We start from the raw sequence: 51,842 nt of genomic DNA, 5'->3' as shown, positions 1-51,842 counted from the left end.
GCCGCAATCAGAGAACCGGCCCGTGGCGTCATGGAAGGCCACGATCAGAGGCCTGACACACGTCCGATCGAAGACCCCGCCGAAAAATCGCAGATAACGCTTGCCAAACAGGGGGCATCCACACACGATCAGCTAAACGCAGTTGCTAGGGTACGTTGTCACCTCACCGCGCGAACTTCTTGTGCTTGATCCGCTTGGGCTCCAGCGCATCCGGCCCCAGACGCCGCTTCTTGTCTTCCTCGTAATCCTCGAAATTGCCCTCGAACCATTCCACGTGCGCTTCGCCCTCGAAGGCGAGGATGTGGGTGCAGATGCGGTCGAGGAAGAACCGGTCGTGGCTGATCACCACCGCGCAGCCGGCGAAATCAACCAGCGCGTCTTCCAGCGCGCGCAGCGTCTCGACGTCAAGGTCATTGGTGGGCTCGTCGAGCAGCAGCACGTTGCCGCCCGAGCGCAGCAGCCGTGCCATGTGGACGCGGTTGCGTTCCCCGCCCGAGAGCAGCGAGACCTTCTTCTGCTGGTCGCCGCCCTTGAAGTTGAAGGCCGAGCAATAGGCCCGCGCGTTCACCTCGGCGTCGCCGAGGCGGATGATGTCCTGCCCGTCGGCGATCGCCTCCCAGACATTGGCGTTCGGATCGAGATCGTCGCGCGACTGATCGACATAGGACAGCTGAACCGTGTCGCCCATCTCGATCGTGCCGGCATCGGGCGTCTCCTGACCTGTCAGCATCCTGAAGAGGGTGGACTTGCCCGCCCCGTTGGGACCGATCACGCCGACGATGCCGCCCGGCGGCAGCGAGAAACCCAGATCCTCGATCAGGAGCTTTTCGCCCATGGCCTTCTTCAGCCCGTCGACCTCGATCACCCTGGATCCCAGGCGCGGGCCGTTGGGTATGATGATCTGCGCGCGCGCCAGCTTCTCACGCTCGGATTGATTGGCGAGTTCGTTATAGGCGTTGATCCGCGCCTTCTGCTTTGCCTGGCGGGCCTTCTGGCCCTGGCGCATCCATTCCAGTTCCCGCTCCAGCGTCTTCTGACGTGACTTGTCCTCGCGCGCCTCCTGCTCCAGCCGCCTGGCCTTCTGTTCCAGCCAGCTGGAATAGTTGCCCTCGTAGGGAATGCCGCGTCCGCGGTCGAGTTCGAGGATCCATCCGGTGATGTCGTCGAGGAAATAGCGATCGTGGGTGACGATCAGGATGGTGCCCTTGTAGTCGATCAGGTGCTGTTGCAGCCACGCGATGGTTTCGGCGTCGAGGTGGTTGGTGGGTTCGTCCAGAAGCAGCATGTCGGGTGCCTCCAGCAGCAGTTTGCACAGGGCGACACGGCGCTTTTCCCCGCCCGAGAGCGTGGCCACGTCGGCTTCGTCGGGCGGACAGCGCAGCGCCTCCATGGACACGTCGATCTGGGCGTCGAGATCCCACAGGTTGGCGCTGTCGATCTCGTCCTGCAGCGCGGTCATCTCCTCCATGAGCTCGTCCGAGTAATCCTCGGCGATCTGCATCGCGATCTCGTTGAAACGGGTGACCTTGGCCTGTTTCCCGGCCACGCCCTGCATCACGTTCTCGCGCACCGTGAGGTTCGGATCGAGTTGCGGTTCCTGCGGGAGGTAACCGACGCGCGCGCCCGTGGCCGCCCAGGCCTCGCCGGTGAATTCGGTGTCGATCCCGGCCATGATCTTCATCAGGGTGGACTTGCCGGCGCCGTTGGGTCCGACAACACCGATCTTGACCCCGGGCAGGAAGTTGAGATGGATGTTCTCGAAGCATTTCTTGCCGCCGGGGTAGGTCTTGGAGACGCCCTGCATGTGATAGACGTACTGATAGCTGGCCATGTCGGGCTCCGATAATTTCGGGAAGTGATGTGACCTGGCGGTTCTATGACCTTTGCGGCGGCGGAACAAGGGGAGGCATCGCGCCTTGCGGTTCACGCAGTGCGAAGCGATAATGGGCTGCCGGACTGCGAGGGGAGCCATGCAAAAATCGGACATGCGCGACGGCCGCAGCCACCGCCCGGAACATCGGCCGTGCCGGACCGGGCCAATGGTGATCATGATGGTGGCGCTGGCGGGATGTTCCCTGCCCTTCGCAGGGCGGCATCAGGACGTGGACGTCGCCCTGTCGGATACCGGGCCTCTCCATTATGTCACCGACCGTGCGCCGGACAGTGAAACCTCGGCGCCAATGAAAGTGGGCGCGTACGGCGGGGAGCGCAGCCAGTCGATGGCCTACGGGGTGTTGACGGATCGCGAGGATGCGGCGCCGGCGGTCCGCGAGGTGGTGCGCTTTCCGGCCACACCGCTGGAGTTTACCATGCGTGGCGGACGACCGGTGACCCTGCCGGAGGATGCGGCGGCATATGCCGCAGCCGCACGCCGGTTCACTGAACGGATTGCCGCGGCCCTGCGTGAAAGCCAGCGCAGTGAGGTGTTGATGACCGTTCATGGGGTCAACACGAATTTCGCCGAGGCGATGGCAGCCACCGCGACGGTCTGGCGGGCGACCGATCGGGCCGCCGTTCCGGTGGCGTTCAGCTGGCCGGCGCGGGATGCCGGGCTGCTGAGCTATTTCACCGACCGTGAGAGTGGCGAATTCGCAATCTATCATCTGAAGGAAACGCTGCGTTTGCTGGCCGATATTCCACAGCTGGAGAGGCTCCATATCGTCGCCCACAGCCGCGGTACCGACGTGGTGACGACCGCGTTGCGCGAGATGGTGATCGCTGCGCGTGCATCCGGCCGCGACCCGCCGCAGGTGCTGAAGGTGGAGAACCTGATTCTCGCCGCGCCCGATCTGGATTTCGATGTTGTGCGTCAGCGGCTGATCGCCGAGCGCTTTGGCCCCGCAATCGGCCGGATCACCGTTTACATGAACGAGGGCGACGAGGTGCTGGCCCTCGCGCAGACACTGATGAAGGGCATCCGGTTCGGACGTCTCTCCCACGAGGATCTGGGCGAGGCGGAAAGAGAGATCTTCAAGCGCATCCGGAATGTCGATTTCATCAGTGTCGGAAACGTCGTCGGGCGCAACAGCCACGGGTATTTCAGGCGCAATCCCGCGGTTCTCAGTGACATGGCGGCAATCCTGCGTTTCGATGCACCGCCCGATGATGAAGACCGGTACCTGACTGCGGATGGCGGCAATTTCTGGCTGCTGGAGACCCCGCCCCGGATCCAGGGGCCGGTGCGGACCGCTTCGCGCTGATCGATGCCGGACAATGCGGCGATTGCTACCGTTTCAGGGACGGCGGGTGCGGGCATCCGGGATATGCCCGCCCGGACCGGGCAGGCGCGCGGCCGGGGCATCGCGGAGCCAGCCGATCATCGCTTCCACCTCCATCGGGCGGGCCAGCGTGTAGCCCTGCGCCAGCGGACAGCGGGCACGGCGCAGGAAATCCAGTTCGACCTGCGTTTCCACACCCTCGGCGACGGTTGTCATGCCCAGTGAATTGCAAAGCCGGATCACCGCGCGGGTGATGGCCCGGCTGCGGCTGTCATGGCCCAGCCTGCCAGTCAGGGTGCGGTCCAGCTTGATGGTGTCGATCTCGAACGCGGTGAGATGCGCGAGCCCGGCATAGCCGGTGCCGAAATCATCCAGCGCCACCCGGACACCCATGCGCCTCAGGCGCCGAACGGCCGTGCGGATGCCGGCCGGGCCACCGTCGAGAAGCGCGGTCTCGAGGATTTCCACGCAGACGCTTTCGGGTGGCAGGTTGCGGGCCTGCAGGGCCCAGTGCAGCAGCGCCGGGTAATCCGCGGCCGAGAGGATTGCGGACGACACGTTGAGAGACAGGCGCAGACCGTCGAAACCGGCATCACGCAGACGCTTCAGGGCGTCGAGGGCCAGAAGCGTTGAGGCCTGGTCGATCTCGGACAGGAGGGCCGCGGATTCCGCGACCTCCATGAAGGCGGCGGGCGCGAGCAGGCCGCGTTCGGGGTGCTGCCAGCGCAACAGGGCCTCGCACCCGGCGATCCGCCGATCCTCCGGCGTGATCTGGGGTTGAAGGTGAACCCGGAACTGCCCTTGAGAGAGCGCGGCGCGCAGGTCGCGCGCCATCTGCTGGCGTTCGCTGCACCGCCGGCCGAGATGACCCGTGTAGACCACCACGCGGCCGCGCCCGCCCTCCTTGGCGGCATAGAGGGCCTGATCAGCCTGCCGGATCAGCGCTTCGCCCGTGCCCGTGCCGGTGGCGCCGTCGGGCCGGCTCGCCCCGACCGAAATTCGCACCGCGATTTCCTGGCCGTGCCAGTCCAGCGGTGCGGCCACGGCACGGCGCAGAAGTTCGGCCCGGGCAAGAAGCGCCTCCTGCGAGGCGACCCCGAGGCAGACCAGCAAGAATTCGTCCCCGCCGGTGCGGCAGGCCAGATCATCGCGGCCGCAATTCGCGGCAAGCGCGGCGGCGACATGGCGCAGCGTCGCGTCGCCCGCGGCATGGCCGAGGGTATCGTTTATCTCCTTGAACTTGTCGATATCGAGTTGCAGCACGCCGATGCACCCGTCGCCAAGCCGCGCACGGACCTGCCCTTCGTCAAGGAAGGCCGAGAGAAGGGTGCGATTGGCCAACCCGGTGAGATCATCGTGATGCGCCGCGTGCTCAAGATCGTTCTTGGCGCGGTGCAGCGCGGCCTCGGTACGGACCTGATCGGTGATGTCGCGGCAGGTGACGACAACACGCTTGTCGCCCTCGCGCGGTCCCATGTCGATCATCGCGTGGCTGAGCTGGTTCCAGAATTCGCTGCCGTCCCGGCGGATATTGCGGACCACATGGAGGCGACGGAAGATTCCGCCGGACGGATCGTAGCGGAAGGCGGTGATGTTTTCCGGGGCCGGGCGCATGGCCGGCGGGAGGGCGAATTCCTGCGGTTTGCGGCCGCGCACCTCCTCCAGGGGCCAGCCGAACATGCGTTCGCAAGCCGGGTTTATCCATTCGATACGGCCCGAGAGATCCTGCAGCGCGATCCCGTCGCGCAGGTGGTCGAGGATCAGGGAAGGTGTGGACCCCGCACCGATATCCCGCGGGTCATCGCCCGCCAGTGCCGGCGCAGGACGCGCCTGGTGATCATTTCCCGCCATGTCTGACCATCCGGTTCCGCCCCCGGGAAATCATCGGATGCATCCCTTAACAGGCGGTGGCCGGCCGGGATCGGAAATACCGAGAAAGCTGATCAAATTGCAATCGCCGGGTCCGTCCGTCGGCGTGTTGTGCAGGACGTGCGGGCCGGGTGTGGCTTGACGACCCTGCGCCGCTGCACCAAAGCTGCGCCGTCGCAGGGAGGGCGCCATGACGCTTCAGACCCCACCCGCCGGGCGCGGGCAGGTGATCGGCCTTCTCGGGGGGTCTTTCGATCCGCCGCATGCCGGCCATGTGCATATCAGCCGCGAGGCGCTCAAGCGTTTCGGGCTGGACCGGGTGTGGTGGCTGGTGAGTCCGGGCAATCCGCTCAAGACGCGCGGCCCGGCGCCACTTGCCCGGCGAATGCAGGCGGCCTGCGCGATCATGGATCATCCGCGCGTGGCGATCAGCGATTTCGAGGCACGGGCCGGCACCCGCTACACGGCCGAGACGTTGCGTGCGCTGCGCCGGGCCCGCCCCGATCTACGATTCGTGTGGCTGATGGGGGCGGACAACCTGGCACAGCTTCACCTCTGGCAGGATTGGCGCGAGATCATGGACACGGTACCGGTCGGGGTTCTGGCGCGTCCTGAAATGCGTGTGGCGGCGCGGCGCTCGCCGGCGGCCTACATATACGCGCAGGCGCGAATCCATGGCCGTCAGAGCCTTTTGCTGAGCCGTTGCGCCGCGCCCGCCTGGTGTTTCGTGAACGTGCCGATGGTGGCGCTGTCCTCGACCCGCTTGCGGGCACAAGGCTATTGGGGCGTCCACAGGCCGCGATGACATAAATGCGCATTGTGTGATCGGGCGTCCTGCGCTTAAATCGCAGCATGACGAAGGCATTTTCCAGACGGTTCATAATCGCTGCGGGACTGGGCGGGCTGGCGACGGCTGCAGGCGCGGGCGCCCCTGCCGTCTCACTGCGTCCGCGGCTGAGGCCGGCGGGGTTCGCGGTGAATTCGGGACCATCGGCGGCGCGGATCGTCGCCGGCTCCAACCTCAGTGGAAGGATCGCCTTCGCGGTTGCCGACACCGGGACCGGAGAGATCCTGGAATCGCGCGGTGCCGCCACGACATTGCCGCCGGCGAGCGTGACCAAGGCCGTCACGGCACTTTATGCTCTGGATGTTCTCGGGCCGGAATTTCGTTTCGAGACGCGTCTTGTCGCCACCGGGCCTCTGAAGGACGGACGAATCGAGGGCGATCTGGTGTTGGCGGGGGGCGGCGACCCAACCCTGGACACCAATGCGCTGGCGGACATGGCGTCCAGGCTCAAGGCGGCGGGCGTGCGCGAGATCACCGGGAATTTCCGGGTCTGGGGCGGGGCGCTGCCATTCTCGCGGGCAATTGACACGTCCCAACCCGAGCACGTCGGTTACAATCCTGCACTTTCGGGGCTGAGCCTCAATTATAACCGGGTCTATTTCGAGTGGAAGCGCGGATCCGGCGGTTACAGCGTGTCGATGGACGCGCGATCCAGCCGTTACCGCCCCGAGGTTCAAGTGGCGCGCATGAAGGTCAGTGATCGCCGATCGCCCGTCTACAGCTATTTCGACAAGGGCGATCACGACAGTTGGACAGTGGCGCGTGGGGCGTTGGGAAATGGCGGTGCGCGCTGGCTTCCGGTTCGCAAGCCGGCGGCTTATGCCGGTGAGGTGTTCGCGACCTTCGCCCGCTCGCACGGGATCGAACTGGGCAAGGCGAAAACCGCAGGCAAGGCGCCCGCGGGCAAGGCGTTGGTGGTGCATCGCAGCGATCCGCTGCGCCGCATTCTGCGCGGGATGCTGAAATATTCCAACAACATGACCGCCGAACTGGTGGGCATGGCAGCGACCGCCGCGCGGCAGGGGCGGCCAGGATCCCTGAGGGCATCGGCCCGGGCAATGTCGCGCTGGTCGGGGGAGGCGCTTGGCCTTGGTTCGGCGCAACTGGTGGACCATTCGGGGCTTGGGGATGCCTCGAGGCTGAATTCGGCGGAGATTGCCAGGATGCTGGTGCGCGTGCATGCGGACAACCGGCTTGAGCCGCTTCTGAAACCGATCCCGCTGCGGGACGAGAATGGCCGCATCGACAAGGGCCACCCGGTAAAGGTGGCGGCCAAGACCGGCACGCTCTATTTCGTAAGCGCGCTGGCCGGGTATGCGACGGTGCCGGGCGGTCGGCAGCTGGCCTTTGCGATCCTGACCGCCGATACCGATCGCCGCGCCCGGATCAACCGCGCCATCCAGGAACGCCCGCCCGGCGCGCGGAGCTGGAACATCCGCTCCAAACGCCTGCAGCAGGCTCTCATCGAACGCTGGAGCACCGTTTACGGAAGCTGAGCGGTGGCCCCCTTCTCTTCTTCGGGGGGTGTGGCGACATGAACCGCCGTGCCCCAGCCCGCGCAGCGGGTTGCCAGCGGGTCGGCCACGGGTCGGTCAGTGAAAAAACGGTGGACATCCCGCAAAGATCCGATCCGCACCGGCGCGCCGCGGGTGAATTTTGAATGATCGGCGACAACGAACACTTCGCGCGATCGGGTGAGCAGGGTCTGTCCGACGACGACCTCCTGAGTGTCGAAATCCAGAAGATCGCCATCCACGTCGAGCGCCGAACAGCCCAGCACCGCCACGTCGAACTTGAAATTCTCGATTGTGCGCGCCGTCAGGTTGCCGACCAGCCCGTTGTCGGCGCGGCGCAGCATGCCTCCGGCGACGACGATCTCGAAGTCGGGATTGGCCTGGAGGATGGCGGCGACATTCATGTTGTTGGTCACCACCAGAAGGTTGCGGTGGTCCATGAGTTCACGCGCCACGGCCTCGGTCGTGGTGCCGATATCCAGAAAAACCGAGGCGTCATCGGGAATCTCGGCGGCGCAGGCACGGGCGATGGTGGATTTTGCCGTCTCGTTGAGGCGCCGGCGTTCCTCGTAAAGGATGTTCGTGACCCCGGAAGGCAGGATCGCCCCGCCATGAACGCGCTCCAGTTTTCCGGCATTGGCCAGTTCGGTCAGGTCGCGGCGTATGGTCTGGACGGTGACGTCGAAACGCTCGGCCAGCCCTTCGACGGTGACCTTGCCTTCGGCACGGGCGATTTCAAGGATGTCGGGTTTTCGGAAAGAAGTTGACATCTGGCGGCCCCCGGGTGGTGCACCGGCGCCCGGCCGGCATTTTCGATTATGTTCGTTTTCTGGCGAAAAGCAAGACTACGTGAAGAAACCTCGGGATTACTGCGGAATGGCCGGGATCCGAAGGCCGATTGTCGGGCCGGAGGCGCAAAATAGAAAATAAACGAACTTTCGTGCTTGACTTGTTGTGACGCCTTGTGCTTCGTTTGCGCTCACATCTGAGGGAGGAGGCTTCGGTGTCGTCAGGGGAGAAGGACGATATCTGCGATCTGTTCGTGATCGGCGGCGGCATAAACGGCTGCGGCATCGCCCGTGATGCGGCGGGCCGGGGCCTGAAGGTCGAGCTTGCCGAGATGAACGATCTGGCTTCGGCCACATCTTCGGCGTCGACCAAGCTGTTTCACGGTGGTCTGCGCTACCTTGAATATTTCGAACTGCGGCTGGTGCGCGAGGCGTTGATCGAGCGCGAGACATTGCTGCGCGCGATGCCGCACATAAGCTGGCCGATGCGCTTTGTCCTTCCCTATCACCGCGAGATGCGGTTCGAGGCGGAGACGCCGACCTCGAAACTGCTCAGCATGGTGATGCCGTGGATGCACGGGCGGCGCCCGGCCTGGCTGATCCGGCTCGGTTTGTTGCTGTACGATCATCTGGGCGGGCGCAAGATCCTGCCCGCAAGTTCGACGCTTGATCTTTCAACGGATCCGGCGGGCAGGCCGCTCAAGGAAAAGTTCCGCAAGGCATACGAGTATTCGGATTGCTGGATCGAGGATTCGCGGCTCGTGGTCCTGAACGCGCGAGATGCCGAAGCCAAGGGCGCGACGATCAATACGCGCACGCAGGTCGTTTCGGCCGAGCGCGACGCCGGGGAACTCTGGACAGTGCGCCTTCGCGACACCGAAACCGGTAACGAGCGCAACGTGCGGGCCAAGGCATTGGTCAATGCCGGCGGACCGTGGGTGGAGAACGTGATCCGCAACACCATCCGCGTCAACGCCACGGAAGGCGTGCGTTTGGTGCGCGGCAGCCATATCGTGACCCGCAAGCTTTATGATCATGACAAGTGTTACTTCTTCCAGGGGACCGACGGACGGATCATCTTCGCGATCCCCTACGAAGGGGACTTCACCCTGATCGGGACCACGGACGCGGAACACGAGGATGTGAACACACGTCCTGAATGCACCCCCGAAGAGGCGGAATACCTGTGCCGGTTCGCGTCGGAATATTTCGCACGGCCGGTGACGCGCGACGATATCGTCTGGACCTATTCGGGGGTTCGGCCGCTTTACGATGACGGGGCAAAATCGGCAACGGCCGCAACGCGCGATTATGTCCTCAAACTGAACGACGAGGGCGGCGCGCCGTTGCTCAACGTGTTCGGGGGCAAGATCACCACTTACCGCAAGCTGGCCGAGGCCGCGATGGCACAGCTGACCCCGTTCTTTCCCGGCAAGGGCGGGGCGTGGACCGCGGGTGTTGCGCTTCCGGGGGGTGATTTCGACGTTGACGGCGTGTCGGCCCTCAAGGAACGTTTGTTGGACCGGTTCGGGTTTCTCGACGATGCCTGGGCCGCGCGCCTGGTGCGTGCCTATGGCACCGAGTCCGTGGAAATGCTGGGCGACGCAAGCGAAGCTGCGGATCTTGGCCCTGATTTCGGCGCCACGCTCACCGGAAGCGAAGTGGCCTGGCTCATGGATCGTGAATACGCGCTGAGTGCCGATGACGTGGTGTGGCGCCGTACCAAACTGGGGCTGAAGATGCGCGCGGAGGAGATTGGCGCGCTCGAGGCATGGATGAGGGACCGGCGAGGCGATGCCCCGGCGGCGAAAAGGGAGGCCGTGCAATGACGCTGGCACTTGAGGGCGTATCGAAGGTGGTCGCGGGGCAGGTGCATATCCACCCGACCGACCTGACGCTCGAAAAAGGCACGATGAATGTCCTTCTGGGCCCGACGCTTTCCGGCAAGACCTCGCTGATGCGCCTGATGGCGGGGCTGGACGCGCCCGAGACTGGCCGGATCCTGTGGCAAGGTGAGGATGTGACCGGAATGCGCGTGCAGGACCGCAAGGTCGCGATGGTCTATCAGCAGTTCATCAACTACCCGTCGATGACCGTCTATGACAATATCGCCTCCCCGATGCGCCTTCTCGGCAAATCATCGGCCGAGATCGACGCGGCTGTGAAGAAGACCGCCGACCTGATGCAGCTGACCCCGATGCTGGACCGCAAGCCGCTGGAACTGTCGGGCGGTCAGCAGCAGCGCTGTGCGCTGGCGCGTGCCCTTGTCAAGGATGCCGGGCTGGTGCTTCTGGATGAGCCGCTGGCGAATCTCGATTACAAGCTTCGTGAGGAACTGCGTGCCGAGATCCCGCGGATTTTCGAGGAGGCCGGCAGCATTTTCGTTTATGCCACGACCGAACCCGAGGAAGCGTTGCTTCTGGGTGGCAACACGGCAACCTTGTGGGAGGGGCGCGTGACGCAGTTCGGCCCCACCACCGATGTGTACCGCCGCCCCGTCGATGCCACCACGGCACGGGTGTTTTCCGATCCGCCGATGAATTTTCTCAAGGTCCGGAAATCCGGTGGCCGGCTGATGTTCGGCGACGGTCAGTCAGCCGACGCCAAGGGGAGCCTGGGATCGCTTGCCGACGGTGCCTATCTGGCCGGGTTCAGGCCCAACCACCTGGAACTGGAGCGCCCTGACGTTCCGGCGCTGGAATTCACCGCCAAGCTGGCCGTGACCGAAATAACCGGGTCCGAGACCTTTGTTCATCTCGATCATCACGGGGAACGCTGGGTCGGTCTGGTCCACGGGGTACGCAACCTTGAACTCGGCCGGCAGCTTCAGGTCTACCTGGATCCCGCGCATGTCTATGTATTTGCCGAGGACGGTGCGCTTGTGGCGCCCGCGTCCTATGCCCAGGCAGCCTGAGGGAGGGGACGGAAATGGCGAAGATCACACTCGACAACCTGGCGCATTCCTACTTGCCGAACCCGACCGGCGAGGCCGATTATGCCCTGAAGGAACTCAACCACGACTGGGTGGACGGCGAAGCCTACGCCCTGCTGGGTGCCTCGGGCTGCGGCAAGTCCACGCTGCTCAACATCATCTCGGGCCTTTTGCATCCCAGCCAGGGGCGGATCCTGTTCAATGACCGCGACGTCACCAATGAGCCGACGGCGGCGCGCAACATCGCCCAGGTTTTCCAGTTTCCGGTGGTCTACGACACGATGAGCGTGCGCGACAACCTGGCGTTCCCGCTGCGCAACCGCGGCGCCTCGGCCAGCTACGTGGCCGAACGGGTCCAGGCGATCGCGCGGATGATCGGCATGGAGTCCGAGCTGAACCGCAAGGCGCGGGGCCTGACGGCGGATGCCAAGCAGAAGATCAGCCTTGGGCGCGGCATGGTGCGCGAGGATGTGAACGCCCTTTTGTTCGACGAGCCGCTGACGGTGATCGACCCGCACATGAAATGGGAGCTGCGCACCCAGCTCAAGGCGCTGCATCACGAGTTCGGGCATACGATGATCTATGTCACTCACGACCAGACCGAGGCGCTGACCTTTGCCGACAAGGTGGTGGTCATGCATGACGGGCGGGTCGTGCAGATGGGCACGCCTCAGGAACTGTTCGAGCGGCCCGAGCACACCTTTGTCGGCTATTTCATCGGCAGCCCCGGCATGAACGTGCTGGAGGCCACGGTGAAAGGCGATCACGCGGTGATCGACGGCATCGAATTGCCGCTTGGCGGGCGCTACGAGGCGCTTTCCGGGCGTGTACAGCTTGGCGTGCGGCCCGAGTTCACCCGCCTGACCGGGGGTGAGGACGGGTTGGCCGTGCGTGTGAAGCGCGTCGAGGACGTGGGCCGCCACAAGGTGGTGCGCACGGATTTCTTCGGCACGGAGATAAACGTGATCATGCCCGAGGGCGCCGAGATCTCGCCTGACATGACGCGGGTCAGCTTCGCCCCGGAGGGCACAAATATCTATGCGGACGACTGGCGCGTAACGCCGTCGGGGCCGGCGAACGGGGGGGCGGCATAATGGAAAAGACGGTCAATCAGAAAGCGTGGTTCCTGGTTCTGCCGGTGCTGGTGCTGGTCTCCTTTTCGGCGATCATTCCGCTGATGACGGTGGTCAACTATTCCGTGCAGGACAGTTTCGGGCAGAACCAGTTCTTCTGGGCGGGTCTGGTCTGGTTCGAGGATATCCTGACCTCGGAGCGCATGCACAGCGCCCTCGGACGACAGGCGCTGTTCACCGGCATCATCCTGGCGATCCAGGTGCCGCTGGGGATCTTCGTGGCGCTCAACATGCCAAAGAGCGGTTTCTGGTCCACCTTCTGCCTGGTCACGATGTCGCTGCCGCTTCTGATCCCGTGGAACGTTGTCGGTACCATCTGGCAGATTTTCGGACGCGTGGATATCGGCCTGCTGGGCTACACGCTGGATGCGATCGGGATTGATTACAACTACACGCAGGACGCGTTGGATGCATGGATCACGTTGATCGTGATGGATGTCTGGCACTGGACGTCGCTGATTGCGCTGTTGGCCTTCGCGGGGCTGAAATCCATCCCCGACGCCTACTACCAGGCGGCGCGGATCGACCAGGCGAGCCGCTGGAAGGTGTTCCGCTACATCGAGTTGCCCAAGATGTCGGGGGTTCTGACCATCGCGATCCTGCTGAGGTTCATGGACAGCTTCAAGATCTATACCGAGCCCTTCGTGGTCACCGGCGGGGGGCCGGGCAACGCCACCACCTTCCTGTCCATCGACCTGGTGAAGATGGCACTGGGGCAGTTCGACCTCGGACCCGCCGCCGCCTTTTCGATCATGTATTTCCTCGTGATCCTCGCGATCAGCTGGGTGTTCTACACGGTGATGACCAATCTCGATAAACAGGGGGGCGTGTGATGGCCGACAAAACGACGTCACGCATCAGTGGCAGCACGGTGGTCATGGGGCTTTACCTGCTCTTCCTGATGCTTCCGGTCTACTGGCTGGTGAACATGAGCCTCAAGACCAATGACGAGATCCTCAGCGCCTTCACGTTGTGGCCACGGGATCTGACCTTCGCCAATTACGCCACCATCCTGACGGATGCGAGCTGGTACATGGGCTACGTCAACTCGATCATCTACGTGACGCTGAACACGGTGATCTCGATCACGGTGGCGCTTCCGGCGGCCTACGCCTTCAGCCGATACAGCTTCGTGGGCGACAAGCACCTGTTCTTCTGGCTGCTGACCAACCGGATGGCCCCGCCGGCGGTCTTCGCGCTGCCCTTCTTCCAGCTTTATTCCTCTGTCGGGCTTTTCGACACGCATATCGCGGTGGCCCTGGCGCATACCCTGTTCAACGTACCACTGGCGGTGTGGATCCTCGAAGGGTTCATGCGCGGTGTCCCCAAGGAGATCGACGAAACCGCCTATATCGACGGCTACGGGTTCGGGCGGTTCTTCGTGAAAATCTTCATGCCGCTCATCGCCTCCGGCATCGGCGTGGCAGCGTTCTTCTGCTTCATGTTCTCCTGGGTGGAGCTGTTGCTGAGCCGCACGCTGACGAGTGTCGATGCCAAGCCGATCGCCGCGACGATGACGCGCACGGTGGGCGCGAGTGGCGTGGATTGGGGCGTCCTTGCCGCCGCGGGGGTGCTGACCATCCTGCCGGGTGCGCTGGTGATCTATTTCGTCCGCAACTACATCGCCAAGGGCTTCGCCCTGGGCCGGGTCTGATCAACGAGAGGATACGACATGGACTGGATGGCATGGACATGGCCAACGGCCGCCTTCTTCGCGGTGATCGCGTCGCTGCTGATCATCTTCACGATCCTCGCCGCGCGGTACCCGGAAACCCCGCGCAAGGGCATCCTGCGCATCGAGACGACGCGCGGCGACCGGCTTTTCATAACGCTTCTGGGCTCGGCCTTCATCAACCTGGCCTGGCTCGGGCTTCTCAGCGCCCCGCAATGGGGGGCGTTGATCGTCTGCCTGATCTATGCCGCGGCGGTCTTCCGCTGGGTCTGATCGGGCCACAACGCGCGCCCGGACGGTCCGGGCGCGTCCACGCAAACCAAGGTTCTGTCTAGGGAGGAACAACAGCATGAACTTGAGATTGACAACAACCACCGCCATGGTGGCGGCGCTCGGTCTGATGACCGGCCCCGCGCTGGCGGACATGAGCGACGCCAAGGCGTTTCTCGATGAGGAGATCGGCGATCTCTCGGTGCTCAGCCGCGCCGAGCAGGAAGCCGAAATGCAGTGGTTCATAGACGCCGCCGAGCCTTTCCGGGGCATGGACATCACGGTTGTATCGGAAACCATTGCCACGCATGAATACGAGTCAAAGGTTCTGGCGCCGGCATTCTCGGCGATCACCGGCATCAATGTCACCCACGACCTTATCGGCGAGGGCGACGTTGTGGAAAAGCTGCAGACGCAGATGCAGTCGGGCCAGAATATCTATGACGCCTATGTCAACGATTCCGACCTCATCGGCACCCACTGGCGCTATCAGCAGGTGCGCAACCTGACCGACTGGATGGCCGGCGATGGCGCCGACGTGACCAATCCGGGCCTCGACGTCGACGATTTTATCGGCACCCAGTTCACCACCGGACCGGATGGCAAGCTCTACCAGTTGCCGACCCAGCAATTCGCGAACCTCTACTGGTTCCGCTACGACTGGTTCAACGACCCCGAGATCAAGGCAGAATTCGAGGACGAGTACGGTTACGAACTGGGCGTACCTGTCAACTGGTCGGCCTACGAGGATATCGCGGAGTTCTTCACCGGCCGCGAAATCGACGGCCAGGAAGTCTTTGGCAACATGGACTACGGCAAGAAGGATCCCAGCCTCGGATGGCGTTTCACCGACGCGTGGATGTCGATGGCCGGCATGGGCGACAAGGGTGAGCCCAACGGCCTGCCTGTCGATGAATGGGGTATTCGCGTGAACGACAAGAGCCAGCCCACCGGCTCGTGCGTGGCGCGCGGTGGCGCGACCAACAGCCCGGCGGCTGTCTACGCGATCGAGAAATACACCAAGTGGCTGAACGACTACGCGCCGCCGGCGGCCTCCGGCATGACATTCGGCGAGGCTGGACCGGTCCCCGCGCAGGGCAATGTGGCACAGCAGATGTTCTGGTACACGGCCTTTACCGCGTCGATGGTGGGTGAAGGGGCCGAGGCGGTCCTCAACGACGATGGCACGCCGAAATGGCGCATGGCGCCCAGCCCCCACGGTGCCTACTGGCAGGAGGGCATGAAGGTCGGCTACCAGGACGCGGGATCCTGGACGCTCATGAAATCCACCCCCGTGGACCGCGCCAAGGCGGCATGGCTCTATGCGCAGTTCGTGGTCTCCAAGACCGTGGATGCCAAGAAATCCCATACCGGGCTGACCTTCATCCGCGAGTCCACCGTCAACCACGAGAGCTTCACCGAGCGCGCCGACAAGCTGGGCGGTCTGGTGGAATTCTACCGCAGCCCGGCCCGGGTGCGCTGGTCGCCCACGGGCACCAACATCCCGGACTATCCCAAGCTGGCGCAGCTGTGGTGGCAGAATATCGGCGATGCGTCCTCGGGCGCCAAGACTGCCAAGGAAGCTCTGGACAGCCTCTGCGAGCAGCAGGAGCAAGTGCTGGAACGGCTGGAACGGGCCGGTGTCCAGGGTGATCTTGGCCCCAAGCTCAACGAGGAGCGCGATCCGGACTACTGGCTGAGCCAGCCGGGCGCCCCCAAGGCGGCGCTTGACAACGAGAACCCTGCGCCGGAAACCATCAGCTATGACGAGCTGATCGCGGGGTGGCAGGACTGATGCAGCACCGCCGGGGCCGACAGGCCCCGGCCTTCGCGGTATCACTTACCTCGAAACGACCCTCCGGGCGGCGCGTACTGCATGCGCCGCCCGGCCTGTGACCATACCGGAGCGGCAGCCTAGAAATGACCCATATCCTTGCCATCGATCAGGGCACGACATCGAGCCGCGCGATCATTTTCGATGCCGGAATGAAGCTTCTGGCCACCGCGCAGGAGGAATTTCAGCAACATTATCCAAGGTCCGGCTGGGTGGAGCATGATCCGGCCGACCTGTGGTCGACCACCGCCGGCACCTGCCGCGAGGTGATCGAACGGGCCGGCTTGACGGCGGCCGATATCGCCGCGGTCGGCATCACCAACCAGCGCGAGACAACGATTGTCTGGGACCGCGAGACCGGCAAGCCGGTGCAGAACGCCATCGTCTGGCAGGACCGCCGCACCGCCGAGACCTGCCGCACGCTGCGCGATGCCGGGCACGAGCCCATGGTGACCGAACGCACCGGTCTTTTGCTGGATCCCTATTTTTCGGGCACCAAACTCAAGTGGATCCTCGACAATGTCGAGGGCGCCCGCGCCCGGGCCGAGAGGGGCGAGCTGCTTTTCGGCACCGTGGATTGCTACCTGATCTGGAAGCTGACCGGCGGACGGGTACATGCCACCGATGCCACCAATGCCGCCCGTACCCTGCTTTACGATATCCGCAAGGGGCGGTGGTCCACAACCATCTGCGATCTTCTGGACATTCCCGAAGCGATGTTGCCGGAGGTGCGCGACTGCGCCGCCGAATTCGGCAGGACCCGGGCGGATCTTTTCGGGGCGGAGCTGCCGATCCTGGGCGTGGCCGGGGATCAGCAGGCGGCGACTGTCGGGCAGGCCTGTTTCAGCCCCGGCATGCTCAAATCCACCTACGGGACAGGCTGCTTTGCCCTGCTCAATACCGGGACCGTGCCTGTGAACTCGGAAAACCGGCTTCTGACCACCATCGCCTATCAGCTCGACGGGCAGACGACCTATGCGCTGGAGGGCTCGATCTTCATTGCCGGTGCGGTGGTGCAGTGGCTGCGTGACGGGCTGGGCCTGATCCGCACGGCCGCCGAAACGCAGCCATTGGCCGAGAAGGCCGATGTGGCGCAGGAGGTCATGCTGGTGCCCGCCTTCACCGGGCTTGGCGCGCCCTACTGGCGGCCCGATTGCCGCGGTGCAGTGTTCGGACTGACGCGCAACACCGGCCCGGCGGAAATGGCCCGCGCGGCGCTGGAAAGCGTCGGGTATCAGACCCGCGACCTGCTGGAGGCGATGAAGGCGGACTGGGCCGGCGAGGCGGGTCGTGCCGAGGTCGCCACGCTGCGCGTGGATGGCGGCATGAGCGCCTCGGACTGGGCGATGCAGTTCCTGGCCGATATCATCGACGCGCCCGTGGACCGGCCCGAGGTCCTGGAGACCACCGCGCTTGGCGCCGCGTGGCTGGCGGGAATGCGTGCCGGGGTTTATCCCGAGCAGGCGGATTTCGCCAAGACCTGGGCGCTGGAACGCCAGTTCACCCCGTCTATGGACGCTTCGCTGCGCGATGCGAAATACGGTGCATGGCAACGCGCCGTGCAATCGACGCTGGCCTTCTGAGCGGCGCGGCGTGGCTGACCTGACCGCATTCGACATGGTTGCCCCCGGGCGGCTGATCTTCGGTCGCGGAAAGGCGGAGTACGCGGCAGAGATGGCCGCGGGTCTCGGGCGCCGCGCCCTGCTGGTTCATGGGCGGGAACCGGAAAGGGCCGCGTGGTTGATGGATGCGCTGCGCCGCGAAGGCTGTGCCGTGATGGCGGTCTCCTCTCCGGGAGAGCCGGACCTGCCGGCCCTCGAGTCCGCGCTGGAGCATGCCCGCGGCCATACCCCAGACCTGGTGGTCGCGATCGGTGGTGGCGCCGTCCTGGACACAGGCAAGGCGCTGGCCGCGTTGATTCCGGGCCGCCGCCCGATCATGGACCATCTTGAGGTCGTGGGGCGTGCCTTGCCGCTGGAGGTCGCGCCGCTGCCGATGCTTGCGCTGCCCACCACGGCCGGCACCGGGGCCGAGGTGACGCGCAATGCGGTAATCGGGGTGCCGGGGTCGCGCCGCAAGGTCAGCCTTCGTGACACGCGTATGGTGCCCGACCTCGCGATCGTTGATCCGGCGCTGACCGACGGATTGCCGCCCGCGGTGACCCTGGCCTCCGGTCTGGATGCGCTGACTCAGGTGATCGAACCTTTCCTGAGCAGCCGCGCCGCACCGATGAGCGACGCGCTTTGTGCCGCGGCGATCCCCGTGGCGCTGCCGGCCCTGATCCGGCTGATGGAGGAAGAGGAGGATCCGGGCGCGCGGGACAGCATGGCCTGGGTCAGCCTGTGCGGCGGCCTCGCACTGGCACAGGCGGGACTGGGCGCGGTTCACGGTCTGGCCGGCGTGATCGGCGGCATGGCGCCGGATGCACCGCACGGTGCGGTCTGTGGTTCACTTCTGCCGCATGTTCTCTCGGTGAATGCCGAGCGGTTGCGCGATGCGGATGCCGTGACACGAATGGCCCGGGTTCTGGGGTGGATGGCCGCGCCGCTTGAGGTGAGCGCGCCCCGGGATGTCCCGGCGGCACTGGCGGCGTGGAGCCGGGCGCAGGGGCTGCCCGGGCTGACTGCGATGGGCCTGGAACCGGCGGAATTCGGGGTGGTGGCACGGGCGGCGCAAGGCGCGTCCTCGATGAAACCGAACCCGGTGCCTCTTGACGTAGCGGCACTCGTGGCCTGCCTGCGGGCCGCCGCCTGAGCCGTGCCGGCCCGAAGGCGTGGCGGCGCCACACAGGATGCGTTGGCGTTTCACCTCGCAGGCCTCGGGGGCCGGCCCGTCGCCAATGACTCCCGGACCAATGGTGGGACAATGACGACGCCCGGAGTATTGAAGGAAATAGGAAACAGGGGGCAACTTCATCTTTCCCGAAATACTCCCGCCGGAGGCCCTTGGGGGATCGAGCCCCGCGGGGGGCTCGCAACGCCCGGTCGGATGGGCTAGAGACCGGTCAACGTCCCCGGTGCCGCCGCAAGGAGCAATCCATGCCTGATCCGATCTCGGCCATTGTCCCGGCCCGCGACGAGGCGGCGACCATCGCCACCGTGGTCGCGGCGCTGCGCGGCAACCCGGCCATTGGCGAAGTTCTGGTTATCGACAATGCCTCGGAGGACGGAACCGGCGCCCTGGCCGCACAAGCGGGTGCGCGTGTGATCACCGAGGTGCGGCCTGGCATGGGCCATGCGGTACGGACCGGACTGGCGGCGGCACGGTATGACTGGGTGGTCAAGGTCGATGCGGATCTGGACAGGTTCGAGGGCGATCTGGTGGCGCGCCTGCTGGCTGCGCGCGGGGCAGACACGGGGCTGGTCAAGGGCAAATGGGCGGACCCCGGCGATGACATGCCGATGACCCGCCTCCTGATTCGTCCGGCGCTGACACATATGTGGCCGGGGCTGGCGCATCTTGAGGCACCGAATTCTGGCATCTACCTGATTGACCGCTCCTGCATCGCCGTGGAAGAGCTCAGAGGGGATTACGCTGCCGATCTTGATGCGATGATCCGGGTTCATTGTGCCGGGCGCGGAGTCGCGGAAGCCGATATCGGTCGGATCGAGCATGACCGCCGTGACATCACGCATTACAACGCCATGGCGTCGGTGATCATGGGCTTTCTGTTGGAACGGCATGCGCGGGACGCTGGTGAGGCGCTTGTCGTGATCGCGCCGGGGGCGCCGCCGGTGATCGCCGGCTGCCTGGGGTTGCTGGCCGCGCGGTTGCGGGCGGGCGGGCGCGTGGTCCTGTGCCTGGAAGAGGCGGGCGGACCGGGTGCGGCGGCCCTGCATGCGGCGCTGTCGCGGTTCCCGACCGCGTTGTTCCGTGCACCCGCGGATGCGGTGGCGGCGGTCGCGGGCGCGACGGCCTGCCGGGTGATCTGCCCCTGGCCCGGTGCGGCCGGGGCACGGCGGCTGGCGGCCGATCTGGACGCGCGGCTTCTGGCGATGCCGGTGGATGGCGGCGGCCGCGTGGCGCCGGAGTTCCGGGCGGGCCTGAGCCTCGGGTCGCAGGCCGGGGCGGACCTGGCCGCCGCGATCTGCCGGGAGTGCGGGATCGATCCTGTGCAACCCTCCGAATGCACGCTCCTGGCGCCGCTTCCACCGGGATGAGGGGTGTGCCTCAAGCCCCCTTGAAGTTGCACCGCCCTTCCAGTTCCATCGCCCGTTCCTGCGCGCGGCGCTCGGCCTTCCTGCGGCGAATGCGGCCGATCTGGCCGACGCCGATCGCGGTGAGAATGATCGCCCCGCCGGGAACAAGGCCGGGGCCCGGGTCCTCGCCCAGCAGCACCATGGCGATCAGGATGGCCGCCAGCGGCGAGAATGAGGTGGCCAGCGACACGTCTCCCGACCGGGCATGCTTGAGCCCGATATTCCAGGCGAACTGCCCGATGATGATGACAATCACGGCGTAGATCCAGACCCATTTCAATACCACCGGTTCCAGAAGGTCCTGGAAATGATTGGGGCCATACAGGTAGAGCGCCACGACGAAGTAGATCGCCGTCCCAAGCACTGTCCGGTAGATCGAGAAGATTCCGAGTGGCACGGCCTTGAGCCCGGCCCGGGTCACGATGGTGGAGGCGATGAAGGACAGCGTGGCCCCCACGGTGGCGATCTCGCCGGGGCCGAAGCGGAAGGTGGCGCCGCCGCCCTTCATGGCAATCATCACGACCGCGCCGATCAGGGCGATCAGCCCGGCGGCCATCGCCCACGGATCGAGCCTTTCTCCCAGGAAGAGCCATGCCGCGAGCAGGAAGAGCGGAGGCTCGATCCGTCCCACGAGGACCACGTTGGTGACGGTTGTCTGCTCCAGCGCATAAAAGAAGAGGCCCGGTGTCAGCGCCGAGGACAGGACCGCGGACACGGTCAGAAGGCCCCAGTCGCGCCGGGTGAGCTTGCGCAGGTTGTCGCGCGTCCAATCGTGCCAGAAAAAGATCATCATCGGCACGATCGAGATCAGCGAGCCCAGGAACAGCAGGTTGCAGAAGGTGATCGCGTTGCGGCCGTCTACCGGGTGGCGCTCTCCGATCTCGGCCAGCAGCGAGACGATGGAGTTGGACGAAGCGTAGACCATCACCGCAACCCAGGCCAGGGCGGCGCCCAGGGCGACCCTGGAATGTCCGGTGCTTGTATCTGTCTGAACGAGGCTCATTGTCCCTGTCTCCGCTTTGCATTGTCCGCAAGCATGTGGCGCATCTGCTGCATCACGACAAGGCCGCCCTCCCGGCGCCAGCGTCACGTTGTGGTGGGACCGCTGAAATATTGTTTCAGAATGGGGGGTTGTATCGCGATAGCGTGTTCGGCTGTAACATCGGCGATCGTTTGGCGTGCCTCAGACGCCCTTGAAATTCACGGTGCCCTCATGCTCGAGCGCTTCCTCCGCGGCGCGGCGGCGGGCTTCGCTTTCGTGGCGGCGTCCGTACTGCCCCACGGCGATCGCCGCGAGGATTATGATCCCGCCGGGCACCAGACCCGGGCCCGGATCCTCACCCAGAAGGACCATCGCGATCACGATCGCCGCCAGTGGCGAGAAGGACGTGGCCAGCGACACGTCGCCGGACCGGGCGAATTTCAATCCGATGTTCCAGGCAAGTTGCCCGACGATGATGACCAGGATCGCGTAGATCCATGTCCATTTCCAGACCACCGGCGCGAAAAGATCCTGAAAATGCGCCGGTCCGAACAGATAGATCGCCAAGAGGAAATAGAGCACGGTGCCGAGCATCGTGCGGTAGACCGCGAATATGCCCATGGGCACACCCTGAAGCCCGGTGCGGGTGACAATCGTGGAGGCGATGAACGAGAGTGTCGCCGCCACGGTGGCCATTTCGCCGGTTCCGAATTTCCACAGGGCGCCCTCGCTCTTGAGGGCGACGATGATCACCGCCCCGGCCAGCGCGATCAGACCTGCATAGAGTGACCAGGGATTGAGTCGCTCACCCAGGAAAAGCCAGGTTGCCAGAAGAAAAAGCGGCGGTTCGATCCGACCCACCAGAACGACGTTCGTGACCGTGGTGTGTTCCAGCGCATAGAAGAAAAGCCCCGGTGTCAGTGCCGATGACAGGAAGGCGGAAACTGTCAGCATGCCCCAGTCGCGGCGGGTCAGCGCGGCGAGGTTGTCGCGCGTCCAGTCCTTGTGGAAGACCGCGACCATCGGAACGAGGGACATCAGCGATCCCAGAAACAGCAGATTGCAGTAGGTGATCGCGTTGCGCCCGCCGGCAACCGGGTTCTGCGCTCCGATTTCGACCAGGAGCGTGACCACGGAATTTGCCGAGGCGTAGACGATCACCGCGATCCAGGCCGCGATCCCCCCGATGAGCAGCGTCGAGCCGCTCGGTCGATACTGTGAAAAGCTGGAGGTGGAGAAAGCTTTGGTTGCGGTATCGGCCATGATGCGGGTTCCATTGGCTTGACGTGGGCTGCGGCAGTGTCGTTCACGGGCTTCTGTTCATGCAATCTAGCGGTTCGTACAATCACGAGGGGATCACGTTGCGGTAAGCGCACGGAATCTTGTGCCCGGGCTCACGGCGGGATCACGCGGGCGGGACATGGCTTGAATTCTTCGTGTCCAACTGCGCAACTGGCGCCGACAGAGTTTTCCGCCGGAGGGGCGCATGATCGAGAACGAGGGCAGCAGCGAAAAACGGATCGTCACGATATTCGACGATATATACAACCTGCCGGACTGCCGGGATTATTTCCGGGCCATGTATGGGGCGGGTTTCCGTACCGCCCACCATGCCGCGAACGCCTTCCGGGGGGTTCGGGATGATCTGGCCCGGACCCGGGATCTGGAGTCGCTGAACATACTCGATTTCGCCAGCGGCTACGGGATCGCGGCGGCCCTGATGCGGCACGATTTGACTCTTGATGACGTGCTGGAGCGGTACCGGGACCCGGAATTCGACGCTGCGACGCCCGGGGAGGTGATGGCCCGGGACCGGGAGTGGTACGCGGCGCATCGCAGAGCCGGAAACAATGACCGGTTCGTCGGAATAGATATCGCGGATCTCGCGCTGCGATACGGGGTGGAGGCCGGCGTTTTCGACGCGGCTTACGCCGAAAATCTTCAGGCTGCCGACCCTGGAGAGGAGTTGCGCGCCTGGCTGGCGGAATGTGATCTTGTCGTTGAATGCGGAAGCGTGGCGCATATGCTGCCCGATGCTCTGGACAGGGTTCTCGGGGCTGCGGCGGGGCGCCGGCCATGGGTGATAACCGCGCCGATCCGTGGAAACGACACCGCGGCCGCGATCAAGGTTATGCATGATCACGGCCTGCTCGTGGAGGTGCTGGACATGCCCCCCTTCCGCCACCGGCGCTTTGCCGACGCGCAGGAACAGGCGCGCGCCATCGCCAATGCACAGGCGCGCGGGCATGTCACAGACGGCGTCGAGAGCACCGGTTATTTCCACGCGCAGCTTTACCTCGGCCGGCCCGAAGATGAGGCGACGGCGCCGCGCGGCCGCAGGGTAATTCCGGGATCGGGCTGACGGTCTGGTGATCTTGCGAAACTGATTTTCCTCAAGCCGTCGCGGGCGGGGCGATCACGGATCCGCGATCCCGGGGCGGTTGCCATTCCGGGGCTGGTGGTATCTATCTCGGGACGAGTCGAGCCAAGCCGGGACTGTTGGAGATGGATGCCGTTCTGCCGCTGACACGCGATCTTGTTCTTGTCGGGGGCGGGCATGCCCATGCGCTGGTGCTGCGGGAATGGGCCATGGCGCCGCTGCCCGGTGTGCGTGTGACCGTCATAGACCCGAGTGCCAAGGCGCCCTACACGGGCATGTTGCCGGGCTATGTTGCCGGGCACTATCGCCGCGAGGAGCTGGATATCGACCTTGTTCGCCTTGCGCGTTTTGCCGGGGCGCGGTTGGTGCAGGGCCGTGCGGCGGGCATCGACACGTCGGCGCGGCGCGTGCAAGTCGAAGGGCGTGGCGACATCGCCTACGACGTGCTGTCGGTGGATGTCGGCATCACCTCGTGCATGGACGAGATTCCGGGATTTTCCGAACACGCCGTTGCGGTGAAACCGATGGGTCCGTTCGCCGTGCGCTGGCGGGCTTTCTTGCGGCAGGTCGAGGCGGGCACCGTGGCGCCGCTGGCTACGGTTATCGGTGGCGGTGTGGCCGGCGCGGAACTTTCGCTTGCGATGGCGCATGCGCTTCGCGGCATCGCCGGCCCGCGGGCGGTCGTGACCGTGGTCGAGGCGGCCACACCCCTGCGCGATGTCGCCGGAGGCACGCGCCGCGCCCTGGAACGCAAGATGCGCGATCTTGGCGTCGGAATGCGCGCGGGCGTGCAGGTCGACGCGGTCGAGGCCGACGGGCTGCGCCTTTCCCGTGGCGAAAAGCTGCAGTCGGGGCTGGTCGTCGGGGCCGCGGGCGCGCGTCCGTGGGACTGGCTGCAGCGGACCGGGCTGGACCTTCGGGACGGATTCCTGAGCGTCGGGGACACCCTGCAATCCGCGGGTGACGATGCGGTCTTTGCCGCGGGTGACTGTGCGCATCTGGCCCATGCGCCACGGCCGAAGGCCGGGGTTTATGCCGTGCGCGCGGCACCGGTGCTGCATCACAATCTTCGCGTGGCGTTGGCCGGGGGAACCATGCGCCGGTTCCGACCGCAACGCGATTTCCTGAAGCTCGTGTCGCTGGGGGGACGGGCAGCGGTGGCCGACAAGGGCGGCATCGCCATTTCACTGCCGTTCATGTGGAACTGGAAGGACCGGATAGACCGCAAGTTCATGGAGAAATTCCGCGATCTGCCCCGCATGGCGCCGCCCGAACCGCCACGAGAGGCCGCGTTCGGGGCGCGCGAGGCATATTCCGGGGATCCGATGCTCTGTGGCGGGTGCGGTGCGAAGGTGGGGCCGGCGGCGCTGTCGGAGGCGCTTGACGGGATCTTGCAGACTTCGCGTGACGATATCCTGAGCGGCATCGGTGATGACGCGGGCAGCCTTGTTATCGGTGGCCAGGTTCAGGTTCTCAGCACCGATCATCTTCGTGCCTTCACCGATGACCCGTGGCGGTTCGCGCGGATCGCCGCCATTCACGCGCTTGGTGATGTCTGGGCCATGGGTGCAGCACCGCAGGCCGCGCTGGCCAACGTGATCCTGCCGCGCATGTCGGAAAGTCTTCAGGCGCGCAGCTTGCGCGAGGTCATGACAGCCGCCGGGCAGGTCATGGCCGAGGCGGGGGCCGGGATCGTCGGCGGGCATACATCGCAGGGCGCCGAGGCCGGTCTTGGATTCACGGTGACCGGGCTGGCCGACGGGCCATTGATCGGGCTGGATGGCGCCCGGCCTGGCGATGCGCTGATACTGACCAAGGCCTTGGGGACGGGCGTAATTCTTGCTGCCGAAATGGCCCATTCCGCCGATGCCGGGATCGTCAATGACGCCTATGCGGCCATGGAGCATGTGCCGCTGCGCGAAGCTGCGGCGCTGCGCGGGGCGCATGCGATGACAGATGTCACCGGTTTCGGCCTGGCCGGCCACCTCCTGGCCCTGTGCGAGGCCAGCGGGTGCGGTGCGGTTCTGGATATTGACGCGGTGCCGCGGCTTGCGGGCGCGGAGGCGCTGCTGGAGGCGGGGTGGCGCGCATCCCTGCACGCGGCAAATGCGGGCCATGCCGGGCCGCGCATCACCGGTGCGAAGGACGCCACCGTCGAGATCCTGCACGATCCGCAAACCGCGGGCGGTTTTCTGGCCGCGGTGCCGGCAGATGATGCCATGAGGATCCTGGGGGAGTTGCGGAGTGCCGGCGGCGCCGCGGCGCGGATCGGAGAGATCGAGGACGGAGCGCCGGTTATCCGCCTGCGTTGATTCCGGCCCGTTCGAGGGCCGCAGAGATGCGGGGCAGGGCGGCCGTCAGCCCGTCTTCCGAAAGATCATCCAGCGACACGGCCGCGTCGGGCCCGGCCATGTGCCGGCGGGCACGGTCATAGCCTGCGTCGTAATGCACCTGCACAAGTTCCAGGGCCAACTGTTCGAACGCGCCGTTGCGGGCCAGGCCCTGCCATCGGTCCACCACCGCATGTCCCCGGATCCCGCGCAGCAGGTCCAGCCGCGCGGCGAGGGCCGCGTGGTCAGCGGTGATGTCGACATAGCTGCGTGCAAGATAGCGCGCGCGCTCCGCTTGCGGCGCGCTGAGAAGCACTCGTGGGGCACTCTTCATGGCCGACCAGAGGGCGGGTGGCACGTTCAGGGTGCCGACACGGCTGGATTCCGCCTCGACGATGACTGGTTTCGCAGGGTCGAACCTGGCCAGGCGCTGCGCGATCATGCCCTCGAAAAGCTTCTGGCAGGGCTGTGTCTCGCGGCGCGCACCAAGCGCCGATCCGCGATGATTTGCAAGACCTTCAAGATCGATCACCTGCCAGCCATTCCCTGCAAGAAGTTGCAGGATACGGGTCTTTGCGGTGCCGGTGTTGCCGTCCAGGATCACCGGGCGCACCTGCAGCGGGGTGTCGTGCATCATCTCTGCAACAAGCCGCCGGTAGCTGCGATATCCCCCCTCAAGAACCGAGGTGCGCCATCCGATCTCGCTGAGGATAGAGGCGAAGGCGCCAGACCGCTGCCCCCCGCGCCAGCAATAGACGAGGGGCCGCCAGCTTCCGTCATGGCCGGATAACGCCCCTTCAAGATGCGCGGCCACATTGCGTGCCACATGCGCGGCCCCGATGCGGCGGGCCCGAAACCGATCATCCTGAACGTAGATCGTGCCGACTTCGGCGCGCTCCTCGTCCGACAAAGCGGGAAGGTTGATCGCCCCGGGCATGTGGTCCTCGGCGTATTCCGAGGGGGCGCGGACGTCGATGATGGTGTCGACGGAAAGCCGGTCGATCTGGCTGAGGGCGGTCAGGACGGTGCGCATGCAGGTGCAGATAGGCCAGATGCGCGCCGGATGCCAGAGAGCGCGGCGTCTATCCGGTCGGCTGGGCCTGTGGGCTGGTCAGGTGCGACCATGCCTCGAACTGGGTCAGGAACACGTCGCCGCTCATGTCTTCAAGGAAATGACTGCGGCGCAGACGGTCCATCACCGGGCCTTTCACCTCCGACAGATGCAGCCCGATCCCCATAGCCCGAAGCCGTTCATTGATGGCTTCGAGGCTTTCTAGCGCCGACATGTCCACTTCGTTCACTGCCGTAAACTGAAGGATCACGTCTTTCAGACCGCTATCTTCGGACACCCGGTTGGCGATGTAATCCTCCAGAAAGCGCGCATTGGCGAAATAGAGGCTTTCATCCACCCGCAGCGTCAGGAGGGCGGGATCGGTAACAACATCATGGCGCCGGATATTGCGAAAATGCTCGGTTCCGGGAACCCGGCCCACTTCGGCAACATGGGGTCGTGACGTCTTGTAAAGGTGCAAGGCGATTGACAGGGCCACCCCCGCGGACACGCCCGCCTCGACCCCGAATCCAAGTGTCACCAGACCCGTCGAAAGCACCGCCGCGAAATCGGCCCGCGAGAAGATCCAGGCGCGTTTCAGTACCGACAGATCCACCAGGCTGAGCACCGCGACGATGATCGTCGCCGCCAGCGTGGCCTTGGGCAGAAAATGGATCAGCGGCGTCAGGGCCACGGCGGCAATCGCGAGGCCGATGGCGGTGAACGCCCCGGCGGCGGGAGTTTCGGCTCCCGCATCGAAATTGACAACCGACCGCGCGAAGCCCCCGGTGACAGGATAACCGCCTGTGAAGGCCGCCCCAAGATTGGCCGCGCCCAGACCGATGAGTTCCTGGTCGGGGTCGATCCGCTGGCGTTTGCGGGCTGCCAGTGTCTGGGCGACCGAGATTGATTCGACGAATCCGATGATCGAGATCATCAGCGCCGGAACGAGAAGCGCCGTGACCAGATCGGTCGAGCTGTCCGGTATAGTGAAGGGCGGCAGGGCTTGCGGCACCGCCCCCACGATTTTCACGCCGGCCTTGTCCAACCCGAAAAGAGCGGTCACGGCCGTGGTCACGATCACCGCCGCCACCGGGCCTGCCCGTGTCATGATTTCAGCGGCCCGGGGTGCCAGCCCAACTCCCAGCAGAAGCGGTTTCAGCCCGCTCCTCGCCCAGAACAGAAACCCCGTGGCGCCGGCGCCGATCAGCAGGGTGATCCAATGCGTGTTGCCCAGCTGTTGCCAGAGACCCTGGACAAGGTGTGGCAGGGTGTGGCCAGAGGCGTCGATCCCGAGCAGGTGCCGGAACTGGCCGAGGGCAATCAGGATACCGGTTGCGTTGATGAATCCCGATATCACCGGGTGCGAAAGAAAGTTGGCCAGAAATCCCAGCCGGAACAGCCCGAGGATCAGCAGAATTCCGCCTGACAGCGCCGCGAGGGTCAGGGCGGCAGCGGCATAGCCGGCCGTGCCTTGCTGAGCCACATCGCCAATTGCGGCGGCGGTCATCAGCGACACCACCGCCACTGGTCCCACGGCCAGAGAGCGCGACGTGCCGAGGACCGAATAGATCAGGATCGGAACGATTGAGGCGTAGATGCCCGCCTCGGGTGGCAACCCGGCAAGCAGGGCGTAGGCCAGTGATTGCGGGATCAGCATGATCGTCACGATCACTGCGGCGATCATATCGCTGACAAACGTTTCCCGACCATAGGTGCGGCCCCATGTCAGGATCGGCAGGTGGCGGGCGAGAATGCGGGTCATGCTGGTGTCTCTGGCGCAAGGGGCGGGCGCAAACGGGGATTGGCGGCCTGCCGAGCGCAGACCTGCACATTACGGGTGGGGCGTGACCGGCCTTTCGGTCTGGCCGGGTTTTCCTGTCAGAGCTTGTTCACCGGAACCTTGAGCATCGGGTTGCCGTCGTGATCCTTCGGAATGTCGCCAGCGCGCATGTTCACCTGCAGCGAAGGGATGATGAGCCGCGGCATGGCAAGTTGTGCATCGCGTTCGGTTCGGAAGCGTATGAACTCCTCGCGGGTCTTTCCGCCACCCACATGAATGTTGCGCGCCTTCTCTTCGGCAACGGTTGTTTCCCAGGCGATGTCACGTCCGCCGGGCCCGTAATCATGGCACATGAACAGTCGCATGTCGTCCGGCAGGGCCAGAACCTTCTGGATACTGTCATAGAGGGTGCCGGCATCCCCGCCGGGAAAGTCTGCCCGGGCGGAGCCGCCATCCGGCATGAACAGCGTATCGCCCACGAAGGCCGCGTCGCCGATGACATGGGTCATGCAGGCCGGGGTGTGGCCGGGTGTGTAGATCGCGAAGGCCGGCATCGTGCCGATCATGTAGGTATCGCCGTCCTCGAACAGGGCGTCGAACTGGCTGCCGTCGCGCTGGAATTCGGTGCCTTCGTTGAAGACCTTGCCGAACGTGTCCTGCACGAGGATGATCTTCGCCCCGATGCCGATTTTCCCGCCCAGCTTTTCCTGTATGTATGGCGCGGCGGAAAGGTGATCGGCATGGACGTGGGTTTCTATGATCCATTCCAGATCGAGACCGCGTTCGCGGACCCTGTCAATCATGGTGTCCGCGTGGTCGAAGGTGATGCGACCGGCGGCATAGTCGATGTCCATCACGGAATCGACGATCGCACAGCTTTGCGACGCTGGATCCTTCACGATGTAGGAGATGGTGTTGGTCGCGTCGTCGAAGAAAGCCTCGACCTCGGGCTTGACGGTCATGGTAACGGGGGTGTCCTTCATGATCTCCTCATCCTTTCGGGCTGGTCTGGGGCCGCGGCGCCTCCGCCGCGGCAGGGTTGGTCAGGTTGCGGAGCGCCTTGGCGCAGAGGATACCGGCCACGAGGGCGGCGACGAATGTCAGCACGGCCGGGTTCAGGGTGCCGATCGCGGGCAATGCCCCGCCCGGGCAGAACCCCGCGATACCCCAGCCCACGCCGAAGAGCGCAGAACCTCCGATCAATCGGATGTCCAGCCGGGTGCCGGTGGGCAGTTGGTAACGTTCGCCCATCACGGGGGCATGTGCCGCCCGGCCGAAGACAAGGCGGTAGCCGAAGAATGTCACGACCAGTGCACCGCCCATGACGAAAATGAGAGACGGATCCCAGTTTCCTGCGAAGTCGAAGAAATTCAGAACCTTGGCAGGATTTGCCATGCCCGAGATCACGATTCCGAGCCCGAACAGAAGGCCGATGAAGTAGGTTGTGAGAAGGCGCGTCATCAGGTCAGCCTCCGATCACGTGGCGGATCACGAAAACCGTGCCGGCGGTGAAGGTCATGAAGGTCAGGGTGGCGGCAATGGACCGCCGCGACAGCCGCGCCATGCCGCAGACGCCGTGGCCGCTGGTGCAGCCCGCGCCGAACGTAACGCCGAGACCAACGATGAAACCGCCCGCGATCATCATCGGCATGCTCACCGGCACCGCGATTTCCGGCAACCGGCCGGTCAAAAGCAGCATCGCGCCCGGTGCCGTGACCATCCCGGCCAGCACGGCCGCGCGCCAAGTCCAGTCGGGCCGCGACTCTGGTTGAAGAAATCCTGACAAAATGCCGGTCGCGCCCATTACGCGGCCCAGCGTCAGCATCAGCAGCACGCTCGCGGTGCCGATCAGGGCACCGCCGAAAAGTGACTGTAGGGGCGTGAATTCCGTGATCATGCGGGTCGGCTCCTTTTCGTTCTCGGCGGCGGCGGTCGGCCGGTCTGTGCCCGTGTATATCGTCTGTTCATGCGATTCGTCCCGAAGGTTCGGATCATATATTCGAGAAAACGAATATTTAAAGATCCCGGCCTCGAATTCACAGGCACTGACGCGCCGTTCATCCGGTAGGTCCGCAGGAACAGCGCGACAGGCGGCCCGGGCCACAAGGCCACACCTGACGCTGATGGGCGCCCGGTGGCGCACTCCGTGATTGACTTGGACCGCGAAATCAAAGACTTTGTGGAAAAATACGATAAAAACGAGCAGATTGAGGGCAGTCTCATCATGAAACAGATCGCGGCAGGTCTTTTGGCCTTCGCCCTATTGGGCGGTTGTGACAGCGGCTCGAACCCGTTCAAGGAGAGTGAAACCGCCGGCGCCGATGGTGGTGGTGCGGATAACGGCGACGCCGGGGGCGGTGATGCCAATGGCGGCGGTGACGAGGCGGGCGGCAGCGAGGCGATAAACACGGCGGTCACAGTTCCAGCCAACCTGGCCGGTCAGGTGCGCAACGCGATATTCGATCCTGACGCCGAAACGTTGACCATCGAAGGGGTGAACCTCGACGAAGTGCCATTCACCGCCGAATATAAAAGGAAGTCTTCGCTGGATCGCGGGAACTACTTGGCATTCACGGTTCAGGAGGATCCCCTTGACCGGCATTTCACGGCCTATGCAGCACAGTCCAACAACAGCGGCGCGGTGCGTGCCGTGGTTGCAGGCAGCCCCGGGCCGCGAAACCGCTCCTTTTTCGGGGCGACGTTCGAACGCGACGGCAATTTCGACAAGCCGGAGGTCACCTCGAGCAGCGGCCTTGTCAGCTATGCCGGCAATTATGTTGGCGTGACCAATATCGGCGACGTCAACGGATCAGACCTGAAGGAGATTACTGGTCCTGACGTTCCGGACGAGCTGGTCATTCCCCAGGCTCTTACGGTCAGTGGCGAGGCGTTCGTGAATGCCGATTTTGCCGACAATCGTGTTGAGGGGAACATCGTCAGGCGTAAGATTGTCGAGATAGGGCAAGAGCTGCCTTCATTGGTCCTGGTCGTGACCGATATCGCAGGAAACGGAACCTTCGAGGGCGGCGTCGAGTATGAAACCGGCGATCCACGATCCAATACCACCGATTTCGTTGGAATTGGTGGATATGGCGGCGTCTTTGGCGGGCCGGATTCGGACGGATTGGCCGGGGTGATAAACCTGGAAGAGTTTGATGGCGTGAGTAACCCGGTCGGATTCGAAAATGAGCTGGAACGAGGTATCTTCGTACTCGATCAGTGTGGTTCGGCGGTTTCGTCACCTGTTTGCGCGAATGTGAATCCCGACGCCGGCTCGCCGTGATATGTGGCGCACCGCCGCCCTGATCTGCCTTCTCGCCGCAGGTATCCCTTCGGCCCGCGCCGAGCCTGTAACCATGAGCCTGCCGGAGGCACATGCCATGGCCGAGGCGGCACTTGCGTCGGGCCGGCCGAGGCTGGCCTATGAGCTGGGCGAAGGGTTGCAGCAGGCGGACCGGCGCAACCCCCATGCACATTTCTACCAGGCACTTGCGCTGGCGCAGGCGGAAGCCTGGCGCGCGGCGGAACACAAGGCGGCCCGCGCCTACTGGCATGCCCGGACCCCGGAACAACGCTTTCAGGCCGCGCAGTTGGCGGCCCGCCTGAGCTATGCCGACACGCGTTTCACCGGGTCGCAGTTCTGGCTCCGGCGGGCGGTGAATCACGCCCCGGACGACGTGACCCGTGACGCGACGATCAGGTCCTATCGCGCGGTCAGGCACCGCAATCCGCTGCGGTTCAATCTGCGGGCGTCGGTCACGCCGTCGGATAATGTCAATAACGGCGCGTCGAGCCCCCTGAACGTGATCGACGGGGTGCCGGTCGTGGGCCTGCTGAGCCCGTCGGCGCAGGCGCTCGAGGGTGTGATCGCGACCGCGCATTTTATCGGATCGTACCGGCTGGCGCAGGGCGAGGGCCGCGAGACCCGGACCACCTGGCGGCTGCACAGCCGCCGTGTCCACCTGTCGGACAGTGTGGGGGGGCTTGACGGCGGGGATCTGTCGTCCACCACAGCCGAAGCGGGTTTGCGTCAACTTCTGGCGCAGGGGCCGGCGATCACCTGGCGGCTGGACCTGGGGGCAGGGCGGACGTGGTACGGTGGTGATCCCCTCTATGATTTCGCCCGCCTCGGCGTTCAGCGCCACCACAGGGCGAGCCCGCGGCTGGCCTGGGCACTGGGCGTCGAGATCCAGGGGCAGCGCGACGAAGCCGGACGAAATGCGGATACCTCTGTCTACAGTGCCTTCGCGGGTATCACCCGGTCGATTGGCGAAGAGGGAGATCTGGGGCTGCGGCTGCAGCTTCGCGACGCCGACAGCGACGGTGTGAACCGCAGCTTCACCCAGTGGAGCGCGATTGCAAGCTATCGCCCGTCGCGGCAGCCCGGCCTGGTGGATCTGGATTTCAGCTTGGGGGTGAGCAGCCTTGACTATGATCGTTTCCGGATCGGCTTCATCGCGGTGCCTGGCGGGCGCCGGGACGAGTCGGTCTTTGCCCGCATCACGGCGACGCTGAAAAGCGTCAACTACATGGGTTTCGTGCCCGCGATATCCCTGACCCACGAGCAGAGCCGTTCCAATATCAGCCGCTTCGAAGTTGAAGAAACGGCGCTTTCGGTGGGTATTCGTTCAGAATTCTGATGGCGCAGCAGTTTTGCTGCAGGCAGTCCGTCGTTGGGGCGTTGGGTGCCCTCTTGAATTCGGCAGGTGCGTCGATGACAGGATCGGCGGTGCCGGCCGCCGTGTCGTTCAGGGTCACAGGCAGTTTCACGTCGTTTTCCGGTTTCCATACCGGGAATTGGAACGCACTTCGAGGCCGGCCTCTACAATGGCACGATGAGGTCGGCGCGCCGTGACGCAATCTCAGCGGGCGGAAAGGCCGGTCTGGCGGTGCGTTCCGAGGCTCTTGCTGTCTGGTCAGCCTGAAACCGCGCGTGTCACTGCGATAGCCGTTCGGGTGCCGGAAATGTCGGCGCCGCCAACCGTGGCCCAGAGGTCCGGGTGGCAGGCCTCGCCGGCGAAGAAGATCCGATCGGCCACGGGTGCGCGCAGCACCTTGCGCATGGGATGGCCACCGGGCACCGCCGAGGCGTAGCAGCCGCGGACATGCGGGTCGCTGCTCCATTCGGTGACGGCACTGCCGGTCAGGTAGCGGTCCACGTCGCTGCCGATCATGTCGCGCAACTTGCCCAGGACAAAATCCCGCGCGGCCGCGGGTCCGGCCTTTTCAAGGTCGCGTGCGAACCGCCCTCCGACGTCGCAATAGGCCAGTCCCGTACCGCTTGCATTGGTCAACGCGCCGAAAGCCTCGTCGCTTTCATCCACTTGATGAAGAACGTAACCATCTTCACCCATCCCGAAGATGTCTTCCGAGAAACGCAGGGTGATGTGGTTGTAATCGCCCATGCGAATCGCATGGAACGATGCCTGCTTGTCCTCCGGCAGGGGCGGGTCGAAAGTGATGCCCTCGGCGGCGAGCACCCCGGTCGATACCGTGATGATCACCGCCTTGGCCCTGAGTGTGCCGCGGGGTGTCTCCACTTCGACGCCGGGACCGCCCCAGCGGATACGCGTGGCAGGCGTGTCGAGGACAACCGGCAGACCCCGCGCATGATCCGTCACCAGGGTTCCATACCCGGCGGCACAATAACAGTCGACGCTGTCGGCGGAGTTCCACCAGTCAGTACAGGAAAAATCGTCCATGTCTTTGCCCATTTCCCAGGGGCCGATGCCGAAATGCGCGGTGCGTGCCCAATCTCCGTCCAGGGGTGCGACTTCGGCAGGTGAAACATCGCGGCCTCGCCGCCCCGCCTTTCCGATGGCCCCTTCCACCCTGTCCCAGATGGACCAGAGCGCCTCGGTCTCGCTTTCCGTGGCGGGGCGATCGGCGGTGTAGATATCAAAGACCTCCGGCGCCTTGTAGAAGCGGTGCGGGCTGGCCTTGGCGCGATTGAAATAGGGGTTGCGCGTCTGGTTCTGGACCCAGTGCGCGCCCCTGTCATGCGGGATGCCGAAGCTGTGGGTTTCGGTGTGGGCGCGGCCGCCCACGCGCGATGCAGACTCGATATGAGCGTAGTCGATCCCGGCCTCACGCAAACCATGGGCCGCTGCGATCCCGGCGGCCCCGGCGCCGATGATCACGACATCGGGATTGGAGGAGAAGCCGCCTTGTGCGCGGGCCGCCGCCGGAGCCAGAAGCCCGGCCCCGCAAAGGGATACGAATTCACGGCGGCCGAGCGGTGCGGTGGCGGTTATCTTGAGGCGTGACGACATCGGGCATCTCCCATATAATTACTCTACGGCGTAGAAGGCTTTTACTCTACACCGTAGAAAAAGTCAACGCGAAGGAGGTATGTACATGGCAGGACGGGGCCGCCTATCGCGGGATTGCATCGTCGAAGCAGCGATGCGGCTGTTGGACAGGGAAGGCGAGAAAGCATTCAGCATGCGCAAGCTCGCGGCTGACCTGGGGGTCGATCCCATGGCCCTTTATCACTACCACGCGAACCGAGGGGCCCTGATAAAGGATGTCCTGCAGGCATTGATGGAAACTTACGACGTACCTGCCCCGGGCCCGGACTGGCGCGAGGATCTCCGCAAACTTTGCAACGGTCTGCGCCTGCTGGCCCGCCGTCACCCCGGCGCGTTTCGCGTCTATGAACTGTACGAGGACTGGATACCGGCAGAACACCGGGTGCAAGAAGCCTTTCACGCGACCCTTCAACGGGCCGGGTTTCCGCCGCAGAAGACCGTGCGGGCGGTCCGGCTCTTGTTGACCTACACCGAAGCCTTCGCCGTGGACGAGATCACGGGCTGGCTGGAGCCCTTCGATCCGACCGACCGGGAGGCGTTTGCCCGCAGCCTGTCGGATGGTGACTTTCCTGTCATGAAAAGCCTGATTGACGAGATTGGACGCTCCGACACGGACGCTGATTTCGATTTCGGCCTTGATGTCATTCTGCGCGGGCTGGAGGCAGAGATTTCCTGATCTGCGGTCAGCGACGCCATGCCGCATTGAAAGGTTTTGTTGACTCCAAGGGGAAATCAAGCCATTCAATGAATGAATATTCAAATAGTGCGCGGCCATCCGGATGGGCTGGTCAGGGTGCTGTTCCGGATATTCCGGTGTGACAATCCGCAATCGGAGCGCACCGCAAAAGGCAGCCGCGAAGCGTTGCCGAGCGAAATTCAGCCGGTGCGAGCCGGCTTAACAACAGGGAGACGACCAATCATGGATATCCTCGATCAACTGGGATCACTCAAGGAAGGCAAGATGAGCCGGCGCGCCTTTACAAGGTCATTGCTGGGCGCGGGGGTCGGCGTGATGTCGTTGCCTCTGACATCGCGCATGGCCGGCGCCGCCTCGGAAGATCACGCCACCTATTTCACCTGGGGTGGTTACGATATCCCCGAGCTGTTCGTGCCTTACAAGGAAAAGCACGGCGACCTGCCGAACTTTTCGGTTTTCGGCGGCTCCGAGGAGGCCCTGACCAAAATGCGTGGCGGTTTCGTTGTAGATGTCTCGCATCCTTGCAACCAGGCCTTGCCACGCTGGGTGAAGACGGGTCTTTTCCAGCCGATCGACACATCACGCCTGTCCAACTGGGCGGATGTCATGCCCGATCTGGTGAACATGCCCGGCAATGACGCGGAAGGCGGCAATGTATGGCTGGCGCCCTTCGACTGGGGACAGACCTCGATCACCTATCGAACCGACCTCTACGAGCTTGAGGGCGAGGAAAGCTGGGACATGCTTTGGGACGAGCGTTACAAGGGCCGTCTGGGCAGTCTTGCCTCGGGCGGGGATGCCTGGTGGGTCGGTGCCATCAAGGCCGGCGTGGATTTCGAGAACCTGGACACACCGGAGGCATTTGACAAGATCGCGGCGGTTATGCGGAAACAGCGCCCGCTGATCCGCACCTATACTGACGACACCACGACGCTGGAACAGGCGTTGGCCTCGGGCGAAATGGTGGCCGCGATGACGTGGAACAGTTCAGCCACGCTGCTCAAGGCGGAAGACGTGCCCGTCAAGTTCGCGTCCCCCAAGGAAGGCGCCCTGACATGGGTTTGCGGTCTGATGGTCCACAAGGACGCGCCGAATCTCGATCGGGCCTATGACGTCATCGATTCCCTGCTGAGCGTGGAATCGGGCAAGTTCATGATCAACGATTATGGATACGGTCACTCCAACGCGAGATCGTTCGAACAGTTCGATGAGGAAACGCTGGTCAGTCTCGGGCTGAGCAGCAATCCCAGCGATATCCTGAATGCCGGTCACTTCCAGATCCCGCAGACCCAGGAATGGGAAACCAAGATGAATTCGACCTTCGAAGAGATCAAGGCGGGCTTCTGATCCAACACGAAACAGGCCGGCACCGTCTGCCCGGGCAGGTGCCGGCCTCGTAATGCATCCCTGCGGCCCCGGAGAAACCCCGGTGGTTCGCGTGCCCGGTTGCGACAGGTTGGATAGCCCCGAATGAGTGATCAGACACTTCCAGAGACCGAGGCGCCGGGCATCCGGCAGGCGCGGCCCGGTCGGTTGACAAGCCTTTTGCACGGCTCCGAAACACTTCGCGGGCTGAGCCTTTTGTCCCCGACATTGTTGTTCATGTCGATCATGATCCTGTTGCCCTTTGCCATCCTGCTGGTGATGAGCTTCTGGACCCCGGTTGGTTTTGAATTCGATACCACCCCGACCCTGAACAACTACCGCGAGGCAATGGAGCGGCCCATCTACGGTGCCCTGCTTGAACGATCCTTGCGGATGTCGGGCATCGCCACGGTCGCGACCGTCATCCTGTGTTACCCGATGGCCTATTACGTGGCTTTCCATGTGCATCGCAACAAGATGATGTGGATTGTGCTGATGACGCTTCCGTTCTGGACCAGCTACCTGCTGCGTGTCTTCGCGTGGAAGGTGGTGCTGGGTTACGAGGGGGTCATAAACTCGGCCCTGATATCGGTGGGAGTTATCGAAAAGCCGCTCGAATTCCTGCTTTACAGCCAGTCCGCGGTGATCATCACGCTGGCGCATGCCTGGGCCGCGTTCGCGATCCTGCCGCTTTACGTGTCACTCGAGAAGATCGACCGCTCTCTGCTCGAGGCCGCGACCGATCTTGGCGACGGTCCGGTCATGCGGTTCCTGCGGGTCACGCTTCCGCTGTCCCTGCCTGGGGTGATTTCGGCCAGCCTGCTGATCTTCATCCCCACGACGGGAGACTACATCACCCCCGCGCTTCTGGGTGGGCCGGACGGCGCGATGATCGGCAACCTGATCCAGAAACAGTTTGGCCCGATCAACGACTGGCCGATGGGCGCGACGCTCTCGATAATCCTGATGCTGGCCATCGCCTTCATCTGCGCCGTCTTCATACTTCTCACCCTGTTCGTCAGAAAGCGCATCTCATGAGCTCGGATACCTACATAAAACGCCCGAACCGACCGCTTCAGCTTTATGCCGTCATCTTCCTGATCGCGCTTTACGCGCCGGTCCTGTTCCTTCCGCTGTTCAGTTTCAACGACTCGCTTTACGTCCGGTTTCCGCTCAAGGAGTTCACGTTCAAGTGGTATGTTGAACTGTTCCAGCGCGAACCGGTCTGGAACGCGTTGATGAACAGTGTGCGGATCGGTGTGGTGGTGGCCGTGCTGTCCACCGCGATGGGTATTTTCGCGGCCAAGGCCATCACGCGCTACCGGATTCCGGGCCGCGGAACCCTTGTGGGATTCATCATGCTGCCGCTGGTGGTTCCGCTCATCATCTTCGGCGTTGCACTTCTGGTCCTGCTGAGCCAGCTGGGTGTGCCGCTTTCGCTTTATACCGTGGCGATCGGGCACATGATCATTTGCTTGCCGTTTTCGGTGGCCACGCTGATCCCGCGCTTCGAGGGGTTCGACCGGGCGATCGAGGAGGCCTCGGCAGACCTGGGAGAGAACGCATGGTGGACCTTCTGGCGGGTCACGTTCCCGATGGTCTTCCCCGGTGTGGTGGCAAGCCTGATGCTGACCTTCACGGTATCGTTCGACGAATTCATCATGGCCTTCTTCCTGAGTGGCACGCAGCCGACATTGCCGATGTATATCTGGGGGCAGCTTCGCTTCCCGCAGGAATTTCCGTCCATCCTCGCGCTGGCCTCGATGATCATCGCGATGTCGTTCGTGCTGGTCTTTCTGGGACAGTGGATCAACCGAGGCGCCCAGCCGGGCGCGGTCAAGGGGCACGACACGTGACCGAGGACGCGTTCATTTCAATCCGCAAGGTCGACAAGCATTTCGGCAAGGTGCAGGCCATCGACAGCGTTTCGATAGAGATCGGACATGGCGAGTTCTTCTCTTTGCTGGGGTCTTCGGGCTGCGGCAAGACGACCCTCTTGCGGATGCTTGCGGGGTTCGAGGCGCCGACGGGCGGAGAGATATTCATCGACGGGCAGCCCATGTCGGACGTGCCGCCGCACATGCGGCCGGTGAACATGGTCTTCCAGAACTACGCGATCTTTCCGCATCTCAACGTGCGTGACAACATCGCCTACGGGCTGCGCAAGCAGCGGCTTTCCCGAAACAGGCGTCACGATCTGGTCGAGGAGATGCTTGAGCTCATCAAGCTGCCCGGTTTCGGTGACCGAAGGGCGAATGAGCTCTCGGGTGGACAGAGGCAAAGGATCGCGCTGGCGAGGGCGCTGATCCTCCGGCCGAAAGTGCTGCTCCTGGATGAGCCGCTGGGCGCGCTCGACAAGCAATTGCGCGAACAGATGCAACTTGAATTGCGTGCATTGCAGCGGACAGTCGGCATCACTTTCGTCTTCGTCACCCACGACCAGGAAGAGGCGCTGACCCTGTCGGACAGAATCGCCGTGATGTCCCAGGGCCGTGTCCTGCAGCTTGATACGCCCTCGGGCCTATACGAGACACCGCACAATCGCGAGGTGGCATCGTTCATCGGGACGATGAATTTCTTCGACGCGAAAGTGTCCGGTGTGAACGGTGCCAGGGTCGAGGTCGAGGCGGCGGGACTCGGGCGGATCAATGCGCCAGCACGGGATCGACGCTACGTCGAGGGGGAGAGCGTGCAGATCGCCATCCGTCCGGAAAAGCTGGAATTGACTGCGGATGCTCCGCTGGACAGCGGCATTTCCGTTCAGGGATCGCTCGAGAATGCGGCCTATCTGGGCGAACGGAGCCATTTTTTCGTGAAACTGGATGGTCTTGATCAGCCTGTTGCGGTGTCCGCCCAGAACCGGGAAGGCGCCACGATCGGCACGGATGCAACCGGGCCTGTCTGGCTCAACTGGAGTGAGGCATCAGTTGTTGTGCTGACGTCGGATTGAGTTACGTCCTGCGCACCATGAATGACCAGCGAAAGTGAAAGAGAATGAGTGAGTCCAGTGAAACAGCCGGGAAGGACGTGAAGAAAACCGGCAGAACGGCCTCGAAGGAAGTCCGCCGCCGACAATTGATCGACGCGACGATCGAGTCGATCAGCAAATATGGCATCTCGGGCACCACCATGACGACAGTGACCAGCTTCGCGGGCATGTCGATCGGTATCGTGAACTTCCATTTCAAGAACAAGCAGACGTTGTTCGAGGAAACCCTGCGGTTTCTGGCCGAGGAGCATCGGGATCAGTGGCGCCGCTCGGTCCGTAACGCCGCGTTGACTCCAGAGGCCAAGCTTCTGGCCATCGTCGACGCGCATTACCACCCCAGCATCTGCAATCGAAAAAAGCTCGCGGTCTGGTTCGGTTTCTACGGCGAGGCGGGATATCGTGCCGCCTACCGCGCGATCATGTCCGAGATCGACGAGGAACGCTGGAATGTCTCGACCGTCCTTTGCCGGGAAATCGTCGCGGAAGGGGGCTATGACGGGATCGACCCCGAGCATGTCGCGGAAACGCTTGAGGGGCTTTATGACGGATTCTGCCTCAATATCCTGATCTATCCCGGCGAATTCTCCCGCGAGGACGCCAAGGCGCGGATCCGGGATTATCTTCACACTGTATTCCCGCAACATGTCGCACCGGCACCGGTGCCCGGAAAAGGGGGATGAAAGCCGTGTCCCGTGACCCGCGTTACGACATTCTTTTCGAGCCGGTCAGGCTTGGCCCCGTGACGGCTCCGAACAGGTTTTACCAAGTTCCGCACTGCAACGGCATGGGGCATCAATATCCGTCCAGCATGGCCGAGATGCGCAGCGTCAAGGCCGAGGGCGGCTGGGGTGTCGTCAACACCGAGGAGGTGGAGATCCACCATACATCCGAACTGAGCGGCGTCATTGAAAGCCGTTTGTGGGATGACAGCGACATTCCGGTCCTCGCCCGCATGGTCGAGCGGGTTCATGAACACGGTGCTCTGGCAGGGATCGAACCCGCACATCTCGGCATGGGCGCGGCCAACAACTACAGCCGCGAGATTCCGATGGGCCCCACGGCGCGGCCCATTGATCTTCTTGAGCCTGTTCAGTCCCGCGCGATGGACAAGGCCGATATCCGCGCCTTCCGCGAGATGCATGTGAACGCCGCCTTGCGGTCCAGAAGGGCAGGGTTCGACATCGTCTATGTCTATGCCGGGCATGACATGACCACACTCATGCATTTCCTTTCGCCCACCCGCAATGACCGGACGGACGAATATGGCGGATCCCTGGAAAATCGCGTCCGCCTGATGCGCGAGGTTCTGGAGGATACCAAGGAGGCCATAGGCGACACCTGCGCCGTGGCGGTGCGACTGGCGGTGGACGAGATGCAGGGCGCGGAGGGTATTTCCGCCGATGAGGAGGGGCGTGCCATCGTCGAGATCCTGGCCGACCTGCCCGACCTGTGGGATGTGAACGTGAGTGGTTGGGAAAACGACAGCGCCACCTCGCGCTTTTCCCAAGAGGGGTATCAGACCGACTACATCTCGTGGGTCAAGGACGTGACCTCCAAGCCGGTGGTCGGGGTCGGGCGTTTTACCTCTCCGGATACGATGGTGTCGCTGGTCCGCAACGGTGTGCTGGACTTTGTCGGTGCGGCGCGACCGTCCATCGCTGATCCGTTCCTGCCCCGCAAGATTGAAGAGGGCCGGCCCGAAGACATCCGCGAATGCATCGGCTGCAATATCTGTGTGACAGCGGATTTCCTTGTTCACCCGATGCGTTGCACACAGAACCCGACCATGGGCGAGGAATGGCGCAAGGGTTGGCACCCCGAACGTATCGCGCCGAAGTCTGCGGATGAGAGCGTGCTGATCGTGGGGGCCGGGCCGGCCGGGCTGGAGGCCGCGCGTGCCCTGGGTCAGAGGGGCTATGACGTGACGCTGGCCGAAGCCGGGCGCGCGGTCGGTGGGCGCGTCGCCGTGGAAAGCCGCCTGCCTGGCCTTTCGGCCTGGAAACGGGTGGCCGATTACCGTGAATACCAGATCAGCCAGATGGCCAACGTGGCCCTCTATCTGGAAAGTCCGCTGAGCGCCGACGAGGTGCTGGATTTCGGGGCTGATCACGTGGCCTTTGCCACCGGGTCGGTCTGGGCCGGCTCCGGGGTCGGTCGAACCAACCGCCTGCCCATAACCGCCGATGACGGCGCGCGGATCATGACACCCGATGACATCTGCGGCGGAAAGGTTCCGCAAGGGCCGGTTGTCGTTTTCGATGACGATTATTACTACATGGCCGGCCTGATGGCCGAAAAGCTGCGGGACGACGGCCATGACGTGACCTACGTGACGCCCGCCGCCGACGTTTCGCACTGGACCCACAACACCATGGAACAGGAGCGGATCCAGACCCGCCTGATGGAGATGGGGGTTCGGATCGTGCCGCTTCACAATCTTGCCAGGCTGGGCGCGGACAGTGCCGATCTTTCGTGCGTCTACACCGATCGGGTGCAGACGGTGCCCTGCGGCACGGCCGTCCTGGTGACGATGCGCGCGGCGACGGACAGCCTGTTTCACGAGGTTGCCGCGCTGAGCGACGACAGGCCGGACGCCAAACCCGCAACGCTTCTGCGGATCGGAGACTGCCTTGCACCGGGTACCATCGCGGCGGCGGTATATGGCGGGCACCGTTTCGCGCGCGAGCTGGGAGAGCCCGCGACCGACGGCGTTCCGTTTCGCCGTGAGCTTCCGGCCCTTGCGCAGGATCGGAGATCAGGATGACCCGCGACACCAGATACGATTGCCTGTTCGAGCCGGTGCAGATCGGTCCTGTCACCGCGCGCAACCGTTTCTACCAGGTGCCGCATTGCAACGGCATGGGCCGTGTCTACCCCAGCACCATGGCCGAGATGCGGCGCACCAAGGCCGAAGGTGGTTGGGCCGTGATCTGCACCGAGGAGGTTGAAATCCATTCATCTTCGGAACACGCGCCATGGTCGGGCGGGCGGCTCTGGGATGACAGGGATATGCCGGTTCTGGCGCGCATGTGTGACGGCATCCACGAATTCGGCAGCCTTGCCGGGGTCGAGCTTAACCATGCCGGTTTGATGGCCGCCAACCGCTACAGCCGGGACGTGCCGATGGCGCCGTCTCACTGCCCTGTCGCCCTGCCGGATCCGGTGCAGGCGCGGGCGATGGACAAGTCGGATATTCGCGATCTGCGCCGCTGGCACAGGGAGGCCGCGCTCAGGGCGCGCCGCACTGGGTTCGACATTGTCTATGTCTATGCCGGACATCAGCTTTCAACGATCTCGCATTTCCTGTCGCGTCGGCACAACCACCGCAGTGACGAATATGGTGGGTCCCTTGAAAACCGCGCGCGCCTTCTGTGCGAAGTGCTGGAGGACACAAGAGAAGCTGTCGGCGAACGGTGCGCGGTGGCCCTGCGTTTCGCCGTCGAAGAGTTGCTGGGCTCCGGTGGCATGACCAGCGAGGGAGAGGGGCGCGATCTTGTCGAGATGCTGGCCGAGCTTCCGGACCTGTGGGATGTCAACCTGAGCGGGTGGGAGAACGACAGCGCCACGTCACGCTTCAAGCCGCAAGGGTTCCAGGATGATTATGTCGCCTTCGTCAAGACGGTGACGAGCAAGCCTGTGGTGGGCGTGGGACGCTACACTTCGCCCGACGCGATGGTTTCACTGGTCAAGGGCGGCAAACTGGATTTCATCGGTGCGGCACGCCCGTCGATCGCCGATCCGTTCCTGCCCGCGAAAATCGAGGAAGGGCGCATCGATGAAATTCGCGAATGCATCGGCTGCAACATATGCGTGTCCGGAGACAATGACAGTGTTCCGATCCGCTGCACGCAGAATCCGACCATGGGCGAGGAATGGCGCCGCGGCTGGCACCCCGAGCGGATCGCGCCGCGGACGGCAAACGAAAGTTTCCTGATCGTAGGTGCCGGGCCGGCCGGGCTGGAATGTGCGCTTGCGCTTGGTCAGAGGGGCTACGCAGTGACGCTGGCCGAGGCCGGATCCGAACCCGGCGGAAGGGTGGCGCGGGAGCGTCGGCTTCCGGGACTGTCGGAATGGGGCCGGGTGGCCGACTACCGTGAATACCGGATTGGCCAGATGGTCAATGTGGATTTCTACCTCGAAAGCCGGATGGACGCGCGGTCCATCGCGGAGTTCGGCGCCGATCACGTGGTCCTGGCAACCGGCGCACGCTGGAGCGCCGATGGAAAGGGCCGTGAGAATCCCGCCGGCATGGAGATCGCGGCGGATGCCAGGGTTCTGACCCCGGACGACATCATGGATGGGACGCCCCCGCCCGGGGGGCAGCTGATCGTTTTCGATGACGATCACTATTACATGGGCGCCGTGATTGCCGAGAAGTTGCGCCGCTGTGGCGCCGACGTGACCTATGTCACCCCGGCCACAGAAGTTTCGTCATGGACGCACAACACACTTGAACAGCACGCCATCCAGAAGCGCCTGTTGGATCTGGGCGTGCGGATCAGGACCGCACGCAACATCGCCGCGCTGCGCACCGGAGCGGCGGATCTGGAATGCATCTATACCGGGCAGGTTGAAACGCTGAGCTGCGGGGCCGCCGTGCTTGTGACGATGCGGCGGCCCGTCGACGACCTTTATGCGGACCTTTCGGGTGACGGCCCCGGATCTCTGACCCGGATCGGCGATTGCCTCGCGCCCGGGACGATCGCCGCGGCTGTCTATGGTGGCCATCGGTTTGCCCGCGAGGTGGGTGCCCCCGTTGACGGCAATGTACCCTTCCGGCGCGAATGCATGGCACTGGCCGGGACAATGTGAGCGCACAGGAGACGCAGATGACACGCGACCCGCGATATGACGTACTTTTCGAGCCGGTGAAGATCGGGCCCGTGACAGCCAAGAACCGGTTTTATCAGGTTCCGCATTGTACCGGGATGGGTTACATGCGCCCGCGGATGCTGTCGGAGATGCGCGGCATCAAGGCCGAGGGCGGCTGGGGCGTTGTCTGCACCGAGTACAACTCCATCCACCCCACGTCCGACGATCTGCCGCATCCGTCGGCGTCGCTGTGGGATCAGGGTGACATCCGCGCCCATGCGCTGATGACCGAGAAGGTGCATGAGCACGGGGCGCTGGCCGGTGCGGAACTGTGGTATGGCGGGGCGCGGTCGGCCAACCTTCTGACGCGCGAGGTGTCGATGGACGTGACGTCGATGCCCAATCTGGCCGGACACCCGTATCAGACCCGCTCGATGGACAAGGCCGACATTCGGAACCTGCGCCGATGGCACCGCAAGGCGGCACTCCGGGCCCGCGATGCGGGCTTCGACATTGTCTACGTTTACGCCACGCACACCTATCTGTTGTCCAATTTCCTCGATCCCAGGGCCAATACTCGCAGTGATGAGTATGGCGGATCGTTGGAGAACCGCACCCGGCTGGTGCGCGAACTGATCGAGGACACCAAGGAAGCGGTTGGCGACAGGTGCGCGGTCGCGGTGCGTTTCTCCGCAGACGAGGAGATCGGTGCCGATGGCGTGCCGATCCACGGCGAGCGGCGTGACATGCTCGCGTCGATGGGCGATCTTCCGGACCTCTGGGATATCAATATCGCCAATTATTTTGTCGAGATGGGCGTTTCGCGCTTCACCAAGGAAGCGGCGCTCGAGCCCTACATGGAGTTCGTCAAGCAGGTCACCAGCAAGCCCGTGGTCACGGTGGGACGCTTCACCTCGCCTGACACGATGGTCGGCCAGATCCGGCGCGGGATCACCGATTTCATAGGCGGCGCGCGCCCTTCGATCGCTGACCCCTTCCTGCCGGCCAAGATCGAAACCGGAGAGCTGGGGGCAATCCGTGAATGCATCGGCTGCAACGTCTGCTACTCCGGCGACTCGACTGGTGTCCCGATCCGTTGCACCCAGAATCCCACGATGGGCGAGGAATGGCGCAAGGGCTGGCACCCCGAAAAGATCCCGCCGCGGGGGTCCGACGCGACGGTGCTCGTGGTTGGCGCCGGTCCCGCCGGTCTGGAGGCGGCACGGGCGCTTGGCGCGCGGGGCTACAAGGTGATGCTGGCCGAGGCAAGACGCGACATCGGCGGGCGCGTCACGCGCGAAAGCAGGCTGCCGGGGATGAGCGAATATGCCCGCGTGCGTGATTACCGTGCACAACAGATGCTGGAGATGCCGAATGTCGAGGTGTTTCTCGAAAGCCGCCTTTCCGCCGAGGACGTTATCGCGGTAGGGGCGGATCACGTGGCCATCGCCACCGGTGCGACGTGGCGTTCCGACCGTTTCGATGGTCTTGCCTATGTTCCGGTCGTTCCGGACGATGCGGAGACACCGGAAATCCTGACACCGGATGACATCATGGACGGCCGGGTGCCGTCCGGTCCGGTGCTCGTCTATGATGAGGACGGGTATTACATGGGGGGCGTCATCGCCGAGAAGCTGCACGACGAAGGGCGCGAGGTGACGCTTTGCACCCCCTCCGACGTGGTGTCCGAATGGGCCGGGAAGACAAGCGAACGCTGGCGCGTGCGCAGCCACCTGGTGGAACTGGGCATCGGGATTGAACTCTCCCATTGCCTGCGCTGTTTTGACGGCAGCAAGGCGACGCTGGCTTGCACCTACAGCGGTGCGGAGAAGGCGATCGCCGTTGGCTCGGTCGTGATGGTGACACAGCGGTGCCCGGAAGACGGGCTTTATCAGGATATCCTGGCAAAGGCGGGTGGGGCGGCCGAAAATCTTCCATTCACACTGACGCGGATCGGAGATTGCGAGGCGCCGGCGATCGTGGCCGCGGCGGTTCATGCCGGGCACCGCTACGCAAGGGAAATGGATGAACCTGTGGAAATCGACGAGCCTCTTCGCCATGACCGGGTGGATGTGGGCGATACGCGGGATGGCGCGCATCTTGCCGGGACCTCTTCAACAGCCCCGGCGGAGGTGGCCGACCCGGGGTATCTGGAAACTCTGTTGCGTTACTATGAGGAAGAGATCGAGGGCGAGGCATATTTCAATGCGCTGGCCGATCGGCTCAGGTCACCGGAGCAGCGTGCGAAGATGCGCCTCATGGCGAAGGTCGAGACGCATGCCGCTGCCGCCGTCCTGCCACTCCTGCGCAAATACGGCCTGTGCCCGCGCCCGAGCGCGGACCTGCATCGCACCGGACGGGCGCAGGCCGCTCACGGCCCGGCCGAGTGGCACGGGTTGATTGCGGAGATGCGACGAACGTTTCCCGATTATATCGACGATTTCGAAAAGCTCGAGTCCATGGCACCGCGGGCCGATCTGCCGGTGTTGAAGGTTCTGACCGCACATGAAGTGGCCGCGATCGCCTTTCTCGAACGCGAAGTGGCCGCCGATCCGAAAAGCACCGCGCCGATGCGGCATTATCTGGCGACGGGAACGGCATGATGTCGAAAGCGTTCCTTGCCGGGCTGGTGATCGTCGCCGTTGGCGCGGGTGTTGCGGTGTTCCGGCCGGACACCACGACGGCCCCGGTCACCGCCGACCGGCCCGCGCTCGCCTGCGACACCTGCACTGCCCGCCACCTGGATAAGCAGCGCCTGCGCCGGGAACTTGAAAAACTGGCTGACAGCCGGAAAAACGATCCGTGACCGACTGATGCCATGACCCAGGGGCTTGCCACTCTTTTCTCGCCGCTCACCATTCGCGGGCATATTCTCAAGAACCGCATCCTGTCCACAGGGCACATGACGGTAATGCTTCGCGACGGCTTGCCGACGGATGACATGGTCGCCTATCACGAGGCCCGGGCAAGGGGCGGGGCTGCCCTGATCATCATCGAGGCCGCCCGCGCCCATCCTTCGGGACAGGCGGCGCGGCCCGCGATCCGCGCCCATGACGATGCCTGCATCCCCGCATACGGCCGAATAGCGCGGGCCTGTCACGCGCATGGCTGCAAGGTCTTTGCGCAACTGTCGCATCCGGGGCGGGAGATGGCCGTCGCCGCGGATGGCACGCAGGCCGTGGCCGTGGCCCCTTCGGCCATTCCCAACGAGCGGTTTCATGTCATGCCCCGCGCCCTGTCCGCCGGTGTGATCGAGGAAATCGTCACCGGGTTCGGTGAGGCCGCCGGGCGTTGCCGTGCTGCCGGACTTGACGGGATCGAGGTCGTGGCCTCGCACGGGTATCTGGCGGGACAGTTCATGAACCCGCGCACCAACCTGCGGACGGACCGCTACGGCGGCGGTTTTCACAACCGATTGCGGTTCATCCGCGAAGTGCTGGATGCGGTGCGCGCCGGGGCTGGTGATGACATGGTCGTGGGCCTCCGCTTGTCCGGTGATGAAAGGGACCACGACGGCCTGGAGCAGGGCGACATGCTGGATATCGCCGAAGCCTTGGCGGCAGACGGCGTGCTGGATTACCTCAATGTGACCGCCGGCACCTCGGCGGGGTTGGCCGGGTCGACGCATATCGTGCCGCCGATGGCCTTCGATACGGCCTATACCGCGCCGCTTTCACAGGCCATCCGGGCGCGCGTATCCGTGCCCGTCTTTGTTGCCGCCCGCATCAACCAGCCGCAGATCGCCGAACAGGTGCTGGCGGCCGGGCAGGCGGACATGTGCGGGATGACCCGCGCGCTGATCTCGGACCCCGACATGCCCGAGAAGGCCCGTGAGGGGCGGCTGGATGATATTCGTGCCTGCGTCGCCTGCAATCAGGCCTGTATCGGGCATATGCTGAACGGGTATCCGATCTCGTGCATCCAGCGCCCCGAAACCGGCCGGGAACGCAGGTACGGCACTCTCACGTCGGCGGCGGCGCCACGCCGGGTGATGGTGGTCGGCGCCGGGCCGGGCGGGCTGAAGGCCGCTGCCATTGCCGCGGCGCGCGGGCATGACGTGACGCTCCACGAAGCCGCGGCGACGCCCGGCGGGCAGGTTACGCTGGCGCAGATGCTGCCCGGGCGGGCCGAGTTCGGAGGGGTCACGACAAACCTTCTTCGCGAGGCCGGGAACGCGGGTGTCACCATGCACTTCAACAGCCCGGTTGATGCGGAACGGGTCGCGTGCGACGCCCCTGACGCGGTGATACTGGCAACCGGCGCCACGCCCCGTCGCCCCGCTATCGAGGGCTCCGACGAGGCCCACCTGGTAGATGCCTGGGAGGTTTTGAAGGGGGCTGTGAATGTCGGCCCGCGCGTGGCGATCGCCGACTGGCGCGCGGACTGGATCGGGCTGGGGTTGGCCGAACGTCTTGCGCGGGACGGCTGTCATGTCAGGCTGGCCGTGAACGCGATGACGGCGGGCCATTCCATTCCCCAGTACACGCGCGACAAATGGCTGGGGGATCTGCATCGTCTCGGGGTCGAGATCATTCCCTATCTGCGGCTCTACGGGGCGGATGCCGATGATGCCTATTTTCAGCATGTCCTGAGCGGCGAGCCGGTGGTTCTTGAAGGTGTCGATACGGTTGTTGCAGCCCTTGGCCACGCTCCGGAAACCGGGCTGTGCGACGCCCTGAAGGATTGGCCGGGCCACCTTCACATGATTGGCGATTGCGTTTCCCCGCGCAGCGTCGAGGAGGCGGTACTTGAGGGGCTGACGGTGGGGGCGCAGCTATGATCCGGAGTCGACCGCCTCCGGACACGGAGCCCGGGAAGGAACGTGGTGAAATTCCGCGCCGCCTGCGAGCCGCGCGTTGCCGGGCCGCGAACAGGGTACCGACAGACATGCCGCTTCACGCTGACCGGAAAGGACCAGGACAATGACAAAGGCAGCAACCATACTTAGATTCGAAGAAAAAGGCCCCGAAGATACCGGGCTGACCGAATGGGAGACGATTGACCCCGCGGGCCTTGAATCCGGCACACCGGTGCAACGCGGACATATCTATCACGAGGACGCGGCGCACGGCTATCTGTCAGGGGTCTGGGATTGCACCGCCCAGACCGAAAGGATGGCGCCCTACCCGGTGGACGAGTTCATGTTTCTGCTCGAAGGGTCGCTGGTGATGGGGCTGCCCGATGGTACCGATGTCGAAGTGGAGCAGGGGCAGGCCTTCATCATTCCCAAGGGGTTCGAATGCCAGTGGAAGCAGGCGGGTTATCTGCGCAAGTTATTCATGATTCTCGATGCAACTGTGCCGGAGGCGGGAGATAACCCTGCGCTGCACCGGATCACTGTGCCCGACCTGTCGGGCAGCCCGGGCGGCGGGGTCGTGACCGACCGTGTGGATTTCATCAATGCCGCGGGGTCGATGCAGGCCGGCTTGCGGTTGTGCGCGGACATGAAGATCCCGGCGATGCCGGTGCGTGCCAACCTGCTGCTCCATGTGCTGTCCGGCTGTCTGACACTGACGTCGCCGGCCGGGGACGAAACCTTCACGAGTGGCCAGACGGCCTATGTCCTGCAGGGCGGAACGGTGGATTGGCAGACCGAGGGTGAAACGCGGATCCTGTGGTCAAGCTACGCACAGGTATAGTGTTCCACACCGGCCACAAGATGCCCGTAAGAACGCGGGCATGAGGCCAGGAGACACGTTTCCCGCGCGAAAATGTCAGATGGTGGCAGTCAGCCCGGGGCGGACACGGCCCCTTGCGGACCGGCTGGTCAGGGCGGAGCTTCGCGCTTGGTAGGTCGAGTGACCGAAGCGCGGATGGAGCGCACATTTTCCCTGCGCGGACTCCAGGCGAAGCCGCCGCGCATCACCGGGCCGCCCCCCGGCGCGGCGTTATGGCCGGGCCAGGCGCAAAGACCTCATATCGTCCGGATTGGCCGGGATTGATCTTGCCCCCATTTCACCGGACACTCAGGCGGTTGCGTTTTGAGCTGCGATGAACTCGCGGGGCGAGCGCCATTTCAGCCCTGAGTGCGGATGGTTCTCGTTATAATCTTCGAACCAGCCATCAATCAATCCGAGCGCGGTTTCCGCATCCGGCAACGGCGTCACGCGTACGTAGTCGCGCTTGAGCGTGTTCACGAAGGCTTCGGACAGGCCATTGCTCTGCGGGCTCTTCACCGGCGTAAAGCAGGAGCGCAGGCCGAGTTGCCGGGCGAAGATGCGCGTATCCTTCGCCGTGTAGGGTGCGCCGTTGTCGGTGAGCACCTCGACAGCGTGTGGCGCCTGGCAATCACCGAAGCGCCTCTCCACCGCCTCCAGCATCGTGTCGCGGATGTCCGATCCGCTGATGCCGGCATTCACCACCACGCGCCAGGCGATGACCTCGCGATCATGCGCATCGATGATGAAGGCGCCGCGCACCACGGCACCGTTCCAGCAGGTGAACTCGAAGCCGTCGGAACACCAGCGGAGGTTCGACCGCATGACGACCACCTTGCCGTCATGGGTCTGCTCCGGACGCTCCGTGTATTTGCGTGCCAGCAGCAGGTTGTGCGCCTTCATGATCCGGTAAACCCTCTTGTGATTGACCGGCGCCAGGTGACCGCTTTTTCGTATTTCGCCCCGTATTTTTCGGAGAAAGTTTCCATGGCGGTTTCCGCCGCGGCGCGGGTTTCCGCCTGCCAGATCTCACGCAGATCGGCCTTCACCGTCGGCTGCATCGATTTCGGGAACTTGTTCAGGACGTTGGCGATCTTGTTCGACGGGGCTCCGCCCGTTCAGGGCTGGATTGGTCCACCGGACCAATCCCGAGACGCCCTTCACCCCAACACCGTTGATGGCGCGTGCCCGGGAAGACCTCGTCGAGCG

The 51,842-nt window shown here is 64.1% G+C and carries 40 protein-coding genes and 2 pseudogenes; 29 read left to right on the top strand and 13 right to left on the bottom strand.

Going from position 1 to position 51,842, the window contains the following annotated elements; genetic code table 11:
- Nucleotides 1-163: 163 nt before the first annotated feature.
- The gene (gene ettA / locus DQW77_RS14205; RefSeq protein WP_113258892.1) at nt 164-1,831 is read right to left on the bottom strand and encodes an energy-dependent translational throttle protein EttA; all 1,668 of its coding nucleotides are present in this window, start codon (nt 1,829-1,831) and stop codon (nt 164-166) included.
- A gap of 208 nt (nt 1,832-2,039) precedes the next feature.
- Between ettA and DQW77_RS14200 the strand changes: the two genes are divergently transcribed.
- A complete protein-coding gene (locus DQW77_RS14200; protein ID WP_181711281.1) occupies nt 2,040-3,200 on the top strand; it encodes an alpha/beta hydrolase in 1,161 nt (386 codons plus the stop codon).
- Between the two features lie 33 nt (nt 3,201-3,233).
- Here DQW77_RS14200 and DQW77_RS14195 read toward each other — a convergent pair whose 3' ends face one another.
- Nucleotides 3,234-5,069: a bifunctional diguanylate cyclase/phosphodiesterase gene (locus DQW77_RS14195; protein ID WP_113258890.1), complete on the bottom strand. Its 1,836-nt coding sequence runs from the start codon at nt 5,067-5,069 to the stop codon at nt 3,234-3,236.
- Nucleotides 5,070-5,277: 208 nt separating this feature from the next.
- Between DQW77_RS14195 and DQW77_RS14190 the strand changes: the two genes are divergently transcribed.
- Both DQW77_RS14190 and dacB read left to right on the top strand, forming a co-directional pair.
- Nucleotides 5,278-5,892 carry a nicotinate-nucleotide adenylyltransferase gene (locus tag DQW77_RS14190; protein WP_113258889.1) on the top strand — a complete coding sequence of 205 codons (615 nt, stop codon included), beginning with the start codon at nt 5,278-5,280 and terminating at the stop codon, nt 5,890-5,892.
- A gap of 47 nt (nt 5,893-5,939) precedes the next feature.
- Entirely contained in the window at nt 5,940-7,430 is a 1,491-nt protein-coding gene (gene dacB / locus DQW77_RS14185) for a D-alanyl-D-alanine carboxypeptidase/D-alanyl-D-alanine-endopeptidase (RefSeq protein ID WP_113258888.1), read from the top strand.
- On the opposite strand, the gene DQW77_RS14180 is transcribed toward dacB, so the two are convergent.
- Nucleotides 7,418-8,218, bottom strand: a complete 801-nt coding sequence (locus DQW77_RS14180) for a DeoR/GlpR family DNA-binding transcription regulator (protein ID WP_113258887.1) — start codon at nt 8,216-8,218, stop codon at nt 7,418-7,420. The genes dacB and DQW77_RS14180 overlap by 13 nt on opposite strands.
- 233 nt (nt 8,219-8,451) lie before the next feature.
- Between DQW77_RS14180 and glpD the strand changes: the two genes are divergently transcribed.
- The 10 genes from glpD to DQW77_RS14130 all read left to right on the top strand — a co-directional run bounded on the left by glpD (nt 8,452) and on the right by DQW77_RS14130 (nt 20,237).
- The gene (glpD, locus tag DQW77_RS14175) at nt 8,452-10,065 is read left to right on the top strand and encodes a glycerol-3-phosphate dehydrogenase (protein ID WP_113258896.1); all 1,614 of its coding nucleotides are present in this window, start codon (nt 8,452-8,454) and stop codon (nt 10,063-10,065) included.
- Nucleotides 10,062-11,150 (top strand): ABC transporter ATP-binding protein, encoded by a 1,089-nt coding sequence (locus DQW77_RS14170; protein ID WP_113258886.1) that lies wholly within the window; start codon nt 10,062-10,064, stop codon nt 11,148-11,150. Before glpD ends, DQW77_RS14170 begins: the two co-directional genes overlap by 4 nt.
- A gap of 14 nt (nt 11,151-11,164) precedes the next feature.
- On the top strand, nt 11,165-12,262 hold the full coding sequence (locus DQW77_RS14165) for an ABC transporter ATP-binding protein (protein ID WP_113258885.1): 1,098 nt from the start codon (nt 11,165-11,167) through the stop codon (nt 12,260-12,262).
- Complete coding sequence (locus tag DQW77_RS14160; protein WP_113258884.1) at nt 12,262-13,134, top strand: carbohydrate ABC transporter permease; 873 nt, start codon at nt 12,262-12,264, stop codon at nt 13,132-13,134. Before DQW77_RS14165 ends, DQW77_RS14160 begins: the two co-directional genes overlap by 1 nt.
- Nucleotides 13,134-13,955 carry a carbohydrate ABC transporter permease gene (locus tag DQW77_RS14155; protein ID WP_113258883.1) on the top strand — a complete coding sequence of 274 codons (822 nt, stop codon included), beginning with the start codon at nt 13,134-13,136 and terminating at the stop codon, nt 13,953-13,955. The genes DQW77_RS14160 and DQW77_RS14155 overlap by 1 nt, the downstream gene beginning before the upstream one ends.
- An 18-nt stretch (nt 13,956-13,973) precedes the next feature.
- Nucleotides 13,974-14,246: a DUF2160 domain-containing protein gene (locus tag DQW77_RS14150; protein ID WP_113258882.1), complete on the top strand. Its 273-nt coding sequence runs from the start codon at nt 13,974-13,976 to the stop codon at nt 14,244-14,246.
- Between the two features lie 76 nt (nt 14,247-14,322).
- Nucleotides 14,323-16,038 (top strand): ABC transporter substrate-binding protein, encoded by a 1,716-nt coding sequence (locus DQW77_RS14145; RefSeq protein WP_181711280.1) that lies wholly within the window; start codon nt 14,323-14,325, stop codon nt 16,036-16,038.
- A 125-nt stretch (nt 16,039-16,163) separates the two neighbouring features.
- Nucleotides 16,164-17,660 (top strand): glycerol kinase GlpK, encoded by a 1,497-nt coding sequence (glpK, locus tag DQW77_RS14140; protein ID WP_113258880.1) that lies wholly within the window; start codon nt 16,164-16,166, stop codon nt 17,658-17,660.
- Nucleotides 17,661-17,679: 19 nt separating this feature from the next.
- Entirely contained in the window at nt 17,680-18,831 is a 1,152-nt protein-coding gene (locus DQW77_RS14135) for an iron-containing alcohol dehydrogenase (RefSeq protein ID WP_113258895.1), read from the top strand.
- Between the two features lie 284 nt (nt 18,832-19,115).
- Nucleotides 19,116-20,237, top strand: coding sequence for a glycosyltransferase (locus tag DQW77_RS14130; protein ID WP_113258879.1), 1,122 nt, complete (start codon nt 19,116-19,118; stop codon nt 20,235-20,237).
- A 10-nt stretch (nt 20,238-20,247) separates the two neighbouring features.
- Here the strand turns inward: DQW77_RS14130 and DQW77_RS14125 are convergent, their stop codons facing one another.
- Both DQW77_RS14125 and DQW77_RS14120 read right to left on the bottom strand, forming a co-directional pair.
- Nucleotides 20,248-21,279, bottom strand: coding sequence for a DMT family transporter (locus tag DQW77_RS14125; protein ID WP_113258878.1), 1,032 nt, complete (start codon nt 21,277-21,279; stop codon nt 20,248-20,250).
- Between the two features lie 180 nt (nt 21,280-21,459).
- The gene (locus DQW77_RS14120; RefSeq protein ID WP_113258877.1) at nt 21,460-22,521 is read right to left on the bottom strand and encodes a DMT family transporter; all 1,062 of its coding nucleotides are present in this window, start codon (nt 22,519-22,521) and stop codon (nt 21,460-21,462) included.
- A gap of 223 nt (nt 22,522-22,744) precedes the next feature.
- On the opposite strand from DQW77_RS14120, the gene DQW77_RS14115 reads away from it, so the two are divergent.
- Nucleotides 22,745-23,620: a hypothetical protein gene (locus DQW77_RS14115; protein WP_113258876.1), complete on the top strand. Its 876-nt coding sequence runs from the start codon at nt 22,745-22,747 to the stop codon at nt 23,618-23,620.
- 143 nt (nt 23,621-23,763) lie between these two features.
- On the top strand, nt 23,764-25,950 hold the full coding sequence (selD, locus tag DQW77_RS14110; RefSeq protein ID WP_113258875.1) for a selenide, water dikinase SelD: 2,187 nt from the start codon (nt 23,764-23,766) through the stop codon (nt 25,948-25,950).
- On the opposite strand, the gene mnmH is transcribed toward selD, so the two are convergent.
- The 5 genes from mnmH to DQW77_RS14085 all read right to left on the bottom strand — a co-directional run bounded on the left by mnmH (nt 25,934) and on the right by DQW77_RS14085 (nt 30,699).
- Complete coding sequence (gene mnmH, locus DQW77_RS14105) at nt 25,934-27,001, bottom strand: tRNA 2-selenouridine(34) synthase MnmH (protein ID WP_113258874.1); 1,068 nt, start codon at nt 26,999-27,001, stop codon at nt 25,934-25,936. The genes selD and mnmH overlap by 17 nt on opposite strands.
- 49 nt (nt 27,002-27,050) lie before the next feature.
- Entirely contained in the window at nt 27,051-28,784 is a 1,734-nt protein-coding gene (locus tag DQW77_RS14100) for a SulP family inorganic anion transporter (RefSeq protein ID WP_113258873.1), read from the bottom strand.
- Between the two features lie 116 nt (nt 28,785-28,900).
- Nucleotides 28,901-29,785: an MBL fold metallo-hydrolase gene (locus DQW77_RS14095; protein ID WP_113258872.1), complete on the bottom strand. Its 885-nt coding sequence runs from the start codon at nt 29,783-29,785 to the stop codon at nt 28,901-28,903.
- Nucleotides 29,786-29,792: 7 nt separating this feature from the next.
- Nucleotides 29,793-30,263 (bottom strand): YeeE/YedE family protein, encoded by a 471-nt coding sequence (locus tag DQW77_RS14090; RefSeq protein WP_113258871.1) that lies wholly within the window; start codon nt 30,261-30,263, stop codon nt 29,793-29,795.
- A 4-nt stretch (nt 30,264-30,267) separates the two neighbouring features.
- A complete protein-coding gene (locus DQW77_RS14085; RefSeq protein WP_113258894.1) occupies nt 30,268-30,699 on the bottom strand; it encodes a YeeE/YedE family protein in 432 nt (143 codons plus the stop codon).
- Between the two features lie 249 nt (nt 30,700-30,948).
- On the opposite strand from DQW77_RS14085, the gene DQW77_RS14080 reads away from it, so the two are divergent.
- Both DQW77_RS14080 and DQW77_RS14075 read left to right on the top strand, forming a co-directional pair.
- Entirely contained in the window at nt 30,949-32,085 is a 1,137-nt protein-coding gene (locus tag DQW77_RS14080) for a hypothetical protein (RefSeq protein WP_147094980.1), read from the top strand.
- 1 nt (nt 32,086) lies between these two features.
- Nucleotides 32,087-33,442, top strand: a complete 1,356-nt coding sequence (locus DQW77_RS14075; protein ID WP_113258869.1) for a hypothetical protein — start codon at nt 32,087-32,089, stop codon at nt 33,440-33,442.
- A gap of 276 nt (nt 33,443-33,718) precedes the next feature.
- Here DQW77_RS14075 and DQW77_RS14070 read toward each other — a convergent pair whose 3' ends face one another.
- The gene (locus tag DQW77_RS14070) at nt 33,719-35,074 is read right to left on the bottom strand and encodes an FAD-dependent oxidoreductase (RefSeq protein WP_113258868.1); all 1,356 of its coding nucleotides are present in this window, start codon (nt 35,072-35,074) and stop codon (nt 33,719-33,721) included.
- A gap of 85 nt (nt 35,075-35,159) precedes the next feature.
- On the opposite strand from DQW77_RS14070, the gene DQW77_RS14065 reads away from it, so the two are divergent.
- The 12 genes from DQW77_RS14065 to DQW77_RS14010 all read left to right on the top strand — a co-directional run bounded on the left by DQW77_RS14065 (nt 35,160) and on the right by DQW77_RS14010 (nt 50,615).
- Nucleotides 35,160-35,789 (top strand): TetR/AcrR family transcriptional regulator, encoded by a 630-nt coding sequence (locus DQW77_RS14065; RefSeq protein ID WP_181711278.1) that lies wholly within the window; start codon nt 35,160-35,162, stop codon nt 35,787-35,789.
- Nucleotides 35,790-36,032: 243 nt separating this feature from the next.
- Complete coding sequence (locus tag DQW77_RS14060) at nt 36,033-37,157, top strand: PotD/PotF family extracellular solute-binding protein (protein WP_113258866.1); 1,125 nt, start codon at nt 36,033-36,035, stop codon at nt 37,155-37,157.
- Nucleotides 37,158-37,280: 123 nt separating this feature from the next.
- The gene (locus tag DQW77_RS14055) at nt 37,281-38,213 is read left to right on the top strand and encodes an ABC transporter permease (protein ID WP_113258865.1); all 933 of its coding nucleotides are present in this window, start codon (nt 37,281-37,283) and stop codon (nt 38,211-38,213) included.
- The gene (locus DQW77_RS14050) at nt 38,210-39,031 is read left to right on the top strand and encodes an ABC transporter permease (protein WP_113258864.1); all 822 of its coding nucleotides are present in this window, start codon (nt 38,210-38,212) and stop codon (nt 39,029-39,031) included. Before DQW77_RS14055 ends, DQW77_RS14050 begins: the two co-directional genes overlap by 4 nt.
- On the top strand, nt 39,028-40,125 hold the full coding sequence (locus DQW77_RS14045; RefSeq protein ID WP_113258863.1) for an ABC transporter ATP-binding protein: 1,098 nt from the start codon (nt 39,028-39,030) through the stop codon (nt 40,123-40,125). Before DQW77_RS14050 ends, DQW77_RS14045 begins: the two co-directional genes overlap by 4 nt.
- 44 nt (nt 40,126-40,169) lie before the next feature.
- Nucleotides 40,170-40,844 carry a TetR family transcriptional regulator C-terminal domain-containing protein gene (locus DQW77_RS14040; protein ID WP_113258862.1) on the top strand — a complete coding sequence of 225 codons (675 nt, stop codon included), beginning with the start codon at nt 40,170-40,172 and terminating at the stop codon, nt 40,842-40,844.
- Nucleotides 40,841-42,928: an FAD-dependent oxidoreductase gene (locus DQW77_RS14035; RefSeq protein WP_113258861.1), complete on the top strand. Its 2,088-nt coding sequence runs from the start codon at nt 40,841-40,843 to the stop codon at nt 42,926-42,928. Before DQW77_RS14040 ends, DQW77_RS14035 begins: the two co-directional genes overlap by 4 nt.
- A complete protein-coding gene (locus DQW77_RS14030) occupies nt 42,925-44,976 on the top strand; it encodes an FAD-dependent oxidoreductase (protein WP_113258860.1) in 2,052 nt (683 codons plus the stop codon). Before DQW77_RS14035 ends, DQW77_RS14030 begins: the two co-directional genes overlap by 4 nt.
- 17 nt (nt 44,977-44,993) lie before the next feature.
- Nucleotides 44,994-47,579 carry an NAD(P)-binding protein gene (locus tag DQW77_RS14025; protein ID WP_113258893.1) on the top strand — a complete coding sequence of 862 codons (2,586 nt, stop codon included), beginning with the start codon at nt 44,994-44,996 and terminating at the stop codon, nt 47,577-47,579.
- Nucleotides 47,579-47,782, top strand: coding sequence for a hypothetical protein (locus DQW77_RS14020; RefSeq protein WP_147094979.1), 204 nt, complete (start codon nt 47,579-47,581; stop codon nt 47,780-47,782). The genes DQW77_RS14025 and DQW77_RS14020 overlap by 1 nt, the downstream gene beginning before the upstream one ends.
- 12 nt (nt 47,783-47,794) lie before the next feature.
- The gene (locus tag DQW77_RS14015; RefSeq protein WP_113258858.1) at nt 47,795-49,756 is read left to right on the top strand and encodes an FAD-dependent oxidoreductase; all 1,962 of its coding nucleotides are present in this window, start codon (nt 47,795-47,797) and stop codon (nt 49,754-49,756) included.
- Between the two features lie 142 nt (nt 49,757-49,898).
- Nucleotides 49,899-50,615: a cupin domain-containing protein gene (locus tag DQW77_RS14010; protein ID WP_113258857.1), complete on the top strand. Its 717-nt coding sequence runs from the start codon at nt 49,899-49,901 to the stop codon at nt 50,613-50,615.
- Nucleotides 50,616-50,942: 327 nt separating this feature from the next.
- Here DQW77_RS14010 and DQW77_RS14005 read toward each other — a convergent pair.
- Both DQW77_RS14005 and DQW77_RS18800 read right to left on the bottom strand, forming a co-directional pair.
- A pseudogene (locus tag DQW77_RS14005) lies at nt 50,943-51,572 on the bottom strand (IS3 family transposase); the annotation flags it as partial.
- Nucleotides 51,572-51,730, bottom strand: a pseudogene (locus DQW77_RS18800) (transposase); the annotation flags it as partial. The pseudogenes DQW77_RS14005 and DQW77_RS18800, both read right to left, overlap by 1 nt.
- Nucleotides 51,731-51,842: the final 112 nt, after the last annotated feature.

The sequence above is a fragment of the Roseovarius sp. TE539 genome (genome assembly GCF_003298505.1).
Taxonomy (GTDB): domain Bacteria; phylum Pseudomonadota; class Alphaproteobacteria; order Rhodobacterales; family Rhodobacteraceae; genus Roseovarius.
The sequence above is the reverse complement of the archived record's forward strand: the minus strand, read 5'-3'. Positions and strand labels throughout refer to the sequence as shown.

Coding starts and splice junctions, on each gene's coding strand:
- ettA (WP_113258892.1), bottom strand. CDS start 1,831: ATGGCCAGCTATCAGTACGTCTATCACATGCAGGGCGTCTCCAAGACC.
- DQW77_RS14200 (WP_181711281.1), top strand. CDS start 2,040: ATGGTGATCATGATGGTGGCGCTGGCGGGATGTTCCCTGCCCTTCGCA.
- DQW77_RS14195 (WP_113258890.1), bottom strand. CDS start 5,069: ATGGCGGGAAATGATCACCAGGCGCGTCCTGCGCCGGCACTGGCGGGC.
- DQW77_RS14190 (WP_113258889.1), top strand. CDS start 5,278: ATGACGCTTCAGACCCCACCCGCCGGGCGCGGGCAGGTGATCGGCCTT.
- dacB (WP_113258888.1), top strand. CDS start 5,940: ATGACGAAGGCATTTTCCAGACGGTTCATAATCGCTGCGGGACTGGGC.
- DQW77_RS14180 (WP_113258887.1), bottom strand. CDS start 8,218: ATGTCAACTTCTTTCCGAAAACCCGACATCCTTGAAATCGCCCGTGCC.
- DQW77_RS14170 (WP_113258886.1), top strand. CDS start 10,062: ATGACGCTGGCACTTGAGGGCGTATCGAAGGTGGTCGCGGGGCAGGTG.
- DQW77_RS14165 (WP_113258885.1), top strand. CDS start 11,165: ATGGCGAAGATCACACTCGACAACCTGGCGCATTCCTACTTGCCGAAC.
- DQW77_RS14160 (WP_113258884.1), top strand. CDS start 12,262: ATGGAAAAGACGGTCAATCAGAAAGCGTGGTTCCTGGTTCTGCCGGTG.
- DQW77_RS14155 (WP_113258883.1), top strand. CDS start 13,134: ATGGCCGACAAAACGACGTCACGCATCAGTGGCAGCACGGTGGTCATG.
- DQW77_RS14150 (WP_113258882.1), top strand. CDS start 13,974: ATGGACTGGATGGCATGGACATGGCCAACGGCCGCCTTCTTCGCGGTG.
- DQW77_RS14145 (WP_181711280.1), top strand. CDS start 14,323: ATGAACTTGAGATTGACAACAACCACCGCCATGGTGGCGGCGCTCGGT.
- glpK (WP_113258880.1), top strand. CDS start 16,164: ATGACCCATATCCTTGCCATCGATCAGGGCACGACATCGAGCCGCGCG.
- DQW77_RS14130 (WP_113258879.1), top strand. CDS start 19,116: ATGCCTGATCCGATCTCGGCCATTGTCCCGGCCCGCGACGAGGCGGCG.
- DQW77_RS14125 (WP_113258878.1), bottom strand. CDS start 21,279: ATGAGCCTCGTTCAGACAGATACAAGCACCGGACATTCCAGGGTCGCC.
- DQW77_RS14120 (WP_113258877.1), bottom strand. CDS start 22,521: ATGGCCGATACCGCAACCAAAGCTTTCTCCACCTCCAGCTTTTCACAG.
- DQW77_RS14115 (WP_113258876.1), top strand. CDS start 22,745: ATGATCGAGAACGAGGGCAGCAGCGAAAAACGGATCGTCACGATATTC.
- selD (WP_113258875.1), top strand. CDS start 23,764: ATGGATGCCGTTCTGCCGCTGACACGCGATCTTGTTCTTGTCGGGGGC.
- mnmH (WP_113258874.1), bottom strand. CDS start 27,001: ATGCGCACCGTCCTGACCGCCCTCAGCCAGATCGACCGGCTTTCCGTC.
- DQW77_RS14100 (WP_113258873.1), bottom strand. CDS start 28,784: ATGACCCGCATTCTCGCCCGCCACCTGCCGATCCTGACATGGGGCCGC.
- DQW77_RS14095 (WP_113258872.1), bottom strand. CDS start 29,785: ATGAAGGACACCCCCGTTACCATGACCGTCAAGCCCGAGGTCGAGGCT.
- DQW77_RS14090 (WP_113258871.1), bottom strand. CDS start 30,263: ATGACGCGCCTTCTCACAACCTACTTCATCGGCCTTCTGTTCGGGCTC.
- DQW77_RS14085 (WP_113258894.1), bottom strand. CDS start 30,699: ATGATCACGGAATTCACGCCCCTACAGTCACTTTTCGGCGGTGCCCTG.
- DQW77_RS14075 (WP_113258869.1), top strand. CDS start 32,087: ATGTGGCGCACCGCCGCCCTGATCTGCCTTCTCGCCGCAGGTATCCCT.
- DQW77_RS14070 (WP_113258868.1), bottom strand. CDS start 35,074: ATGTCGTCACGCCTCAAGATAACCGCCACCGCACCGCTCGGCCGCCGT.
- DQW77_RS14065 (WP_181711278.1), top strand. CDS start 35,160: ATGGCAGGACGGGGCCGCCTATCGCGGGATTGCATCGTCGAAGCAGCG.
- DQW77_RS14060 (WP_113258866.1), top strand. CDS start 36,033: ATGGATATCCTCGATCAACTGGGATCACTCAAGGAAGGCAAGATGAGC.
- DQW77_RS14055 (WP_113258865.1), top strand. CDS start 37,281: ATGAGTGATCAGACACTTCCAGAGACCGAGGCGCCGGGCATCCGGCAG.
- DQW77_RS14050 (WP_113258864.1), top strand. CDS start 38,210: ATGAGCTCGGATACCTACATAAAACGCCCGAACCGACCGCTTCAGCTT.
- DQW77_RS14040 (WP_113258862.1), top strand. CDS start 40,170: ATGAGTGAGTCCAGTGAAACAGCCGGGAAGGACGTGAAGAAAACCGGC.
- DQW77_RS14035 (WP_113258861.1), top strand. CDS start 40,841: ATGAAAGCCGTGTCCCGTGACCCGCGTTACGACATTCTTTTCGAGCCG.
- DQW77_RS14030 (WP_113258860.1), top strand. CDS start 42,925: ATGACCCGCGACACCAGATACGATTGCCTGTTCGAGCCGGTGCAGATC.
- DQW77_RS14025 (WP_113258893.1), top strand. CDS start 44,994: ATGACACGCGACCCGCGATATGACGTACTTTTCGAGCCGGTGAAGATC.
- DQW77_RS14020 (WP_147094979.1), top strand. CDS start 47,579: ATGTCGAAAGCGTTCCTTGCCGGGCTGGTGATCGTCGCCGTTGGCGCG.
- DQW77_RS14015 (WP_113258858.1), top strand. CDS start 47,795: ATGACCCAGGGGCTTGCCACTCTTTTCTCGCCGCTCACCATTCGCGGG.
- DQW77_RS14010 (WP_113258857.1), top strand. CDS start 49,899: ATGACAAAGGCAGCAACCATACTTAGATTCGAAGAAAAAGGCCCCGAA.